This is a genomic window from Nonlabens sp. Hel1_33_55 (assembly GCF_900101765.1).
Lineage (GTDB): Bacteria > Bacteroidota > Bacteroidia > Flavobacteriales > Flavobacteriaceae > Nonlabens.
In genome coordinates, this window is the sequence record NZ_LT627735.1 from 2,077,501 (window position 1) to 2,135,171 (window position 57,671).

Annotated in this window: 50 protein-coding genes, 2 tRNA genes and 2 rRNA genes (2 of these 54 only partly in view); 33 read left to right on the forward strand and 21 right to left on the reverse strand. The window is 41.0% G+C overall.

The genetic code is table 11. The annotated features are described in order from the left end of the window. The 6 genes from BLO34_RS09240 to BLO34_RS09270 all read right to left on the reverse strand — a co-directional run. A 23S ribosomal RNA gene (locus BLO34_RS09240) occupies window positions 1-269 on the reverse strand (it extends 2,556 nt beyond the left edge of the window). Between the two features lie 208 nt (window positions 270-477). Further along, window positions 478-554 (reverse strand) — tRNA-Ala (locus BLO34_RS09245). A gap of 129 nt (window positions 555-683) precedes the next feature. Next, a tRNA-Ile gene (locus BLO34_RS09250) sits at window positions 684-757 on the reverse strand. A 155-nt stretch (window positions 758-912) separates the two neighbouring features. Further along, window positions 913-2,434, reverse strand: a 16S ribosomal RNA gene (locus BLO34_RS09255). The 16S and 23S rRNA genes sit together here with 2 tRNA genes alongside, the layout of an rRNA operon. Window positions 2,435-3,022: 588 nt before the next feature. Next, complete coding sequence (locus BLO34_RS09265) at window positions 3,023-3,736, reverse strand: pirin family protein (RefSeq protein ID WP_090754686.1); 714 nt, start codon at window positions 3,734-3,736, stop codon at window positions 3,023-3,025. A 93-nt stretch (window positions 3,737-3,829) separates the two neighbouring features. Beyond that, window positions 3,830-5,110 (reverse strand): multidrug effflux MFS transporter, encoded by a 1,281-nt coding sequence (locus BLO34_RS09270; protein ID WP_090754688.1) that lies wholly within the window; start codon window positions 5,108-5,110, stop codon window positions 3,830-3,832. Between the two features lie 112 nt (window positions 5,111-5,222). On the opposite strand from BLO34_RS09270, the gene BLO34_RS09275 reads away from it, so the two are divergent. The 10 genes from BLO34_RS09275 to BLO34_RS09315 all read left to right on the forward strand — a co-directional run bounded on the left by BLO34_RS09275 (window position 5,223) and on the right by BLO34_RS09315 (window position 14,547). After that, window positions 5,223-5,879, forward strand: coding sequence for a hypothetical protein (locus BLO34_RS09275; protein ID WP_090754689.1), 657 nt, complete (start codon window positions 5,223-5,225; stop codon window positions 5,877-5,879). A gap of 3 nt (window positions 5,880-5,882) precedes the next feature. Next, entirely contained in the window at window positions 5,883-7,145 is a 1,263-nt protein-coding gene (gene kynU / locus BLO34_RS09280) for a kynureninase (RefSeq protein WP_090754691.1), read from the forward strand. Between the two features lie 20 nt (window positions 7,146-7,165). Further along, window positions 7,166-8,560, forward strand: coding sequence for an FAD-dependent oxidoreductase (locus BLO34_RS09285; protein WP_090754694.1), 1,395 nt, complete (start codon window positions 7,166-7,168; stop codon window positions 8,558-8,560). After that, a complete protein-coding gene (locus BLO34_RS09290; RefSeq protein WP_090754696.1) occupies window positions 8,560-9,777 on the forward strand; it encodes an NAD(P)/FAD-dependent oxidoreductase in 1,218 nt (405 codons plus the stop codon). Before BLO34_RS09285 ends, BLO34_RS09290 begins: the two co-directional genes overlap by 1 nt. Window positions 9,778-9,783: 6 nt before the next feature. Then, window positions 9,784-10,074 (forward strand): hypothetical protein, encoded by a 291-nt coding sequence (locus BLO34_RS14575; RefSeq protein ID WP_157686756.1) that lies wholly within the window; start codon window positions 9,784-9,786, stop codon window positions 10,072-10,074. A gap of 92 nt (window positions 10,075-10,166) precedes the next feature. Continuing rightward, a complete protein-coding gene (gene gpmI, locus BLO34_RS09295; RefSeq protein ID WP_090754698.1) occupies window positions 10,167-11,681 on the forward strand; it encodes a 2,3-bisphosphoglycerate-independent phosphoglycerate mutase in 1,515 nt (504 codons plus the stop codon). Between the two features lie 67 nt (window positions 11,682-11,748). After that, window positions 11,749-12,339, forward strand: coding sequence for a thioredoxin domain-containing protein (locus BLO34_RS09300; protein ID WP_090754700.1), 591 nt, complete (start codon window positions 11,749-11,751; stop codon window positions 12,337-12,339). A 55-nt stretch (window positions 12,340-12,394) separates the two neighbouring features. Beyond that, a complete protein-coding gene (locus BLO34_RS09305) occupies window positions 12,395-12,754 on the forward strand; it encodes a cupin domain-containing protein (protein WP_090756578.1) in 360 nt (119 codons plus the stop codon). Between the two features lie 212 nt (window positions 12,755-12,966). Beyond that, a complete protein-coding gene (gene map / locus BLO34_RS09310) occupies window positions 12,967-13,776 on the forward strand; it encodes a type I methionyl aminopeptidase (protein WP_090754702.1) in 810 nt (269 codons plus the stop codon). Window positions 13,777-13,782: 6 nt separating this feature from the next. Then, window positions 13,783-14,547 (forward strand): class I SAM-dependent methyltransferase, encoded by a 765-nt coding sequence (locus BLO34_RS09315; RefSeq protein ID WP_090754704.1) that lies wholly within the window; start codon window positions 13,783-13,785, stop codon window positions 14,545-14,547. On the opposite strand, the gene BLO34_RS09320 is transcribed toward BLO34_RS09315, so the two are convergent. Continuing rightward, window positions 14,537-15,583, reverse strand: coding sequence for an FAD:protein FMN transferase (locus BLO34_RS09320; protein ID WP_090754706.1), 1,047 nt, complete (start codon window positions 15,581-15,583; stop codon window positions 14,537-14,539). The genes BLO34_RS09315 and BLO34_RS09320 overlap by 11 nt on opposite strands. A 130-nt stretch (window positions 15,584-15,713) precedes the next feature. Between BLO34_RS09320 and BLO34_RS09325 the strand changes: the two genes are divergently transcribed. Then, window positions 15,714-16,499 (forward strand): SDR family NAD(P)-dependent oxidoreductase, encoded by a 786-nt coding sequence (locus tag BLO34_RS09325; RefSeq protein WP_090754708.1) that lies wholly within the window; start codon window positions 15,714-15,716, stop codon window positions 16,497-16,499. Here the strand turns inward: BLO34_RS09325 and BLO34_RS09330 are convergent. Then, window positions 16,496-16,858 carry a Na(+)-translocating NADH-quinone reductase subunit F gene (locus BLO34_RS09330; protein ID WP_090754710.1) on the reverse strand — a complete coding sequence of 121 codons (363 nt, stop codon included), beginning with the start codon at window positions 16,856-16,858 and terminating at the stop codon, window positions 16,496-16,498. The genes BLO34_RS09325 and BLO34_RS09330 overlap by 4 nt on opposite strands. A 110-nt stretch (window positions 16,859-16,968) precedes the next feature. Here BLO34_RS09330 and BLO34_RS09335 point away from each other — a divergent pair, with 110 nt between their 5' ends. From BLO34_RS09335 to BLO34_RS09345, 3 genes are all read left to right on the forward strand, one after another. Then, window positions 16,969-19,905 carry a GH92 family glycosyl hydrolase gene (locus tag BLO34_RS09335; protein ID WP_090754712.1) on the forward strand — a complete coding sequence of 979 codons (2,937 nt, stop codon included), beginning with the start codon at window positions 16,969-16,971 and terminating at the stop codon, window positions 19,903-19,905. Window positions 19,906-19,909: 4 nt separating this feature from the next. After that, window positions 19,910-20,881 carry a N(4)-(beta-N-acetylglucosaminyl)-L-asparaginase gene (locus BLO34_RS09340; RefSeq protein WP_090754715.1) on the forward strand — a complete coding sequence of 324 codons (972 nt, stop codon included), beginning with the start codon at window positions 19,910-19,912 and terminating at the stop codon, window positions 20,879-20,881. Window positions 20,882-20,969: 88 nt separating this feature from the next. Next, window positions 20,970-22,286: a sugar MFS transporter gene (locus BLO34_RS09345; protein WP_090754717.1), complete on the forward strand. Its 1,317-nt coding sequence runs from the start codon at window positions 20,970-20,972 to the stop codon at window positions 22,284-22,286. Between the two features lie 496 nt (window positions 22,287-22,782). On the opposite strand, the gene nqrF is transcribed toward BLO34_RS09345, so the two are convergent. Genes nqrF through BLO34_RS09375 form a run of 6 tightly spaced genes read right to left on the reverse strand, consistent with a single transcriptional unit; the run spans window position 22,783 to window position 28,953 of the window. Further along, window positions 22,783-24,084, reverse strand: a complete 1,302-nt coding sequence (gene nqrF / locus BLO34_RS09350; protein WP_090754719.1) for an NADH:ubiquinone reductase (Na(+)-transporting) subunit F — start codon at window positions 24,082-24,084, stop codon at window positions 22,783-22,785. A 19-nt stretch (window positions 24,085-24,103) separates the two neighbouring features. After that, window positions 24,104-24,721 (reverse strand): NADH:ubiquinone reductase (Na(+)-transporting) subunit E, encoded by a 618-nt coding sequence (gene nqrE, locus BLO34_RS09355; protein WP_090754722.1) that lies wholly within the window; start codon window positions 24,719-24,721, stop codon window positions 24,104-24,106. 19 nt (window positions 24,722-24,740) lie between these two features. After that, on the reverse strand, window positions 24,741-25,439 hold the full coding sequence (locus tag BLO34_RS09360; RefSeq protein ID WP_090754723.1) for an NADH:ubiquinone reductase (Na(+)-transporting) subunit D: 699 nt from the start codon (window positions 25,437-25,439) through the stop codon (window positions 24,741-24,743). Window positions 25,440-25,491: 52 nt separating this feature from the next. After that, a complete protein-coding gene (locus tag BLO34_RS09365; protein ID WP_090754725.1) occupies window positions 25,492-26,217 on the reverse strand; it encodes a Na(+)-translocating NADH-quinone reductase subunit C in 726 nt (241 codons plus the stop codon). A 3-nt stretch (window positions 26,218-26,220) separates the two neighbouring features. Beyond that, on the reverse strand, window positions 26,221-27,606 hold the full coding sequence (gene nqrB, locus BLO34_RS09370; RefSeq protein WP_090754727.1) for an NADH:ubiquinone reductase (Na(+)-transporting) subunit B: 1,386 nt from the start codon (window positions 27,604-27,606) through the stop codon (window positions 26,221-26,223). A gap of 3 nt (window positions 27,607-27,609) precedes the next feature. After that, window positions 27,610-28,953, reverse strand: coding sequence for a Na(+)-translocating NADH-quinone reductase subunit A (locus BLO34_RS09375; protein ID WP_090754729.1), 1,344 nt, complete (start codon window positions 28,951-28,953; stop codon window positions 27,610-27,612). Between the two features lie 180 nt (window positions 28,954-29,133). On the opposite strand from BLO34_RS09375, the gene BLO34_RS09380 reads away from it, so the two are divergent. From BLO34_RS09380 to pruA, 4 genes are all read left to right on the forward strand, one after another. Beyond that, window positions 29,134-30,390: a DUF5103 domain-containing protein gene (locus BLO34_RS09380; protein ID WP_090754732.1), complete on the forward strand. Its 1,257-nt coding sequence runs from the start codon at window positions 29,134-29,136 to the stop codon at window positions 30,388-30,390. Window positions 30,391-30,417: 27 nt separating this feature from the next. Then, window positions 30,418-31,563, forward strand: a complete 1,146-nt coding sequence (locus BLO34_RS09385; protein ID WP_090754734.1) for a DUF3667 domain-containing protein — start codon at window positions 30,418-30,420, stop codon at window positions 31,561-31,563. Between the two features lie 2 nt (window positions 31,564-31,565). Continuing rightward, a complete protein-coding gene (gene apaG / locus BLO34_RS09390; protein ID WP_090754736.1) occupies window positions 31,566-31,952 on the forward strand; it encodes a Co2+/Mg2+ efflux protein ApaG in 387 nt (128 codons plus the stop codon). Between the two features lie 244 nt (window positions 31,953-32,196). Further along, entirely contained in the window at window positions 32,197-33,825 is a 1,629-nt protein-coding gene (gene pruA, locus BLO34_RS09395) for an L-glutamate gamma-semialdehyde dehydrogenase (protein ID WP_090754738.1), read from the forward strand. 229 nt (window positions 33,826-34,054) lie between these two features. Here pruA and rsmG read toward each other — a convergent pair whose 3' ends face one another. Next, on the reverse strand, window positions 34,055-34,696 hold the full coding sequence (rsmG, locus tag BLO34_RS09400; protein ID WP_090754740.1) for a 16S rRNA (guanine(527)-N(7))-methyltransferase RsmG: 642 nt from the start codon (window positions 34,694-34,696) through the stop codon (window positions 34,055-34,057). Between the two features lie 103 nt (window positions 34,697-34,799). On the opposite strand from rsmG, the gene BLO34_RS09405 reads away from it, so the two are divergent. Next, window positions 34,800-35,987, forward strand: a complete 1,188-nt coding sequence (locus BLO34_RS09405; RefSeq protein ID WP_090754742.1) for a pyridoxal phosphate-dependent aminotransferase — start codon at window positions 34,800-34,802, stop codon at window positions 35,985-35,987. A 337-nt stretch (window positions 35,988-36,324) separates the two neighbouring features. Here BLO34_RS09405 and BLO34_RS09410 read toward each other — a convergent pair whose 3' ends face one another. Both BLO34_RS09410 and trkA read right to left on the reverse strand, forming a co-directional pair. After that, window positions 36,325-37,821 carry a TrkH family potassium uptake protein gene (locus BLO34_RS09410; protein WP_090754744.1) on the reverse strand — a complete coding sequence of 499 codons (1,497 nt, stop codon included), beginning with the start codon at window positions 37,819-37,821 and terminating at the stop codon, window positions 36,325-36,327. Beyond that, a complete protein-coding gene (trkA, locus tag BLO34_RS09415) occupies window positions 37,821-39,170 on the reverse strand; it encodes a Trk system potassium transporter TrkA (protein ID WP_090754746.1) in 1,350 nt (449 codons plus the stop codon). The genes BLO34_RS09410 and trkA overlap by 1 nt, the downstream gene beginning before the upstream one ends. A gap of 157 nt (window positions 39,171-39,327) precedes the next feature. On the opposite strand from trkA, the gene ubiE reads away from it, so the two are divergent. Both ubiE and BLO34_RS09425 read left to right on the forward strand, forming a co-directional pair. Further along, window positions 39,328-40,059, forward strand: a complete 732-nt coding sequence (gene ubiE / locus BLO34_RS09420) for a bifunctional demethylmenaquinone methyltransferase/2-methoxy-6-polyprenyl-1,4-benzoquinol methylase UbiE (RefSeq protein ID WP_090754748.1) — start codon at window positions 39,328-39,330, stop codon at window positions 40,057-40,059. A 6-nt stretch (window positions 40,060-40,065) separates the two neighbouring features. Further along, window positions 40,066-40,764: a porin family protein gene (locus BLO34_RS09425; protein WP_090754750.1), complete on the forward strand. Its 699-nt coding sequence runs from the start codon at window positions 40,066-40,068 to the stop codon at window positions 40,762-40,764. Here BLO34_RS09425 and BLO34_RS09430 read toward each other — a convergent pair. Continuing rightward, window positions 40,751-41,482, reverse strand: a complete 732-nt coding sequence (locus BLO34_RS09430) for a TrmH family RNA methyltransferase (RefSeq protein WP_090754752.1) — start codon at window positions 41,480-41,482, stop codon at window positions 40,751-40,753. The two genes, BLO34_RS09425 and BLO34_RS09430, sit on opposite strands and share 14 nt — an antisense overlap. 27 nt (window positions 41,483-41,509) lie before the next feature. On the opposite strand from BLO34_RS09430, the gene BLO34_RS09435 reads away from it, so the two are divergent. The 6 genes from BLO34_RS09435 to BLO34_RS09460 all read left to right on the forward strand — a co-directional run bounded on the left by BLO34_RS09435 (window position 41,510) and on the right by BLO34_RS09460 (window position 50,787). Next, window positions 41,510-44,062 carry a BamA/TamA family outer membrane protein gene (locus tag BLO34_RS09435; RefSeq protein ID WP_090754753.1) on the forward strand — a complete coding sequence of 851 codons (2,553 nt, stop codon included), beginning with the start codon at window positions 41,510-41,512 and terminating at the stop codon, window positions 44,060-44,062. A 264-nt stretch (window positions 44,063-44,326) separates the two neighbouring features. Further along, a complete protein-coding gene (fbaA, locus tag BLO34_RS09440) occupies window positions 44,327-45,394 on the forward strand; it encodes a class II fructose-bisphosphate aldolase (protein WP_090754755.1) in 1,068 nt (355 codons plus the stop codon). Window positions 45,395-45,512: 118 nt separating this feature from the next. Beyond that, window positions 45,513-46,370, forward strand: a complete 858-nt coding sequence (gene accD / locus BLO34_RS09445) for an acetyl-CoA carboxylase, carboxyltransferase subunit beta (protein WP_090754758.1) — start codon at window positions 45,513-45,515, stop codon at window positions 46,368-46,370. 267 nt (window positions 46,371-46,637) lie between these two features. After that, complete coding sequence (gene rpsO, locus BLO34_RS09450) at window positions 46,638-46,907, forward strand: 30S ribosomal protein S15 (RefSeq protein ID WP_090754760.1); 270 nt, start codon at window positions 46,638-46,640, stop codon at window positions 46,905-46,907. 173 nt (window positions 46,908-47,080) lie between these two features. After that, complete coding sequence (locus BLO34_RS09455; protein WP_090754763.1) at window positions 47,081-49,336, forward strand: polyribonucleotide nucleotidyltransferase; 2,256 nt, start codon at window positions 47,081-47,083, stop codon at window positions 49,334-49,336. A gap of 197 nt (window positions 49,337-49,533) precedes the next feature. Continuing rightward, entirely contained in the window at window positions 49,534-50,787 is a 1,254-nt protein-coding gene (locus tag BLO34_RS09460; RefSeq protein WP_090756580.1) for a mechanosensitive ion channel family protein, read from the forward strand. 97 nt (window positions 50,788-50,884) lie between these two features. Here the strand turns inward: BLO34_RS09460 and BLO34_RS09465 are convergent, their stop codons facing one another. Continuing rightward, window positions 50,885-51,169, reverse strand: a complete 285-nt coding sequence (locus BLO34_RS09465; protein ID WP_157686758.1) for a hypothetical protein — start codon at window positions 51,167-51,169, stop codon at window positions 50,885-50,887. A gap of 81 nt (window positions 51,170-51,250) precedes the next feature. On the opposite strand from BLO34_RS09465, the gene rpe reads away from it, so the two are divergent. From rpe to BLO34_RS09495, 6 genes are all read left to right on the forward strand, one after another. After that, on the forward strand, window positions 51,251-51,913 hold the full coding sequence (gene rpe, locus BLO34_RS09470) for a ribulose-phosphate 3-epimerase (RefSeq protein ID WP_090754767.1): 663 nt from the start codon (window positions 51,251-51,253) through the stop codon (window positions 51,911-51,913). Between the two features lie 160 nt (window positions 51,914-52,073). Next, entirely contained in the window at window positions 52,074-53,423 is a 1,350-nt protein-coding gene (gene mgtE, locus BLO34_RS09475; protein WP_090754769.1) for a magnesium transporter, read from the forward strand. Between the two features lie 223 nt (window positions 53,424-53,646). Further along, on the forward strand, window positions 53,647-54,123 hold the full coding sequence (locus tag BLO34_RS09480) for a hypothetical protein (protein ID WP_090754771.1): 477 nt from the start codon (window positions 53,647-53,649) through the stop codon (window positions 54,121-54,123). A 14-nt stretch (window positions 54,124-54,137) separates the two neighbouring features. Beyond that, window positions 54,138-55,079, forward strand: a complete 942-nt coding sequence (locus BLO34_RS09485) for a 2-hydroxyacid dehydrogenase (protein ID WP_090754772.1) — start codon at window positions 54,138-54,140, stop codon at window positions 55,077-55,079. Next, window positions 55,076-55,471: a VOC family protein gene (locus BLO34_RS09490; protein WP_410503920.1), complete on the forward strand. Its 396-nt coding sequence runs from the start codon at window positions 55,076-55,078 to the stop codon at window positions 55,469-55,471. The genes BLO34_RS09485 and BLO34_RS09490 overlap by 4 nt, the downstream gene beginning before the upstream one ends. A 36-nt stretch (window positions 55,472-55,507) precedes the next feature. Beyond that, window positions 55,508-55,855: a TM2 domain-containing protein gene (locus BLO34_RS09495; protein ID WP_090754776.1), complete on the forward strand. Its 348-nt coding sequence runs from the start codon at window positions 55,508-55,510 to the stop codon at window positions 55,853-55,855. A gap of 45 nt (window positions 55,856-55,900) precedes the next feature. Here the strand turns inward: BLO34_RS09495 and BLO34_RS09500 are convergent, their stop codons facing one another. Together BLO34_RS09500 and BLO34_RS09505 are read right to left on the reverse strand one after the other, a co-directional pair. Continuing rightward, a complete protein-coding gene (locus tag BLO34_RS09500; protein ID WP_090754778.1) occupies window positions 55,901-56,983 on the reverse strand; it encodes a carboxypeptidase-like regulatory domain-containing protein in 1,083 nt (360 codons plus the stop codon). After that, window positions 56,961-57,671 carry the end of a GNAT family N-acyltransferase gene (locus tag BLO34_RS09505; protein ID WP_090754780.1) on the reverse strand. Its footprint extends 1,119 nt past the window's final position, so the window shows 711 of its 1,830 coding nt (coding positions 1,120-1,830); its start codon lies beyond the right edge, outside the window — the gene reads right to left on this strand; it ends in the stop codon at window positions 56,961-56,963. The genes BLO34_RS09500 and BLO34_RS09505 overlap by 23 nt, the downstream gene beginning before the upstream one ends.

Here is a 57,671-nt window from a genome sequence, read left to right on the forward strand (position 1 = left end):
AAACTGAATGGTTTGGGCTATTCCGCGTTCGCTCGCCACTACTAGCGGAATCACTATTGTTTTCTCTTCCTCCGGCTACTTAGATGTTTCAGTTCACCGGGTTTGCTTGCCTTACGGCATGACATGTCTTCAACATGACGGGTTGCCCCATTCGGAAATCTGCGGATCACATCGTATGTGCCAATCCCCGCAGCTTATCGCAGCTTATCGCGTCCTTCGTCGCCTCTGAGAGCCTAGGCATCCCCCATACGCCCTTAATTTGCTTATGGTATTCAATGCTGATCTTCTAACGATAGAAAATCAACGCCTTGCTCTTGTATTCTTATTTTACTAATAACAAACACATCTTTCAATGTGCCTATCTGTTTCTCGTTTAATCTTTTCAATATGTCAATGAACGTTTCATACCCAGCTTGACTAGGTATCTCTTCAGGCTTATTGCTAAACTCGAAGAGATTCCCACCTACGTGGGAACTTTGGTGGAGAATATCGGAGTCGAACCGATGACCTCCTGCGTGCAAGGCAGGCGCTCTAGCCAGCTGAGCTAATCCCCCATTGTTTGGAATTCAGAATTGTGAATTCAGAATGATGAATGTAGAACTCTCTAACTTCTAGAATTTCCTTCAATATATATAATGAACTGAGTGCGATTTTAGCTTTCGCGAAAGCGTAATGTTTAAAAGTAGTCTCAGGCAGACTCGAACTGCCGACCTCTACATTATCAGTGTAGCGCTCTAACCAGCTGAGCTATGAGACTGTAACATACCTCGAAAGGCACACCACTCGTCTTTCGACTTTTTTTATAAATAAGATTGACAGTTGTACTAGATAATAATATAAACAAACACGCCATTTGCATGTAGTAGGTCACGGAACTCTCATTTTTAGGTTCCATTATTTCAGGAACTCCAGAAAGGAGGTGTTCCAGCCGCACCTTCCGGTACGGCTACCTTGTTACGACTTAGCCCCAGTTACCGGTTTTACCCTAGGCAGCTCCTTGCGGTCACCGACTTCAGGTACCCCCAGCTTCCATGGCTTGACGGGCGGTGTGTACAAGGCCCGGGAACGTATTCACCGCATCATGGCTGATATGCGATTACTAGCGATTCCAGCTTCACGTAGTCGAGTTGCAGACTACGATCCGAACTGTGATAGGGTTTATAGATTCGCTCCCTCTCACGAGGTGGCTGCTCTCTGTCCCTACCATTGTAGCACGTGTGTGGCCCAGGACGTAAGGGCCGTGATGATTTGACGTCATCCCCACCTTCCTCACGGTTTGCACCGGCAGTCTCGCTAGAGTCCCCGACATGACTCGCTGGCAACTAGCAATAGGGGTTGCGCTCGTTATAGGACTTAACCTGACACCTCACGGCACGAGCTGACGACAACCATGCAGCACCTTGCAAACTGTCCGAAGAAAAGCCTGTTTCCAAGCCTGTCAGTCTGCATTTAAGCCCTGGTAAGGTTCCTCGCGTATCATCGAATTAAACCACATGCTCCACCGCTTGTGCGGGCCCCCGTCAATTCCTTTGAGTTTCATTCTTGCGAACGTACTCCCCAGGTGGGTTACTTATCACTTTCGCTTGGCCACCCAGCTCTCAATCGAGCCGGACAGCTAGTAACCATCGTTTACGGCGTGGACTACCAGGGTATCTAATCCTGTTCGCTACCCACGCTTTCGTCCCTCAGCGTCAATGTATTGTTAGTGACCTGCCTTCGCAATCGGTATTCTATGTAATATCTAAGCATTTCACCGCTACACTACATATTCTAGCCACTTCACAATAATTCAAGATGTTCAGTATCAATGGCAGTGCCGGAGTTGAGCCCCTGCATTTCACCACTGACTTAAACACCCGCCTACGGACCCTTTAAACCCAATGATTCCGGATAACGCTTGCACCCTCCGTATTACCGCGGCTGCTGGCACGGAGTTAGCCGGTGCTTATTCTTACGGTACCGTCAGCCCTCTACACGTAGAGGGGTTTCTTCCCGTACAAAAGCAGTTTACAACCCATAGGGCCGTCTTCCTGCACGCGGCATGGCTGGATCAGGCTCTCGCCCATTGTCCAATATTCCTCACTGCTGCCTCCCGTAGGAGTCTGGTCCGTGTCTCAGTACCAGTGTGGGGGATCTCCCTCTCAGGACCCCTACCTATCGTAGCCATGGGGAGCCGTTACCTCTCCATCTAGCTAATAGGACGCATACTCATCCATTACCGTAACCTTTAACCAGTAAGCCATGCGGCTAGCTGGTACCATGAGGCGTTAATCCAAATTTCTTCGGGCTATTCCTCAGTAATGGGCAGATTGTATACGCGTTACGCACCCGTGCGCCGGTCGTCAGCGGAGCAAGCTCCCTGTTACCCCTCGACTTGCATGTGTTAGGCCTGCCGCTAGCGTTCATCCTGAGCCAGGATCAAACTCTTCATCGTAGAATCTTGTTAAAAAGATCTCTTGCGAGAATCCCATAACCTATATACTACTAGCAATTGGCGTTCTTGTCTGTTTACACTATATTATAATTATTCTTACCGGTCCATCCCTTTCTAAAAAGGAACAAACCTGTTCTTTTTGTGCTGTCAATCAATATCTCAATGAACTTATCAGAAGCTATCTTTTTGGAACCTTCGCCAAGGCCTCTTCACGATGCCTAAATACTCCAGTCTTCCACTACTCCTGATGAACGTTGCTCTGAATTTCGACGTAACGTCTCTTGCAAAGCGGGTGCAAATATACAGATACATTTCTCTTCCAACCAAATCTTTTCAAAAGAAAAATGCAATAAATCCACTATTAAATTTCAACACCCTGATTTACAAAAAAATACAAACTCAAAAAAATTGAAATATTTTCCGATAGCATATGCTTTCCATCAACTTCTCTACGAAATCAACACCTCATCAACCAAACCCGTTACTCCAAACTCAATCAAAAACACTCCCAAAACCTAAAGCGAAACTTACAACAACAGAAAAGCAGCCCACAGAGGCTGCTCTTGAAAAATCAATTTGTTTATGAGATTAGAATTGCATAGGTACTTCAATCAGTAATAATTCAGATTGAGATGCTGCTTTGAAATTTATGGAATCAGACTCTGTAATACCGATGGCATCACGATTACTTAATCGATCTCCTTCTATTTCTACTTCACCCTCTATATTCATGACATAGACACCATTTGCAGAATTCTTAAGCTTATACTCTTTCTCAGTCTTTGGGTCCATAGAAATTACATGCATCCATGCATCTTGATGAATCCATACCCCATCGTCATCTGGAGACGGTGAAAGAATTTGTTGAAAGGTGTTTTTACGATCTTCTGCTTTCAGCTTTAATTCATCGTATCTGGGTTTGACATCTTTCTTATTTGGAAATAGCCATATCTGAAACAACTTTAATTCTTCTGTCTGACTACCATTATATTCTGAATGCGTCACACCTGTTCCTGCGCTCATGACTTGGACCTCTCCAGTTTTGATCTGCGCTACATTTCCCATACTATCTTTATGTTCTAAAACACCAGATAAAGGAATGGTGATTATTTCCATATTATCATGTGGATGGGTTGGAAATCCCGCTCCTGGAGCTATGACGTCATCATTCAAAACTCTTATGGCTCCAAAATTAATGCGCTCTGGATTATACCAGCTAGCAAAACTAAAACTATGGTTTGCGTTTAACCAGCCATGATTTGCATGGCCGCGACTTTCTGCTTTATGGACTACTTTTTTCATATTCTAAAAGTAATATTTAATTGTACCTACAACAAAATGTTTAAATAACTTTAATATTTAGATGATCATTCCATCCAAAATTGTCACTATTGATTATGCTGCCTCCCGACGTTGTTTGATGCGATGAGGATGATGGTAATAAGCTTTCGCGAAAGCGTACCCATGACCATACTCCACTTTATAATATACTACAGCTATACAACCAGCGATACTACATATGGTTACTATCAATAATAACGGCATGATCCCGTCCACCAGTAATTGGGCTACAAGTGTACTGGCTATACTCCCAAATATCATACTCACCGCTCCTACCAATGCACTTGCACTACCTGCCTGGAGATTGAAGGGTTGCAGACTAAGTGCTGTAACGTTTGGGTTTTGAAAACCTATAAAGAACAGCATTGTGAACAAGCCTGGATAAATAACCCAGAAGTGTGGTTGCACCAGCAGGCTGTAAATAGTTATACCACAAGTAAGAAATGCCATAATAATCGCAACGGTAAATGTGATTTGGAAAGTCGTAAATCTCTTTAAAAAGAGCCGGTTGAGTTGACTTCCTAAAATTAGTCCGGCAGCATTACCGCCAAATATGTATCCGAACATATCCTCACTTATCCCGAAAAATTCAATAAACACGAATGGTGCACTGGCTACATAGGCAAGGAGTGCACCTATAGCAAAACCACGTGTGGTTGAAAAAAGGAAGAAATCCTTATTCTTATATATAGACCAATATTCCTTGGCTACTCTAGTTGGCCTCAAACTAGTGGAGCTGATAGGCTCTGCACTTTCTGGTAAAATATAGACAACATTGAAAAGCATTATGGCAGCAAAGCCTGCGAGACAGAAGAAAACAACTTCCCAGTGAAAGGCGGTAATAATGAATCCGCCAACGGTTGGTGCTATTATCGGAGCAACTCCCATGATGAGCATGAGCGTGCTCAATACATCTGCCACTTGATCTTTTTCAAAATAGTCCCTTACCACAGCCTTGCTAGCAACCATACCAGCACAACCACCCAACGCCATAAAAAACCTAAAAAATGCAAGTGACCAAAGATCCCATGCTAGACCGCAAAGAATACTCATTAATATATAGAGCGTCAAACCTACAATCAATGGCTTCCTGCGTCCATACTTGTCCATTAAAGGTCCATAAGCAAGCTGCCCTAATCCTATACCTATAAAATAGGTAGTCAATGTGAGACCTATTGCGCTGGTATCTACATTAAAATCTCCTGCAATTTGTTTAAACGCTGGTAGATAAGTATCAATAGAGAATGGTCCAATAGCAATAAGCGTCCCCAAAAGTAATATGATGACGTTCTTTCTTCTTTTACTGATCTTAGTTTGTACTATCTTTTTTCTCACGATACAAAGGTACTTTCCATTCTAGCGACAGAGACCATATTCACAAACCTTTACAATTTTATAACGCCCTAGAAATCGTACTTTTGATCCTCAAAATCCAACAACCACAATTATGAAAAAATATCTTTTACCTATAGTATTTTCTGTCGCGCTTGTTTCCTGCAAGAATGAAAATAAGGATGAAATCGCCGTTGAAGAAACTCCTGAATTATCCATGCAAGTTGCCAACACCAGCGGGCTCGAAAGTTGGAATGATGTAAATATGGTAGAGTTTACCTTTAATGTAGAACGTAATGGCGAGACAATGGCCTCACGTGAATGGGATTGGAATCCTAAATCTGACCAGGTAACTCTTAATTCAAATGATGAGACCATCACCTACAACCGTAAACAAGTTAATGATAGTCTAGCTATGAGTGCAGATCGCGCTTTTGTAAACGATGTTTACTGGCTCTTGCCACAATTCAAGTTAGCTTGGGACAATGGTAAAGAAATTTCTTATCCAGAGTCTAGCGAAGGTAAAATGGTTAAAGTCCAATATACCGGTAACGATGGATACACTCCTGGCGATCGTTATGATATGGTGATTGATGAAAATATGATGATCGACAAATGGATGTATTACCCAAAGGGCGCTACAGAACCAGCCATGACAACATCCTTTGAAGATTACAAAGATTATGAGGGAATAAAAATAGCGACCAATCACCGCTCGAAAGACGGCACTCTAAACATCTACTTCTCAGACATTAACATTAGTAAAGAATAATAAATGACATTTGATTCCACTAAAGAGTATGCTCAATCGCTTGATGCTGCAGATAGTTTATCTCGCTTTCGCGAAAGCTTTACCATCCCCAAACATACTGACGGGAAAGAAAGTATTTACCTATGTGGAAACTCTCTAGGAGTTCAACCCAAAAAAGCAGTGGAATATGTTGCTGATGAGTTGAATGATTGGGCACAATTAGGCGTCAAGGGACATTTTGACAAGACTTTCCCATGGACTCGATACCACGAGTTCCTCAACAAACCCATGGCCAAAGTCGTAGGCGCTTTACCCCATGAGGTCGTGGTCATGAATACCTTGACGCCTAACCTGCATTTTATGATGGTAAGTTTTTACAAACCATCAGGTAAGCGCAGGAAGATTGTCATGGAAGCAGACGCTTTCCCTAGTGACACCTACGCGGTGGATTCACAAATCAAGTATCACGGTGGAAACCCTAAAGAAGACGTCATTTTATGGCAGCCTAGACCGGGAACCTCAACGCTGGACATGGAAGATCTTCAATCGATATTTCAGAACCACGGTGACGAGATCGCTTTGGTAATGATCGCTTCCATTAATTATTATACAGGTCAGTTCTTTGATCTAAAAAAAATAACAGAGCTAGGCCATTCTCACGGTGCGATGGTTGGCTTTGATTGTGCGCACGGTGCTGGAAATGTTGATTTGAAACTGCACGACAGCGGCGCTGATTTTGCCGTATGGTGTACCTATAAGTATATGAACTCTGGCCCTGGAAGCATTGGTGGATGCTTTGTCCATGAGCGCCATGCAGATAATGACCAACTAGATCGTATGGCAGGCTGGTGGGGACACAATAAAGAAGAACGCTTTTTAATGAATCCCAAATTTGATCCCATCTACGGCGCCGAAGGCTGGCAACAATCAAACGCTCCCATATTGAGCATGGCTCCCATTCGTGCGAGCATGGAGTTGTTTATGGAAGCTGGATGGCAAAATATTTTGGAAAAATCCAATCAACTTACCAATTACCTAGAATATCTAGTCAACAATATTGAAGGCGATCGCATCAAAATCATCACTCCCAAAACACCCAAAGATCGCGGCTGTCAATTATCATTAGCCGTCAAAAATGCAGACAAAAGTCTTTTTGAAGCCATAAGTGATAGAGGTGTTATTGCAGACTGGAGAGAGCCTGATGTAATTCGCGTTGCACCAGTACCTTTATATAACTCCTACTTGGATTGCTGGAACTTTGTCCAGATCCTGACGGCAGCTCTTTAAGCGCCTCCTAGAAACTTTTAATGAAGATATCAGATACTAATACCAACATTCTAATCACTGGAGCAGGTCTTTGTGGTGCGCTGTTGGGATTGAGACTTGCCCAACGTGGCTACAACGTGAACGTACTGGAAAAGCGACCAGACATGCGCACAAAAATTGTTGATGCAGGCAGATCCATTAACCTAGCTCTTTCAGATCGCGGGTTGAGCGCCCTTAAAATGGTTGGCTTAGGTGACAAGGTAAAAGAGTTGTGCATTCCCATGAAAGCACGAATGATTCACCCAAAAGATGGCAAAGTCCTAACCTCTAATTACAGCGGTAGAGATGATGACTACATTAACTCCATCTCCCGTGAAGACCTCAACAAATTATTGCTGGATAAAGCAGATGAATACAAAAAAGTCCAGATTGATTTCAAAAGAGAAATTACCAGCGTTGACTTAAGACAAGGCAGTGTTGACTATAAGAACCTGGAGGATAATCAAATCAAACACTGGAATCCGGATATTTTACTGGGTACAGATGGTGCTGGTTCAAGAGTACGTGCCGCCATGGCACGCCAGCGCGATTTTTTCTTTTCTTATACAACTAATTGGCTACCGCATGCCTATAAGGAATTGCGCATGCCACCGGCAGACGATGGCGGCTGGCGCATTGACAAGCATGCTTTGCACATCTGGCCACGTGGTGGTTTTATGTTGATTGCCTTACCTAATCTCGATGGCAGTTTCACCATGACGCTATTTATGCGCCGCAAAGACTCACCCCACAGTTTTGAGGAGATTACTACAGATGATCAGGTGACTGAATTTTTCAAAGAAGAATTTCCAGATGTTTACGATCAGATTCCAGACCTGTTGGAGCAATACCAGCGCAATCCGGTGCCACCATTGGGAACCGTGCGTTGCTCGCCTTGGGCCGCTCATGGCAAGGTGTTGATGATGGGCGATGCCTGTCACGCCATCGTACCATTTTATGGTCAGGGAATGAATGCCGGCTTTGAAGACGTATTGGTTTTTGATCAAATCTTGGAAGAATGTGAAGATTGGGACGATGCCATGAACCGATTTTCTATCGAGCGCAAACCAGATACCGATGCCATAGCAGATCTAGCGTTGGACAATTTTGTCGAGATGCGGGACAGCGTTTCACATCCCAATTTCCAGACCAAGCGTGCTATTGAGATGAAGTTGGAGTCCGCTTTCGCGAAAGAGCAATACTCATCAAAATATTCACTCGTTACTTTCCCTCCAGAAGGAATGGGATACCGTGAAGCAATGATCAAAGGCCGCGCACAGGACAAGGCCATCATCTGGCTCATTGACAATAACCTAATCAGCGTAGATGACAATGCTGAGAGCTTATTGGCTGCCATCAACAAGAAAACGGAAGAGGTTATTTGGCATAGGAATTAATGAGTCCACATCATACAAATACTGATGTCATTATAGTCGGTGGTGGAGCTGCTGGGTTTTTTACCGCCATTAACCTAGCCGAGCAACGTCCAGATCTTTCCATCACTATTTTAGAACGTGGTAAAGAAGTACTGCAGAAAGTCCGCATTTCTGGTGGTGGTCGTTGCAACGTCACGCATGCCGAATTTGATCCGCGACCGTTGACGGGTAATTATCCGCGTGGTGAGAAGGAATTATTGGGACCTTTTCATAAATTCATGACGGGCGATACCATTGAGTGGTTTTCCAACCATGGCGTGGAACTCAAAATTGAGGACGATGGCCGCATGTTTCCTATCACAGATTCTTCACAAACCATCATCGACTGCTTTCTAAGACTTACTAAAAAATACAATATTAATGTTCAAACTTCGCAAAACGTAGTCTCGCTAGAGCGCGACAGTGAATGGAAGGTAACTACCAAAACTGATGAGTTCATGTGCGATCATCTTGTAATAACAGCTGGTAGCAGCCCAAAGGTTTGGCAAATGATGAAATCCTTAGGACATACCATCGTGGATGCAGTTCCCTCATTATTTACATTTAATATAGTCGATAAGGCCATTACAGATCTTGCTGGGATTGCAATGGAAGCTCGTGTAGAAGTACCGCAATTAAAGTTAGAATCCCAGGGACCACTATTGATCACCCATTGGGGATTTTCAGGACCAGCGATTTTGAAAATGAGCGCTTGGGGTGCAGTGGAATTGAACAGCTCTGGATATAAATTTGATTTGGTTATCAATTGGTTAAACCACTTAACTCAAGATGATTGCTACGAGGTACTCTTAGCCCAACGCGAAAACAGCAAAAAACAAATAAGCAACGATCGACCGTTCGATCTACCCAAAAGACTGTGGATCTATCTTACGGAAAGCCTAGCGCTACAGGAAAAAGGATGGGCAGATTGCTCCAACAAAACCCTGAACAAACTCGCTAACACTTTGACAGCAAGCGTTTTCAAGATTGACGGTAAGAGCACATTCAAGGAAGAGTTCGTTACCGCTGGCGGCATAGATTTGAAAGAAGTGGACTTTAGAACTTTAGCGAGCCGCAAACAGGAAAACCTCTACTTTGCAGGAGAGATTTTGAATATTGACGCCATCACTGGCGGCTTCAATTTTCAGAATGCTTGGACTGGCGGCTGGATGGTGGCGCAAGCGATAGGTGGGAAATAAATATTTATGAAAAAATATATCTTCCCGAGTGCAACCCTTTTAATCGTTCTCTACACGAAATTATATTGGTTTGCTACCTTCTCTAATTATAAGGGTTTTCCAGAAGCTAAGGAAGGTTATTTTAACCATTTCGGGTTGACTTCTGCAGACAGCACTTGGTTTTCTCTATCACTTCTAGCCATATTGATTGCCAGCTTTATTTATGTGGCTTTAATGATTAAGTCCAAAGTTCCCAGAATTATCTTTATTGTGCTCCATAGCCTTTTGCTTTTGATAGCACTGTGGGAATTGATGTAAGCTGCACTACTCCACTGTTTTCGCAATCTTAAGTCCATTTTACAACCAGGGTTAAGCGGTTTCCGTAACTTTATGGGCTTAAAACCATTCCATTGAATAAGAAAACCATGTTGATGATCCTTGACGGTTGGGGAATTACCCAAGACCCTAAAGTCAGCGCGATCGCACAGGCAAACACGCCATATATAGACAGTCTTTACGAGAAATATCCATACGCGACCTTGCGCACAGACGGTGAAAACGTCGGTTTACCTGACGGCCAGATGGGCAATAGTGAGGTAGGACATATGAATCTGGGAGCAGGACGTATCGTATATCAAGACCTCGCCAAAATCAATAAAGCCGTACGAGAGGACAGCTTGAAAGATGAAAAAGTGCTGGTCGATGCATTCGCTTTCGCGAAAGCGAACTCCAAAAAAGTCCACTTTGCAGGATTGGTATCTGATGGTGGTGTCCACGCACATATCAACCACTTAAAGGCGTTAATCGACGCTGCATTAAATTATGGATTGGAAGATATTTTTGTACACGCCTTTACAGATGGACGCGATGTTGATCCCAAATCTGGCGCAGGATTCCTAGAAAGTCTGGAGCAACACATTTCCAAAACACCGGCCCAGATCGCCAGCGTCATAGGTCGATATTTTGCCATGGATAGAGACCAGCGATGGGAACGCGTCGCAAAAGCATACCATCTAATGACAGAAGGTATGGGCGCACCCAGCCATGATGTGGTAGCTTCTGTTCGTGAAAGTTATGCTGCAGGACTAACAGACGAATTTATCGAACCCATTATAGCGCTTAACGGCGGTGAACCTGTAGCAAAGATTGAAAGCGGCGATGTCGTAATCTTTTTCAACTACCGAACAGATCGTGGTCGTGAGTTGACAGATATGTTGTGCCAGCGAGATTTTCATGAGCAAAACTGTCATAAGCTAGATCTGTATTATGTGACCATGACTACTTATGACGAGAATTTCAAAAACATCAAAGTAATCTTTGAGAAACCTAATTTGAAAAATACGCTTGGCGAGATTCTTTCCAACGCTGGTAAAAAACAAATACGAATAGCAGAAACGGAAAAATATCCTCATGTGACCTTTTTCTTTAATGGTGGTGAGGAGACACCTTTCCCTGGAGAAGAACGCATCATGTGCAATTCGCCAAAGGTTGCGACCTACGATCTACAACCAGAAATGTCGATTGATTGCGTTAGCGGTAAGATCATTCCAGAAATCAAGAAAGCAGAAGCAGATTTTATTTGCCTCAACTTTGCTAATCCTGATATGGTAGGCCATACGGGAAGCATGGAAGCTGCTGTTGCGGCTTGTGAAGCTGTGGACCATGCTGCGCAACAAGTTATAGATGCTGCCGTTGATTCTGGCTATACGATTATTGTGATCGCAGATCATGGCAACTGCGAGGTTATGATGAATGCTGATGGTAGCGTGAATACGGCACATACTACAAATCCAGTTCCGCTAATTTTAGTGGATCAAGATATTAAAGAAATAAAGGATGGTGTTTTAGGTGATATTGCACCAACCATTTTGAAATTGATAGGCGTGGAACAACCTGCAGAAATGACGCAGAGTTCTTTGATCTAATTTGAATTGGAATCTGCCTAGTGACTATTGATAAAACAACAACAGAAATATTATTTAAAATAACGAAATGAAAAAAATACTTATCACAGCGAGTGCTGCATTGATTCTAGCCGCATGTGGATCGCAAAAAGAAGCTACAGCTTCTAGTACAAGTGATGCCAAAACAGTAGCTACAGTTGAAATGACTAAACCAGAAGCAAGAATGGCAACTATGGTTAACGGTAACCTTCAAGGTGTAGCATCTTTGAAAGATTTTCAAAGTGAGCCTTTCAATTCATGGTTCAATCCACGATATGAAGAATACACTCCAGATGATGCGGTTGTAGCGGACTTGAAATCTCAAATGAAGGATGTTGAAGTGCGTGCCTATATGGGAACCTGGTGCGGTGATTCTAAAAGGGAAACGCCTAAATTTTTCAAACTACTTGACGCCGTAGGATATGATCAGGATGATTTAACAATGATTACCGTGGATCGCTCTAAAAGTGAACCAGCTGACCTTGTCAATGGCTACGATGTTAATCGAGTTCCAACCTTTATATTCTATCGTGACGGTGAAGAGCTAGGAAGATTTGTAGAATACCCTCGTGAGACATTGGAAAAAGATATTCTTAAGATTGTCAGTGGTCAAGATTACAAACATTCTTATGAGAATTAAAAATTAAGAAAATAATCTAGGAGAGCTTATCGCTCTCCTTTTTTAATCAATGGCTATGGATAAAATCAATCTTTCAGATAAGCTAGATCTCTTTAACGAAACTTGGACGCCAAAGATCATCAGCGAGCTTAACGGACAGCAGGTGAAACTAGCTAAACTTCACGGTGAATTTGTCTGGCACAATCATGCCGATGAAGATGAACTGTTCTACATTATAAAAGGAACGCTGATTATTGAATTCCGCGATAAGGTGGTAGAACTGAGTGCAGGCGAAATGATCGTGGTTCCCGCAGGAGTTGATCACAAACCCATAGCGCATCAAGAAGTTCATGTAATGCTCGTTGAGCCTGCGGCCATCAAACATACGGGTAATGTGAAACATGAGTTGACCAAGGAGAAGTTGGACTGGATATAGGAAGATATTCGTGGTTCATCTGTTCTACTTAATATCCAAGATCTCGCGTTAGGGATTGAAGTGGAAATCCTTATATCACGAGATAAGCGTGATAAAAGATTGTAACATAAAGCCCGACCGTAGGTGACGCCTTAAGCGGCACCGAAGTGGAACGCCCAAATCCACCTTGATCATACTCATATTTCCTATTTTTGCAGCTTGTAAAGAAATCAATGATAGTTACGAAAACAAAAGAGGAACTGGAAATCATGCGTCAAGCGGCGCTGATGGTGAGTAAAACCCTAGGAATGATCGCTGCAGAGATCAAACCTGGCGTCACTTCGCAGCGTCTAGATGACCTAGCTGAACAATATATACGAGACAATGGTGCGATCCCGGGATTTAAGGGATTGTACGATTGTCCCAGCACATTGCTGATTAGTCCTAACGAAGAAGTGGTTCACGGCTTGCCCAAAGATGTTGCCATCAAGGACGGCGATGTGCTTTCCATTGATTGTGGCGCCATAGTGGATGGTTTTTACGGCGATCATGCGTATACATTTACCGTAGGCGAAGTTCCCGAAGAAACGAAGTTACTACTCGAGCGAACTAAAAACTCATTATATATAGGTATCGAACAATTTCGTTTAGGGAATCGTGTGGGCGATGTGGGTTATGCGATTCAGGAATATTGTGAGGGTTTTGGATATGGTGTAGTTCGCGAATTGGTAGGTCACGGATTAGGTCGTGTGATGCACGAAGACCCGCAGATGCCTAACTATGGTAAACGTGGTCGCGGCAAAAAGTTCGTTGAAGGAATGACGGTGGCCATTGAACCCATGATCAACATGGGAACAAAAAGCATCAAGCATTTCCCAGACGGCTGGACGATCAAGACTCGCGATGGCAAACCTAGCGCGCACTTTGAACATGATGTGGCAATGGTGGATGGCGAACCAAGATTATTGAGTACGTTCGATTATGTACATGAAGTTTTGGGGATTGTTTCCAATGAGGAAGATCCATATCGTTGGAAAGATTAGAACCACTTGAAAAAACTCTTCAAATTCTTTCTTAACCTTATACCACGACCATGGTTGATTAGCGCGAGTTATGCCGTGCGGCCCATTCTGGCCTGGTGGTATCGTGGTAATCGTTATGAGGATCCCATTGATGGAAAGAAATTCCGCAGTTTTTTGCCTTATGGTTATGGAAACGTTAGGGAGAATGTTCTGTCGCCTTCTACCCTATCGTTGGAACGCCATCGATTGCTTTGGTTGTATTTGAAAAAGGAAACCTCGCTTTTCTCTCAGCCTACAAAGCTGCTTCACTTTGCACCAGAACAATGTTTTTATAAACGCTTTCGCGAAAGCGAGAACATCATTTACACCACAACAGATCTAAATTCACCACTGGCAGATGTTAAGGCGGACATCTGCAATCTACCGTTTGCAAACAATGAATTTGATATGATTCTTTGCAATCATGTGCTCGAGCATATTCCAGATGAACAAACAGCAATGCAGGAATTATATCGAGTTTTGAGACCTGGAGGTACGGCTATATTTCAAGTACCGCTTGAAAATGATAGGAAAAAAACCTTTGAAGATGATACCATCACAGACCGCGCGGAGCGTGCACGTATCTTCGGTCAATACGACCACGTTCGGGTTTATGGGATGGATTATTTTGAGCGCCTAGCGGCTGTTGGATTTAAAGTTCAAGCTGTGGATTACACAGCGACTTTACCTCCAGAAAAAGTTGATTATCACCGACTGGCTGCTGGAGAACTGATTCCGGTAGTTACAAAATAGGCTGTTTCACGTACTGGTTAAATCCGGGCGTAGTCTCAAATTTGAGTTCACCGTCAGTTCCCATATACATAATGAGCACCTCAATTTCGGGAAGATTTGCTAACAGTCTTCGGGATTTTTCCAGTGGCATTGCCATAAAAGCTGTAGCGTAACCATCTGCAAGTGTGCAGTTGTCTGCAATGACGTTCACGCCCAGCACCTCGCTGGGAACAGCTTTACCAGTCAGCGGATTGACAGTATGCACATATTCCTGACCACTTGCCTCATCAATTTTAAACTTACGGTAGTTACCGCTTCCTGCCATCGCTTTGTCTTTCAATTTTACCGCAGTGATAAGTTCTCGGTTGCCAGCTGTTTGGGTAGGGTCATCTATGCCTACGCTCCAATCCTGACCTTTTTCCAGATTGATTCCAGAAGCGGTAACCTCGCCACCTACTTCAACCAGATAATCTGTGATACCTTGATTTTCTAGCATTCTGGCGATGTAATCAACTAATGTTCCTTTGGCGATGGCGTTGAAGTCGAGGTAAATACCGCTGTGACTGGATGCTACGTAAAATTCATCTGGAGTTGCTGCGGGAACCATATCGAGTTTATAAAACCCCACATACTGCAACAAACTGTCAATCTGATACGGTTCAGGAATTTTCTCTTGTTTACCATCTGCTCCAAAACCATAAGCATTTACCAAATTCCCAACGGTTGGATCAAAATAACCATCGGTCTTGCGGTAGATTTCCTGAGCATAATCAAAAACTTCCTTGAACTCTGGACCTACGGCCACGCTGTCTTTTCCCGCATTGATCTGGTTAATTCTGGAATCAGGAACCCAAGTGGACATGCTTTGATTGAACAGATCGATCAAACTATCAACTTTTGGCTCAAGGTCGACGGTGCTATCTGAGAAATACTTGACACTATAAGTAGTTCCTATAGCATTCCCATAAATATCTTGAGTCGTGGTGGATAGATCCTGCGTTGCCTCTTTACATGAAAGAATAACAAAAAGCGAAACTAAAACAAGATAGAATTTCATAGCAATGATTTGAGTTTCAAAGTTACCTATACATCTGCATATCTATAGAAACATTTAAGAATACCTGCATATTTATAACTTTTCATTAATCGCTCCTGCCGTGATTGCTTAATATCTTTAAAGAAAAACAATGGACTTACAACTCAAAGGAAAAACAGCATTAGTAACCGGATCCACTAAAGGAATAGGAAAGGCGATTGCCAAAAAGTTACTGGAAGAAGGAGCCACCGTTATTGTTCATGGTAGCAGCGAGAAGTCTATAAATAAATCCAAAAACTATTTCGAAGGCTTTGATAAAGTCCGTTTTATGTCCGCAGACTTTGCAGTTGTTACATCCATCAATAAGATGATCAAGGATCTACCTGATATTGATATTCTCATTAATAATTTGGGAATATTTGGCGGCAAAGACTTTGAAGATATTACAGATGATGAATGGATGAATTTCTTTGAGGTGAACGTCATGAGCGGTATACGCATGAGCCGAGCGCTTTTTCCGCAAATGTTGAAAAAGAACGATAACGGCCGCATCATTTTTATCAGCAGTGAAAGTGGCTTCAACATTCCTGAGGAAATGATTCACTATGGAATGACCAAAACTGCACAACTAGCGGTTGCCAGAGGACTTGCAAAACTGACTAAAGGAACCACAGTAACGGTAAACAGTGTGTTGCCTGGACCGACTTATTCTGATGGTGTGCAGGATATGCTTGACAATATGAGCGATGGTGATTCTCACGACAAAGAACAGATGGAAGAACAGTTTTTCAACGAGCAACGGCCATCCAGTTTGATACAGCGATTTACAGATCCAGAAGAAATTGCCAACATGGCTGCCTATGTTTCCAGCCCATTATCCAGTGCAACTAATGGAGCATCACTGCGTGCCGAAGGTGGCATCGTTGATTTTATCTAATCCTTGATTTCAATAAGTCCTGCATAATTCACGACATAATCATCCTCGTGATGTACAGGCATATCATAATCCCTGGAATTGGCCAGGCCTACACCAGCAAAGTAGGTTCTGGCTTTATATTTTACGGCGTGTTCATAAACGGTTTGCATCAGCTTCTCGTCATATTCCACGGGATTTGCGGGATAAGTAACAGCACGCACTACTACAAAGTTTAGTTTTTTGTTTTTGAGCACTACAAACTGTGGATCTTTTTTGGGCTTTGAGTTCACGGCCAGAAAATCATAACCATCTTCCTCAAGCTCCTTTCCCACGATATTCATCGCTAGCTGGTGCAATTCCTGTTCTGTTAATGGAGTCATTTGACAAAGATACGTTCTGTAGTTGTTGTTGAGATGGTAGTAATCCCGCTTTCGCGAAAGCGGACTCATCATCAACCCTTTTCCTATCTTTAAACCTTAAAACTTCGAAAGTGAAATATTGCAAATGGGTCTTGTTGGGATTGTTACTGGCTGTACTGATTTCTTGTGATGAGCAGGAATTTAGAGAAGCAAAAGCAGCCAAACCACTAACGGAATATGTCAATCCCTTTGTGGGAACTGGCGGCCACGGTCACACTTATCCAGGAGCGAGCATGCCTTTTGGGATGATGCAATTAAGTCCAGATACCAGACTGGATGGTTGGGATGGCTGCAGCGGTTACCATTATAGCGATGACAAAATCTATGGATTTTCACACACGCATTTGAGCGGTACTGGCGTGAGCGATTATGGCGATGTGTTGTTGATGCCTACCAACAAACCTGTTCTTAATAACGGTGCAGACGGTAATGATGGCTATCGCTCCAGCTTCTCTCCTAACAATGAAACGGCCAGTCCAGGATACTACAGCGTGAAACTCGATGATACAGATATCAAGGTGGAACTCACGGTTTCAAAACGCAGCGGTATCCATCGATATCAATATCCGGACAGTCTCAACCAGTTTCTCATATTGGATCTGGAACATCGCGACAAATTGTTGGAACACGAACTGAACCTTGAATCTGCTACTGAAATATCTGGCAAACGGTTTTCCAGCGCTTGGGCTAGCAATCAAATGTTGTATTGCTACATGAAGACTTCCCATCCTATTAAGGATTGGGATAAAGATGTTGATAATTCAAGAACCAAAAAAGCTTTGAAATTTGAAAATCCTGATAATGATCCAGTAATCATAAAAATCGGAATTTCTGCAGTTGATGTTAACGGAGCAAAACGCAATCTTCAAAGCGAGATAGGCGATAAAACATTTGATGAAATACATCAAGAAGCAAAAGCGACGTGGGAAAAGGAGTTGTCCAAAATCATAGTTGAAGACGATGATGAAGACAAAGTCGCCACATTTTATACTGCTTTATATCATACGATGCTAGCGCCCAATCTATATCAGGATGTAGATGGTAGGTATCGAGGCATGGATCTGGAAGTGCATCAAACTAACGATTTTGATTATTATACCGTTTTCTCGCTCTGGGACACGTATCGCGCAGCGCACCCTTTATATACAATCATTGATCAGAAAAGAACAAATGATTTCATAAATACGTTCACGGCAAAATATGACGAAGGTGGTATTATGCCCATCTGGGATCTAAGCGGGAATTATACGGGTTGTATGATAGGATACCATGCGGTCCCTGTAATTGCAGATGCTTATATGAAAGGTATTGATGGCTTTGATGTGGTAAAAGCTTTTGAAGCTATGAAGCACAGCGCGATGCAGGATAAGCTAGGATTGAAATCGTATAAAAAACTGGGCTTTATTCCTGTAGAAGAGGAAAGTGAATCTGTTTCAAAGACATTGGAGTATGCCTATGATGATTGGACCATTGCACAAATGGCAGAAAAGATAGGTGCGCTCGAGGACTATGAAACCTTCATCAAACGAGCTCAGAACTATAAAAACCTTTATAATCCCGAAACTGGATTTTTTCAGGGTCGATTTAGAAATACTTGGTTCTCGCCTTTTGATCCGTTTGAAGTGAATTTCAATTACACGGAAGCAAATGCATGGCAATACTCCTTATACGCACCGCAAGATATATTAGGACACATACGTATGATGGGTGGTGAGGATGATTATGAAAAGCACCTTGATAATTTATTTACCGCAACAGCAAAAACTTCTGGTAGAGATCAGGCAGATATTACAGGACTTATAGGTCAATATGCTCATGGCAATGAACCTAGTCATCACATGGCTTATTTATATAATTATGTAGGCAAGTCGTCAAAAACTCAAGAAAAAGTCCATGAAATACTAACCACGCTATATTCAAATCATCCTGATGGTATTTCTGGAAACGAAGATTGTGGTCAGATGAGCGCATGGTATGTTTTGAGTTCATTAGGTTTTTATCCAGTTACTCCTGCCAGCAATCAATATGCTATTGGGTCACCACTGTTTGATAAAGCAACCATTCATTTTGAAAATGGAAAATCTCTTACCATAACTAAAAATGGTGATGGCAAATACATTGATGCCTTATACATGGATGAGAATCCAACCGATTGGGTTAATGCGAGATCTCATAATACGGCATTCATCACACATGAGCAATTAATGGCTGGTGGCTCCTGGAATTTTAAAATGTCCAACACTCCAGACACTTGGGGTAGTTCCCTTTATCAAACGCCTACCACGAGTATCAATGATTTTCCAATTGTGACTGCACCGTTCATCAAAAGCGGAGATATTTCATTCCCTAAAAGCACTACTATTGAATTAGGCACCACCATGTCGCGATCAGATATTTACTACTCACTTGACTATGGGCAATTCCAAAAATATGATTCTACTTTGAGTCTTGATAAATCAGTAGGCTTGAGAACTTTTGCGGTGTATCAAGGAATTAGCAGTGACACCGTACAAACCGACTTCCATAAATACGATGCCGACAGATCTGTAGAGCTAAATTATGACTATGCCAATGAATATAGTGCTGGTGGCAAGGATGCTCTTATTGATGGTTTGAAAGGTAGCGTAGACTATCGCTCAGGCGCTTGGCATGGAATTAAAGATCAAAATCTGGACATTATTATAGATTTAGGATCGGTTAAAAGCGTTAATGAGGTTGAAGTAAATTTCTTGAAAGAGCAGCGCAGCTGGATTTTTTATCCGCGAGATCTGGAAGTCATCTTAATGGATTCCAATAAAGAAGTTATTGCTCAGAAGAAATTGGAATTACCATCCACAGGGAAGGAAGAGGTGAGCGAGATCCACACATCAACCATCCAGTTTGATGGTAAACAGGCGAGGTATGTCAAAGTTGTTGCTAATAATTATGGTAAGTTACCAGAATGGCATCTAGGTTTTCCTATGGACGGTACCGCATGGATTTTTGTTGATGAAATAAGTATAGAATAAGATTGTGGATAGAAGACGTTTCATATCAACAACCGCAAAAGGCAGCATCGCAGTGAGTTTAGGTATTCATTTAGTTGCGTGCAAATCAAAATCAAGGATTATGAAAAATACACCTATCGCTATTTGCACATGGGCTTTTAGTAAAGCAAATGAAGCTGCTGGTAAGGCATTAGAATCTGGAATGAATGCTCTAGATGCTGCTATTGCAGGAGTTGCAGTAGAAGAGGAAAATCTTAAAAATACTACCGTTGGAAAAGGTGGAGCTCCAGATCGTGAGGGAAATGTGACTTTAGATGCTTGCGTGATGGATCACAACGGCAACTGTGGAGCAGTTGTCTGTGTAGAAGGATATACCAATGTCGCAGCCATTGCCAAACAGGTGATGTTACAAACACCACATGTTATGCTTGCAGGAGAAGGCGCCCAAGAATTTGCCGAAAAACAAGGTTTTAAAAAAGAACAACTATTGACAGAATCCTCAGAAAACGCCTACCGTGAATGGCTCAAAACTGAGAACTACAAACCTATCATAAATATTGAAAACCATGACACCATTGGAATGCTATGTATGGATGATAATGGTGATATCGCCGGAGCCTGTTCCACATCTGGATTATCCTATAAGATGAAAGGTCGCGTGGGCGACTCGCCAATTATAGGCGCAGGATTGTTTGTTGATAATGAAGTAGGTGGCGCTGCCGCCACTGGAATGGGAGAAGAAATCATGAAAAGTCTAGGTAGTTTTTTAATTGTGGAATTGATGCGCAATGGCATGAGCCCGCAAGCTGCTTGTGAAGAAGCTGTATTGCGAACGGTGAGGAAAAACCCAGATCACAAAGATTTTCAAGTTGCATACATCGCTATGAACAAGCAAGGAGAAACAGGCAGTTATTGCATACATCAAGGTTTTGCCATGATGGAATATCGTGAGGGCAATAATCGTCAGATTTCTTCCACATCCTATCTTAACGATTGATTACTTGATAAAAATGAGTATGTTTAATTCCGCTTTCGCGAAAGCGGAACTCTTATTAATGTCAATACTATAAAATCAATTTTCCTGCATGACTACTTCAAAAACCAACTACACCGTACCCTTTATAATTATTACCGTGTTATTTTTCCTTTGGGGATTCATCACCGTATTGGTGGACAGTTTGGTACCCAGGTTGAGAGAGGTTTTTGAACTAAGTTATTTTCAAGCTGGATTAGTGCAATTTGCCTTCTTCCTAGCCTACTTTGTTTTCTCAATTCCAGCTGGTGTTCTACTATCCAAGGTTGGTTATAAAAAGGGAATTATCATAGGCTTGGCAACAATGGCCATAGGATGTTTATTGTTTTACCCAGCATCTTCAGAGAGATTGTTTGGAGTCTTTCTATTCGGTTACTTCACGTTAGCTGCAGGTATTACTATTCTACAAGTCGCTGCAAACCCATACGTAGCTGTTTTAGGTAGTGAAGAAGGTGCCGGTAGCCGCTTGAACCTCGCACAGGCTTTCAATTCATTAGGTGCTTCCATCGCGCCTATTGCCGGAGCCGCTTTTCTGCTAAGTGATAAAATTCTGACCTCTCAAGAAATAACCATGCTAACTGATGTGCAACGGGAAAGCTACTACATCACTGAAGCTGGTGCCGTACAAACTCCGTTTTTATTTTTTGCAGGACTCATTGCACTTCTTGCCGTTGCTTTCATATTTATCAAGCTTCCGCAACTGCAAAAAACAGCCAAAGGTGGTTATGCTGCACTACTCAAAAAGAAATCTGTATGGATGGGAGCTGCAGGAATATTTGTCTATGTAGGTGCAGAGGTTGCGATAGGTAGCTATCTGGTGAATTACTTTATTGATCTCAATCTTGAGGAAACAATACGTAACAACGAGACTATGGGTGGCATCGCTTCATTCTTCTTGAATGCAGATATAAATGATATTGATGCAAAAGCCGTCGTTGGTGCTTTCTTATTTTTCTATTGGACTGGAGCCATGGTAGGCCGCTTTATAGGCTCTGCATTGATGCGTTTTATCGCACCTTTTAAAGTTTTAATGACCTTTACCGCTCTCGCCATTTTGATGATTATCATCAGCGTTTCCTCGGTTGGATTGACGGCGATGTGGGCGATTTTGGCCGTAGGATTGTTCAACTCTATTATGTTCCCAACAATATTCACATTAACACTTAATGGATTGGGCGATTTGAAGCCACAAGCCTCCGGATTGCTTTGTATGGCAATTGTAGGTGGTGCGATTGTGCCTATCAGCTTCGGTGCATTAGCTGACTCCTTAGGCTTTGCGCTGGCATTTATCTTGCCTATGGCTTGTTATGCCTATATCATGTTCTTTGCGTTTTATAAAGGGCGTAAGATTCAGGCTGTTACTGTTTAAGACACATATAACGAGCTGCTTTTCAAATAGCGAATAGCGAATAGCGAATAGCGAATAGCGAATAGCGAATAGCGACATTAATAAAGGTTATCCAGTCTTAGCGTGACTCGTTGAATTTTGTTTCCACATACCTCTTTAGATTACTCAACTGATATTGTTACTTAATACCTCAGTGATCTTAGCATAAGCGTAAGTCATCAGTGTACAACTATAAAAGCTAGTCTTATTTGAACATTGCGATTTGAGAATGTAATTCTATTACTGGCAGATTCGTTTCGACCTAAACTTACTATCTGTCCAACTATAATATAGATTCCTTATTTTGTGAATGGACACGATTTTGAGGCCAGCATTGAATTTAATTCAAGGAGATGCTGACGTAGGTCAGCATGACATTTAAATCCTAAAAGCCACTACTCTGAAATAAAAAACCCGATCATTTCTGATCGGGTTTTTTAATATATTACGCTTTTGCGAAAGCAATATAATCTAAGGCTTATCCTCCAAAGTCATCAAAACGGATGTTCTCTGGTGGCACACCGAAGTCTTCCGCCATTTTACCAACAGCGTTGTTCATCAGCGGCGGTCCACAAAAGTATACTTCTATATCTTCAGGGGCTTCGTGTTTACTCAGATATTGGTCGATTACCACTTGGTGAATGAATCCAACAAATCCATCTCCAGCTTCATCTTCTATATCCTCTTTCTTCTTCCAATTATCCTCTTCCGCTGGCTCTGAAAGTGCCATATAAAATTTGAAGTTAGGAAATTCACGTTCCAATTCTCTAAAGTGTTCGATATAGAATAACTCACGCTTAGAACGTCCACCGTACCAGTACGTCACTTTACGATCTGTCTTCAAGGTTTTGAATAGCTCATATAAGTGTGATCTCATTGGCGCCATTCCTGCTCCACCACCTACATATAACATTTCTGCATCTGAGTGGTTGATGAAGAACTCACCGTAAGGTCCTGAAACAACTACTTTATCACCTTCTTTTTGGTTGAAAATGTAAGAACTCGCAATACCTGGATTTACATCCATCCAGCCATTCTTTGCTCTATCCCATGGTGGAGTAGCGATACGTACGTTCAACATGATCTCACGTCCTTCTGCTGGGAAAGAAGCCATTGAGTAAGCTCTTTCTACAGTTTCAGGGTTCTTCATTACTAAAGGCCACAAGTTGAACTTGTCCCATTCTGCTTTGAATTTATCCGGTGTCTCATGCTCTTCTGGGTGTGCTGTGATATCGATATCTTCATATCGCACTTCACATTTAGGTATTTCAATCTGGATATAACCTCCAGCTTCATAATCCATATCCTCAGGTAGCATGACCACAAATTCTTTGATAAACGAGGCCACGTTGTAGTTACGCACTACAGTAGCTTCCCATTTTTTGATTCCGAAAACTTCTTCAGGAATCTCGATCTTCATGTCCTGTTTTACCTTAACCTGACAACCCAATCTCCATCCAGCAGCAATTTCCTTACGGGTAAAGTGAGGCACCTCAGTTGGGAGAATAGATCCACCACCTTCAGAAACGACACATTTACACTGCACGCAAGTTCCACCACCACCACAAGCAGATGGCAAGAACAATTTGTTATCACCTAAAGTTCCTAGCAATGTGCCGCCAGAACCAGTTGTGATGTCTTTTTCTCCGTTAACATTGATCGTTACAGGACCAGATGGGAGCAATTTTGATTTTGCCGTTAGCAACAAGACAACTAATAAAAGTATCAGCGTCAAGAATATAGCTACACTGGCAAGTATGGTAAGCAAGTTAGAATCCATAAATAGTTCTTTCTAAATATTAAATTTCGATTCCCATAAAACTCATGAACCCTAGAGCCATAAGTCCTGTGATGATAAATGTAATTCCTAATCCACGTAGTGGTGCTGGAACATTGGAGTAAGATATTTTTTCACGTATAGCAGCAATAGCTAGAATGGCTAGGAAAAATCCAAAACCGGATCCTATTCCATAGACAGCAGATTCTCCAATATTGGAAAAGTCTTTTTGTTGCATAAAGAGTGATCCACCTAATATCGCACAGTTTACAGCGATCAAAGGAAGGAAGATACCCAGGGCACCGTATAGTGCTGGAGCAAAACGCTCAACCACCATTTCTACCAGTTGTACCATACTCGCGATTACCGCGATAAACATGATGAAACTCAAGAAACTCAGGTCAATATTTGCAGCGTTTTCCATTCCTGTCCAGGTCAGTGCGCCTGGCTTCAATAGATACGTATCCAACAACCAGTTGATAGGTACAGTGATACCTAATACGAAAACTACAGCAGCACCTAGCCCTACAGCAGTCTTAACCGATTTTGAAACGGCCAAATAAGAACACATACCCAAGAAGTAGGCAAATACCATGTTCTCAATGAAAATACTTCTAACAGCGAGATTGATTAAATCCATTTTCTAATTCTTAGTATTATTAATTCTGTTCTATCAAAGTTCTATTACGGCTGCGTTGTACCCAGATGATGATACCTACGGTAATCAACGCCATTGGTGACAATAACATCAAACCGTTGTTCTCATAACCAAATTCATAAAATGATTCAGGAATCACCTCAAAACCTAGCAATTTTCCTGCACCTAGTAATTCTCTAAAAAATGCTACAAGGATAAGTATGAAAGCATATCCAGCGGCATTACCAATTCCGTCAAGGAAGGATTTGTATACACCATGTCCTAATGCAAAAGCCTCCAATCGACCCATTACAATACAGTTGGTAATGATCAACCCTACAAAGACCGATAGTTCCTTAGAAACATCATAAGCATAAGCTCTCAAGACTTGGTCAACAAGAATTACCAGAGCAGCAACTACAACCAATTGCACGATAATCCTGATTCGAGAAGGAATCAAATTACGCAATGCAGAAATGATCATGTTACTAAACGCCATTACAGCCATTACCGCAATACTCATTACGATCGCCGGCTTTAATTGTACGGTAATTGCCAGTGCAGAACATATTCCCAATACCTGAACGGTGATCGGGTTGTTATCTGTTAAAGGATCAGATAATAGCTTACGGTTTTTCTTACCCAGCAATCCTTCGCGCTCATCGGTGTCCGACAAGAAAAGGATCAATTCCTGTTTTTTAGCTTCTTTATTGTGTGCCATGAATTTTGTTATTTATCTCGCTTTCGCGAAAGCGTAATTATCAAAAGCAGATTTACTGCATTGCAACTTTAACGCTCGTCTTTTCTTTAAAATATGGAAGGTATCGTTGCAATCTTTCAGAAATCATGTCAGTAACACCATCTCCAGTAATCGTTGCTCCTGCAATCGCATCAACAGCATTGTCGTCTTTATTGTCGCCGCCTTGGTATCCTTTAGCGACAGATACACCTATGAAGTTTCCTGATTCATCCATGATCTTCTCATCGTCAAAACGTTGCTTGAACCAGTTTTGAGTGATCTCTGCACCTAGTCCAGGAGTTTCTCCTTTGTGGTCAAAAACAGCTCCTTTAATAGTATTCACGTCATCCTTAAGGGCAACGTAACCCCATATCGCATCCCAAAGACCTTTACCTCTCAACGGCACGATATAATATTTAGCACCTTCCACGTCTGCTACGTATAATGGGTATGCTTGCTCTTCTACCGGGCGTTTCAATTCCTTTTTAAGGTCAACCGTAAATGCGTCAACATCTGTGCGCTCTTGACCTTCAGCGTCTAGGGCAACTTGATCAACAATATACTTGCTGAATAGTGCCTCTGCAGAATCTCTTGTCGTCTCGATACCAACGGTAGCAAGAATGTTCTGCATTTTTTCTTGTTTCACATTCTCTGCCTGTGCTGGCTGCAGATTTGTAGCTGCAAACGCTAATGCGCTAGCAACAACTGCCACCATAATGATTGCAAATATGAACGTGTATGCGTTTGAATTTCTATCCATTTCTTAAGCTGCTTGAAGTTGAACTTTAGCTTTTTTCAATCGTTTCTTTCTCTTATTGACATTCCCTTGGATCACGTAGTGGTCGATAGTCGGCGCAAATACGTTTAGTAAAAGAATAGCAAGCATGATACCTTCTGGATATGCTGGATTGAAAATACGAATCAACAATCCAAAGAATCCAATAAGTATACCGTAGATCCATTTTCCCTTAGTTGTTTGTGCTGCACTCACTGGGTCAGTTGCCATAAAGACAATTCCAAAGAGAATACTACCAACTACTAAGTGCTGATAGAACGGGAAATTAAATAACTGATTGGTTCCCATTTCTAATAATGTTGCGTCCCAACCGCCTAACTCTAGGGCTGCGACTGCTCCAGCGTCATTCAAAACCTGATCCATAGTGATTCTACCACCATCAATTAATTCTCTAACAAAGTCTTCTCCTAAACCTCCAAAGAAGTTAAACAGAAGTCCCATGACTACACCACCTAAAAGACCGCCAAGAATAATTCTCCAGCTACCTACTTTAGTTGCGATTAAGATGATTGCTCCTATTATGATCATAAGTGCAGATGTTTCTGCTACAGATCCTGGGATGAATCCCATGAACATATCATAGAAATCGATCCCTGCCAATACTGAAGTTTCATTTACGGCTGCTGGATTGGAAAAAGCAACTGCGTTACTCGCAGCACCGCTAATTTGCCCATCGTAAGACCCGCTCGCTAGTGCTCCCAGAATCGTTTCACCAGATACAGCATCAGTAGAACCTTCATGAACCCATATTGCATTACCTGACATGTAAAGAGGATATGCAAAGAATGCAAATGCTCTAGCCGTTAATGCTGGATTCAAAATATTCATTCCTGTTCCACCAAATGCCTCCTTACCAATCAATACGGCAAATGCCACTGATAATGCAAGCATCCATAGCGGAATATCTACTGGGAAAATCATTGGGATCAAAAGTCCTGTTACCAGATAACCTTCATTCACCTCGTGACCTCTATAGATCGCAAAAATGAACTCTATCGTTAATCCTACTACATAGGATACAATTACTAAAGGTAGCACCAGAATAGCTCCTTCAACAAAAGCATCCATGAATGGGACATCTAAAACGCTGGCAAGACCGCGCTCTTGATACAAGTATTGCGCTCCGCTATTCCACATTCCAAAAATCAACGCTGGAATTAAAGCTAAAACCACCGTGATCATCGTACGCTTCAAATCTGAGACGTCACGAATGTGAGCTCCCTTTTGAGTAGTATGGTTGGGAGTAAATAAGAAAGTATCAAAAGCATTGATTGCCGGAGCAAACTTTTCATACTTCTCACCAGGTTCGAAAGGTTTTCTTGCCTGATCCAGTCTATTTCTAAGCCATTTCATACGTTATCCTACTTCAGTTATCATTAAATCAAGTCCCAAACGAATAATCTCTTGAGCCTCTAATTTTGATGTGTTTATATAATCTACTAAGGCAAAATCCTCTGGAGCTACTTCATAGATCCCTAGGTTTTCCATTTTTTCAATATCGCCAGCCATACAAGCCTTGATCAATTGCATAGGATAAATATCCATAGGCAACACCTCTTCCATCTCGCCAGTTACAACCAGCGCTCGCTCTTCACCATTCAAGTTTGTGTCGACTTTGCTGCGACCACCTTTCATCCATGATAGAGAAGTTCCAGAGATACTTGGAATATTGTTTCTTGTAAATGGCAACCATCCCAAAAGCGCATATTCATTTCCTTCAGGAATTAGAGTAAGCGTATTGTGATAGAAGTTCAAAAATTGATCGTTATCCAACTTATCACCAGTCAACACATCTCCAGATATGATTCTGGTCTCATTAGTATTAACATTTGAAACAAGCTTTGAAACATTAGAACCTATAATCGTTCTGTAATATTTGCGATCTGCATCTGCAACCTCAGATCCTACAAGAGCAACAGTGCGTTCTCCATGGAATTGACCAGTGAGGAAGAGATTACCTATTGTCGCAACATCTTCCGCTCCAACAACCCAGACCTTTTCGCCAAAGTTGATAGGATCAACCTTATGAATCTGCACACCAGCATTACCAGCTGGATGCGGTCCTTTTACTTTATGAACAACAGCATTTGAAATAGAACCCAGTTGTGAATCCTTTCCAACACCTACGTGAACTTGACCTTCAGTCAGTTTACTCAACGCATCAATTCCTGCTTGAAAAGCTTCCTTTTTACCAGAAACTATAAAGTCAACATCACCTGCCAGAGGTGCTGTCGTGTAAGCAGAAACAAAAATGGATTTAGGAGCATCCTCAGAACTTGCAACAATGTCATAAGGCCTTTGGATGATAAATGGCCAGCAACCACTCTCTAGGAGTCTGGTTTTGACCGCTGCAGCATCTGCTGTGTTAGGATCCATTTTACCAAAATCAACGTGCTCACTCACAGCGTCTGCTGTGATGCGAACTTCAAGAATACGCCTTTTGGCACCTCTCAAAACCTCAGAAATGGTACCGCTAACTGGCGCCACAAACTTTACAGGCTCGTCGTACTTTGAATAGAAAATCGTTTCACCAGCCTTCACTTTTGCGCCTTCTTTGAGCACAAGCTTGGGAACAACTGCATGAAAATCTAATGGTTTGATCGCGTAAACGCTAGATCGTGGCGCATCGACAATTGTTTTGTCTGCCACGCCTTTGAGCTTGAGATCGAGCCCTTTTCTAACTCTAATGTCCTTTGACATAGGATGAATGGATTTAGTCCTTTTTTGAGTCTGCAAATTTAAGTAATAAAGAGGTCAATTAAATCAGAGTAATTTATTTAGATCACTTCTAAATAGTTGGCTCAAGTTGCTTTGGCACTGCTTTGGCTAACTGTTTAAACTCTGAATTTTAATTTATCTTTATCCAGCAAATTTTACGCTATGAAGTCGTTTTTTTTCTTGTTCATTACATTAGTTTTCTGTTCCGCTTTCGCGAAAGCGCAAGAACTAAAAGACCTCGTCAATGACCCAGACTACATAAAGACGGTAACCTTCAACAAACCACCTGAAAATATGGTGCCAGTCTATTTATTGGGTGAGACAATCAACATCAGCTTTGATGATATTATAGGCGATGAAGCCAATTACTTCTACCAGATCGAGCATTATGATTATGACTGGACGCCCAGTGCGCTTTTCAAAAATGAATTTCTTGAAGGAGTAGACGACCGCCGTATCCTCAATTACCGCAATTCCTTTACCACGCTACAAACCTATTCGCACTACGAGTTTACCATTCCTAACCAATTTACTACCGCGCTTACAGTTAGCGGCAATTACATGGTTCACTTCTATAATGACGACCGCGAGCTTGTTTTCTCTAGGAAATTTATGTTGCTGGATGACAAGTCCTTAGTAGGTGTTGCTACCAGAAGGGCCCGCGATTTAAAATTTGTGAACGTCAAACAGCGCGTGGAATTTTTTGTGGACTCTGAAGAAATTAATTTTATCAACCCCAAGGAAAATCTCAAAGTCACCATTATCCAGAACAGCGATTTGAATACCGCGATCTATAATATCAAACCTCAATTCAACTTAGGGAACAAACAGCTTTATGACTATGATGGGCCGACCTCCTTCTGGGCTGGAAATGAATATTTGAATTTTGAGAATCGGGATTTTAGATCACCAAACAACAATATCGATTTTGTGCGTCGCAATGAATTGTATGAGTCTTTTCTATTTATCGATGTTACCAGATTATTTGCAGAATACACCTACTTCCCAGATATCAATGGAAACTTTTTAGTAACCACCACTACCAACGAGGATAATGACATACAAGCAGAATATCTAAAGGTCCATTTCAAGGTAGATGCTTTACAGGTTCTTCCAGAAAATTCCAGCGTGTTTGTCGCGGGAAACTATAATGGACACCAGTTTCAGGATGAGAATTTGATGACTTTTAATCCGCAGAGTAATTTGTATGAAGCAACCTTACTGCTTAAACAAGGATTTTACAATTATCGCTATACGGTACTCGATGAGAATGGTCTGGAACTTCCAGGACTCATCAGCGGGAACAAGTGGCAAACCGAAAATGAATATACGGTTCTCGCTTACTACCGCACACCAGGCGGTCGTTATGATCAGCTAATTGGTTATGGTTCTGGAAATAGTGCTAATATTTCCAATTAATTATCTTTGATCGACCAACCATCGATCATGAGCCTACCCGCAAGACAGCTGCCAGAATATCGCAGTGAGAAATGCCTTAATTGTGACACTCCACTAGAAAAAGAAGATAAATTCTGCCATCAGTGCGGTCAAATCAACTCAAAGAAACGGTTGTCTCTCAACGACTTCTTCAGCGAGTTCCTTTCAAATTTTATCTCGTATGATAGCAGGATATGGCGAACGATAAGTGGTATTCTCTTTCAGCCTGGAAAAGTTACCAAGGAATATTGTGCGGGTCGTAGGAAGCAGTATGCAAATCCTTTTCGGTTTTTTCTTACTGTGAGCATCGTTTTCTTTTTGATGGGTCAGACCATTCTTAATTGGGATGATGATTTTGGTACGTTTGTAAGCTCATTCAACAAAGGTTTTGCAGAAGGTAGAGGAAACCTATCTGATAAAGCAGCATTACAGGATCTCATCAAACAACGCGACTCTCTAGAAGCCGCAGGAAACGCCGCTGGAAGCAAAGCTATATCGAGAGTTATTGAAACACTGCAAGGCACGGTTACAGATTCCCTCAAAACAACTACCTACTTAACGGAAGCTGAACTTGACGAAAAAAATTACTTCTCCAAATATCTAGAACAAACTTCTGACTATAAAAAACATGCTGAAAACAATCCAGAGATGAGCATAACCCAAGCTCTAGAAGATTTGGGACATGAACGAAACGGGCTAAACATCTCTAGATATCGCAAAGCGTTGCGATTCAATGATCTGGAAGAACGACCCTATCAGATAGTAGAGATGATCGTCCCTAAAATACCATTGTTTCTATTCTTTTTTGCACCTGTCATCAGTCTCTTTTTATGGCTCATTTATATGCGACGGCCGTTTAATTTCATGGAGCATCTGGTATTCACATTCCACGTTTTTACGTTTTTCTTTTTGAGTCTTTTTGTTTTATTAGGAATTGTTGGTTTGAGTTTTGGTTTTATAGGCTGGAAATGGCCTGCTATTATTATTTTGGGAATATGTGGCCCCATTTATTTCTACAAAGCCATGCGCAAATTCTATAGTCAGAGCAGAATTAAGACAATATTAAAATTCTTGTTTTTAAATTTTGTATTTTTCCTACTCTTTATGTTCAGCGCAGGTTTATTTATTGTAGGCAGCGTATTTATAGGAGCCTAAACATGTTACAGCAAATTACCAGAGGCATCAAGATCACGGTGCGCACGTCTTTTCAGGGTACATTTTATAAGAATTATAAGATGCACTTTGCCTTTGGCTACAACATTACCATTGAGAATCAAAGTAAGGATAGCGTTCAGCTTACCTCACGTCACTGGAAGATCAAGGACAGTTTGAGCCGTACAGAACATGTGGATGGTGAAGGCGTTATAGGCAAGAAACCAGTTCTCAAGCCAGGTGAATCGCACACCTATAGCAGCGGTTGTTTACTGGCATCGCCTTTTGGCAGTATGAGTGGTACCTACACGATGGTCAACTTCAGTAGCGCTAGACATTTTGCGGTCAATATCCCTAAGTTTAAATTGAGTGCTCCCTTTGCACTGAACTAAATTTAAGTTCAAAATTTAACTTAAAAGAGATGTATGGGAGTAGTTCGCTTTCGCGAAAGCGGAATTCTCAATATCCACTGCAATCCATCAAAATCATATTGCAATGCAATGCGTTCTCAATCAAATGGCAGCAAAATCATAGTTTAAGATTTCAGTTTTGATTTAAGTTTAAGTTTCATGCAGATCTATTGCATGGAACGTTTTGTATTTTCACGGCAGAAATTATAACCAAGAAAATATAATCATGGGAAAAGGATTTTTCAATGTACCAGTGGCCGTTAACGAGCCCATTTTATCATACGCACCAGGCACTCCAGAACGTGAGGAAGTTCTAAGAGCCTACCAAGAATTTTATAATACACAAACTGTAGTGCCTGTTTACATAGGTGGTGAGGAAATCAAGACCAAAGATACCGGCGATATTAGACCGCCACACGATCATAAAAAAGTGGTGGGAACTTATCATAGAGCAGGCAAGAAAGAAGTGCAAAAGGCGATTGCTACAGCATTGGAAGCTCGCAAGGAGTGGTCACAACTGCCATGGGAACAACGCGCAGGTATTTTCCTAAAAGCTGCAGAACTTATCGCAGGACCATATCGTGCTCGCATCAATGCAGCGACGATGGTGAACCAATCCAAAACTGTTTTTCAAGCAGAAATAGACAGTGCTTGTGAACTAGTGGATTTCTTAAGGTTCAATGTAGAATACATGACCGAAATCTATGCAGAGCAACCAGCATCAACATCTGGCGCATGGAATAGATTGGAATACCGTCCACTGGAAGGTTTTATTTACTGTATCAGTCCATTCAACTTTACGGCTATTGCTGGTAACTTGCCTGCAAGTGCAGCCCTAATGGGTAACGTTTGTGTATGGAAGCCTAGTGATCACCAGATGTTGAGTGCTAACGTGATTATGGAAATCTTCAAAGAAGCTGGAGTTCCTGATGGTGTGATCAATATGGTCAACGCAGAACCACAAATGATGACGGAAGAAATTTTGTCTCACGCAGATTTTTCAGGTGTTCACTTTACTGGATCTACAAGTGTTTTTAAAGGAATATGGTCACAAATAGGTCAGAATATTAATACCTACAAAACGTATCCGCGTATTGTTGGAGAAACTGGCGGTAAGGACTTTATCGTTGGGCATAAATCTGCTATTCCTGCGCAGGTAGCTACGGCCATCGTTCGTGGTGCTTTTGAATTTCAAGGTCAAAAATGTAGCGCAGCTTCCAGAGCCTATATCTCAGAAAGTATATGGCCGGAAGTGAAGGAATTGATAGGGAAAGATATTGAAAGTATCAAAATGGGGTCGCCAGCAGACATGACCAATTTCATGACCGCAGTAATTCATGAAGGTTCTTTTGACAAGTTAGCTTCCTATATTGATAAGGCAAAGAAAAGCAAAAAGGCAGAAGTTGTTTTTGGCGGTGGTTATGATAAGAGTGAAGGATGGTTTGTAGAACCTACCGTAATTGTGACTACAGATCCCAACTATGAAACCATGGAAACCGAATTGTTCGGTCCAGTGATTACCATTTATGTCTATGAGGATAGCAAGTGGGAAGAAACATTGAAGTTGGTTGATGAAACAAGTATTTATGCTTTGACTGGAGCTATTCTAGCTCAAGACCGTTACGCACTAAATCAAGCTACTAGAGCGCTAGAGAATTGCGCCGGTAACTTCTACCTCAACGATAAATGTACGGGTGCCGTGGTTGGACAACAGCCATTTGGCGGAGCAAGAGCATCTGGAACTAACGACAAAGCTGGTTCAAAACTGAACCTGTTACGCTGGGTTTCTCCACGTATGATCAAGGAAACTTTTGTAACACCAACGGATTATCGTTATCCATTTATGGGTGAGTAATTAGATTGATTTTATAGAATTGGAAAGCGCCTTCTCATTAGTTTGAGAAGGCGCTTTTTGATTTTTTGAATAATTAAGCCGCTTCGAGCGGGAGCCTGACTGCAGCAGGCAGGTCGAGAAAAAGCGATTCGATTAGTTATGAAGATTGTGCTAAAACCATATCTCGATATTTCGATTGCACTCAGTGCGACGCTGTCGCTCGATACTGGTTTTAATACTTTATAAAATTTTAAAGAGGCAAATGCACCACTTTCTTCGTCTCAAAAAAGGGATCTTCAAAGATTTGATCCAGTTCGTATATGTCGGCGTGTTTGAAGGGTTTGAGTTCTTCTCGCAAGTCGCCGCCTTTTAGGTATAGGATTCCGTTTTCTATCTCGTGGTAGCTGTCCTTGCGTACTTTGTTGCGGGTCCAGCTGACGAAATCGGTCATGTTTGTGACTGCTCTTGATACTATAAAGTCAAATCTGCCTTTTACTTTTTCGGCACGGCCGTGTTCTGTGGTGACATTTTCTAAGCCTAGCGCTTCTACTACGGCATCGACCACTTTAAGCTTTTTGGCAATGGAGTCTACGAGGTGGAACTTGGTTTTAGGAAACATAATCGCGAGCGGTATTCCAGGAAAGCCGCCACCTGTTCCTACATCCAGAACTCTTGTTCCTCCAGGTGTATTGGGCAAGCTTTCGCGAAAGCGAACTACACTTACTATTCCCAATGAATGCAACACATGTCTCGTGTACAATTCATCAATGTCCTTGCGTGATATCACATTAATCTGCGCGTTCCATTCTTTATAGAGGCCTTCCAATTGAGCAAATTGCTGTTGTTGACGATCTGTTATATGTGGAAAGTGTTCTTTGATGATTTGTGACACGAATGCGATGTTTTTATAGATTTACAAAAATAAACGAATAATAAATGGACGAAGCTATTGATAGTTGTCCATGAATGATATTTTTGTAGTAAACCAAAGCATTATGAACCAGCAACTTTCTGACCGTATCAACAACCTGCCTACCAGCGCCACGCTTGCCATGGCGGCCAAAGCACGCGAACTGCGCGAGCAAGGAAAGGATATTATAGGTCTGAGTCTAGGTGAACCAGATTTCAACACGCCAGATTTTGTCAAAGACGCAGCCATTCAGGCGATTAATGATAACTATAATGGTTACACACCAGTAGATGGCTATGTAGAATTGAAAGATGCGATCATCACTAAATTCAAACGTGATAACAATTTAACGTATGACCGCAGCCAGATTGTGGTTTCCACTGGAGCAAAGCAATCCATCGCTAATGTTGCGATGGTGGTTCTCAACAAAGGTGATGAATGCATCCTGCCAGCTCCTTACTGGGTTAGTTATAGCGCAATCGTTGAACTAGCCGAAGGTGTTCCCGTAGAGGTTCATGCCGGTGTAGAGCAGAATTTCAAAATCACGGCAGAACAACTGCGTGCAGCAATCACGCCTAAAACAAAAATGATTCTCTTCTCATCACCCAACAATCCCAGCGGATCTGTTTTTTCTAAGAAAGAATTAGACGCTTTTGCTGAGATTTTGAAAGATCATCCTCAAATTGTTGTAGTAAGCGATGAGATCTACGAGCACATCAATTACGGTTCTGGTCACGCCAGTATTGCCAATTGTGATGGAATGTATGATCGCACCGTGACGATTAATGGTGTTAGTAAGGCTTTTGCTATGACTGGATGGAGAATAGGCTACATAGGTGCACCAACTTATATTGCACGTGCCTGTAACAAATTTCAAGGCCAGATCACCAGTGGAGCCAACTGTGTTGCCCAACGTGCAGTCATCACGGCACTGGAAGCTCCAGTTTCCAAAATCCAATACATGGTAGATGCCTTTGCAGAACGTCGCAAGTTGATCCTCGAATTGCTTGGTCAAATCGACGGATTTGTGACTGATGAGCCAGAAGGAGCATTTTATGTGTTCCCAGATATTTCGGCGTTTTTTGGTCGGGAAATCAAAGGACACAAAATCTATACGGCAGAGGATTTCTCGTTGTTCCTATTAGAAAAAGCTCTTGTAGCGACGGTTTCTGGAGAGTCTTTTGGCGCACCTAACTGTATCCGTATTTCATATGCTGCAAGTACAGAGCAAATCAAGGAAGCGATTGAAAGGATTCATTTGGCGCTTTCATAAAAGATTAGTTCGCTTTCGCGAAAGCGGATTTCAAAATAAATTAAAACCATCAGTTTTGCAGTCTTGCAAGGCTGATGGTTTTCAAGTTTTGTAATTATCGCATTATCCAAAAGACGTTTCAACTAACATCTTATAATAAAGGAAAGCGATAAGTATTACGATTTTGAATTCTGAAAATTCTTTCCTGGCATTAAAGTCTTTATATGAAGCCTAATAGTTGGTAAGGTTGAAATCAAACTAAGATTTAGTATTCTGATCTGCTACTATAATCTTATTAAAGAGAGCTCAAATTGTTCTCCAAAACATTTTTGATTTTGTTCTTGATTTTGATTTTTCTCTACCTATTCCTCCAAAAGAATGGAGTCAGCAAGATTAGAACAGTGAACAATTCCAGTCGGCCAATGAGCATCAAAAATGAACACCACCATTTACCCAGATCGGGCAAGCCGGCAAAGTTGTTTATTGGAGATAAATCACCAAAAGCAGGTCCAACGTTACCTAAACTACTAAGCGCTCCACCTATAGCGGTATCAAAATCCAACCCTAAAGCCGCGAGTCCTACTGACCCTACTATAAAGGACAACATGTATAGAATAAAGAAGCCTAGTATATTAAATACAATATTGCTGGAAAGAGCCTTGCCGTTGTAACGTACCGGTAAAATGGCATTGGGATGAAGCGTGCGTTTGAACTCCATGATACCATTACGTATCAAGATAATATGTCTCATAACTTTAATACCGCCAGATGTGGATCCAGCACTACCACCTAAAAAGAATAAACCAAAAAACATGATGGTCAAAAAGGGTGTCCACATCGTATAATCTGCAGATACAAATCCAGTAGTGGTAATTACCGCTAAAACTTGAAAAAAGGAATGTCTAACCGCACTTTCCAATTCACCCCAAACCATGGGATGTGCAATGGAAGATACCGATACATCTGCTTGCGTATAAATAAGAACAGCTCCAATAATAGAGAAGCCTAGCACAAAGCTTGCATACCATTTAAACTCGGTATCTTGATATATCTTTTTGAATTGACCTTTGAAACCAAAGTAACTTAAGACAAAGTTCATCCCAGCAATAAACATGAAAAAGGTAATAATCCATTGAATCCAAGGATTGTCGTTCCAGTAGGCAATACTCGCATTCTTGGTAGAAAACCCACCAGTAGATAAAGTGCTCATGGCATGGTTGACGGCATCAAACCAGCCCATTCCTGCTATTTTGAGCAGTACAGCCTCAATACCTGTAAAGCTTACATAGATAAGCCATAGTCTTTTGGCTGTATCTGTAATTCTGGGATGGAGTTTATCCGCACTTGGGCCTGGAGCTTCGGCAGCAAAAAGCTGCATACCGCCTATTCCCAATAATGGTAATATGGCTACCGCGAGAACAATAATTCCCATACCACCTATCCAGTGCGTTGTACTGCGCCAGAAGAGAACACCTTTAGGCATGATCTCAATATCATTCATGATGCTGGCTCCTGTAGTTGTAAAACCACTCATGGTTTCAAAAAAAGCATCTGTATAATTACCTATCGCACCAGTAAATAAGTAAGGCATGGTTCCAGCCAATGCCATGAATAACCAACCTAATGTCACAATGAGGTAACCTTCTTTTTTACCTAATTCTTTGATGTGCTGTCTAGTCACTAACATCAAAACAGAACCTAGGGAAATAGCTACAACTGCAGCTAGAAGAATCTCTAAAGCCTCGTCCTCTCCATAAAAAGCGCTAACTAATGAACCCAATGACATAAAACCACCGTTAAAAACCAACAGTAGTCCCATGATATAAATAATAATCTTATAATTGAGTCTTAGCATTATTGGAAAAGTTTTTCCACTTTGGAAATAGAGCGCGGCAAACAACACACCACTACTCTGTCACCAGCTTTTATGGTGAAATCGCCCAAAACTATATTACCTTTTCCGTCACGAATTACGCCACCTATGATCGCACTACGTGGCACATTGACTTCTATGATTTGTTTGTTACACAAGGCGCTTTTTTCCTTAACGATAAACTCGAGTAGCTCTGCATTCATATTGTTGAGCTTTGTCATAGCCACCACTTCGCCCTTACGTATGTATCTAAAGATATTATTTGCTGCAAGAAGTTTCTTGTTTATCAACGTGTCAATTCCTATACTGTGAGACAGCTGGAAATAATCCATATTCTCTACCAGAGAGATCGTTTTGCGCACACTCTTACTTTTTGCCATTAGGCAAGAAATAATATTGGTTTCGCTATTTCCAGTCACAGCAATAAAAGCATCCATTTCATGAATACTTTCTTCCTGTAGAAGCTCAACGTTTCGGCCATCTCCGCTGATGACAAGAACTTCTGGTAATTTATCTGCTAGATCAAAGGCTTTATCTGGATCAATTTCTACCAGCTTCACATTCATCCCTGCTTCAGAAAGATTGCGTGCACTTTGTTCCCCTATGTTACTACCACCTAGAATCATGACATTTTTCATGGTCCTGCGTGTTTTTCCTGTCAGTTTATACAATTCATCCACACCACCTGTCGTAGTAATAAAGTATACCTGATCACCTTCTTTAAACTGTGTATCACCGCGCGGTATCAATGTGTATTGCGTACCAAAACGCTGGATCGCAATAGGCATAAAATGAACTTCTGGAAAAATCTCGCCAGCTTCCTGTACTGATTTTCCAACAAACTGCGCCGTACGTGTTAAGTTAACGCCTACCATAGTCAATGCACCATCCTCAAATTCGTAGCTATCATTAAAGGCACTTTGATTGAGAAGTAATTCAATTTCCTTACTGGCTAGGGACTCTGGAGAAATTAATTCATCGATCCCAAATCCTTTAAAACCAACAGCTTGCTCTGCATCAAGAAATTCTGTATTTGAAATTCTCGCAATCGTTCGCTTTGCACCCAATTGTTTTGCCAGAACGCCTATCGTGATGTTGATCGCCTCGCTACTGCTTACCGCAATAACCAGATCTGCCTGGCCTACGTTAGAATCCTTGAGCGTTTTAATAGATGTGGCGTCACCTCTCAATGTCCTGATATCCAGATGGGTATCTGCATAATGTAGATTTTCTTTTACGGGATCTATAAGCGTGATATCTTGAGACTCATAAGAGAGCAGCTTAGCTAGGTGAAATCCTACCTCGCCAGCGCCAGCTATAATGATTTTCATAAAATCGTTTCTGTGGAATTCAAATATACCAATAAGGTCATAATAAGGTAAGAAAGTACCTCTAATAATACGGTGATGGTTGATAAGTACGCTTTCGCGAAAGCGAAATAACAATTTCCTCACTGCTCCATTGTATCTTTGGCACAAACCACAAAACGTGTCTGAACAAGTAAAACCAAATCAAGACAACGAGGCTAGCAAGAAAGAGCAGGTCACGCAAATGTTTGATACCATAAGCGGTGAATATGACGGCCTTAACCGTATGATTTCATTGGGACTGGATCAAAAATGGCGTGATAATGTGGTAGAAATGGTAGCTGCCCATAAACCAGATACGATCATGGATATCGCGACTGGTACTGGCGATCTAGTGATTAAAATGGCTGAAAAAACCAAAGCTTCCAGACTGGTAGGACTTGATATTTCTAGCGGTATGCTTGAGGTAGGTAAAATTAAAGTCAAGAAAGAGCAGCTGGATGACCGCATTGAAATGGTGCTGGGCGATTCTGAAAACCTACAGTTTGATGATCAGACTTTTGACGCTATAACCGTCTCTTATGGTGTACGTAATTTTGAAGATCTAGAAAAAGGACTTGCTGAAATCTTACGGGTATTGAAACCCGGTGGTATTCTGGTCATTCTTGAAACCAGCGTCCCGCAAAAATTCCCATTCAAACAAGGCTATTACGTGTATAGTAATCTAGTCGTTCCTACTTTAGGAAAGATTTTTTCAAAGGATCGCAAGGCTTATGGATACCTTTCAAAAAGTGCCTCTAAATTTCCTTATGGAGAGCGATTCAACAATATTTTAAAGAAAGTTGGGTTTAAAGACGTGGAGAGTTCCTTACAATTTCATGGTGCCTCTACTATTTATAAAGCCATTAAATAATTACTGTTGAGAACAACCTTTTTTATTCTTGCCTGCTTAATAGGTTCTATTGCTACAGCACAACTTTTCACGAAGGAACGTATCAAGAATCGGGAGAATTTTGATAAGCAGATACTGACTTTTGGCTTTTATATGGGTCTCAATACTTATGACTATAAATTTGATTACAATGAGATTGTCGACGAGATTCAAACCGAAAAGACTGCCGGATTTAATGTAGGCGTGTTGAGTGATTTGAGAATCAACGAATATTTAAATCTTAGGTTTGAACCTGGTGTTGCATTTGTACAACGCAATTTGTTTTTTACTGACCCATCGTTCAATTCTCCTGAACAATTCATACGAGAAGTAAGCTCTACTTATATCCAGCTTCCCATACTGCTTAAAGTTTCCACTAAAAGATTGAACAATTTTAAGCCGTTTGTAATAGGTGGCGCTTCTTATTCACACAATCTTTCCAGTAATGAGGAAAATCCTGATGATAATAGCGCTGGACAATTCCGTCAGAAAACGGGTGTTTTCAATTATGAAATGGGTTTAGGCGTGGATCTTTATCTTCCCTATTTTAAATTTACACCATCCATTAGAGGTGTTTTTGCAATAACGGATGAACTGGTAAGAGATGAAAATCCAGACAGTCCATATACTGGTAGTGTAGACAGCATGCTGTCCAGAGGAATTTTTCTAAACTTTACATTCCAGTAAACCTGCGCCATTCTGCCAGGACAATTCCTGTTGCAGTAGCTACATTGAGACTTTCGGTTTTAATGCCATCTGAGCTGTATTGAGGGATTGATATTTTTGTGCCTAGTTGCATGATCTCAGTTGAGATACCGTGTGATTCACTGCCCATCACTAAGATTCCATCTGTAGGCATTTTCTTTTCATAAATGCTCTGTTCGCTCATGGCGGTAACAAAAATGGGTAGCTGGGTATCCTTGAGGAATGTCTCCAATTCTACGTAGTGTAGTTGCACGCGAGCGATCGAACCCATGGTCGCCTGAATACATTTGGGGTTGTACAGATCAACAGTGTTTGAATTACACACGATATGCTCGACATTGAACCAGTCAGCGAGCCGCACGATAGTTCCTAGATTTCCCGGATCTTGAATATTATCAAGTGCTAGAATAAGACCCCTTTCAGGAATTTCCTGAGTTTTCAACATCTTGACAATGGCTAGGTATCCTGGTGGCGTTTTCAGGTTTGAGATGGATTTCATCTCAGCAATTGATATAATTTCTGGATTGAGATCATGCAGCTTATTGGCTTCTTTAGTGACGTAGATTTCTTCCACACTAAGACCTGCATTTTTGAGTTCTCTAATAGATTTATAACCTTCTACAACAAATGACTGCATCTCTTCCCGATTCTTTTTACGAGTCAGGCTTTTGATCTGTTTAATTTTGTTTTTGGTAATCATTATCATCGTATTTTTGGGCCGCTACCTATGGAATTAAAAAGACTTCACACAAAAATAGGCTTAATTGTAACGCTTATTCTTTTTTCAGTATCCTGTAGTACGATCAAGCGAGTTCCAGACGGTAGAAAACTTCTCATTGAGAACAATATTATTGTAGACAGTCTACCTCCTGAAAATGATAGAGTAGCTAATCTACCAGAGCAACGTCCCAATCAAGGAATAGGTCTTTTTCCACTTAGACTTCACATTTACAACCTCGCCAGACCGCATCGCGATTCCATTTATCTAAAATGGATGCAGAACAATCCCAAGCAACTTGAGAGAAGGAATGACCTGCTTTCTGAAAAGCAAACCATGCAGCTGGGTGAAGGATTAGTAGCTTTTAACCAATGGCTCAAACGTACCGGCCAGGCTCCAGTGTTAGTAGATGAAAACCTAAGCAAAAAATCTTCTGAGAGATTAAGACAATGGTACTGGAATCAAGGATGGTTCAACACTGAAGTTGACGAGGAAATTGTAGATGCCAAGCGTGAAAAGCGAGCTCGAGTCAATTATTATGTACAGCGGCATCAACCTTACATCGTTGATAGTATCAATCGCAATATTCCAACGCTAGCCATTGACTCGTTATATGAAGCTAACAAAGGCTCTAGCCTTTTGGAATCTGGTAGACAATATTTTACCGGAGATATCAATGCAGAGCGCGATCGGCTTTATAAATTATTCCGCAATAATGGAGCGATCCATATGGAAAAAGAGTTCATCAAATTTGAAGGTGACACGGTAAACACAGATCATAAAGCCAACCTTACATTACTAGTGCGCAACAGAGAAGTTGAAGATGCCGATTCCACCATTAGAATACCTTTTCAATTACATAAAATAAGTCAGGTTCACATTATTCCAGATTATGAAAGAGAACTCGATAGTATAGTTCCTGATACCGTTAGTTATAAGGGATATAAAATAATAAGATACAACAAGCTCAAATACAGCAATCGGGTATTAACTGATGCTGTTTTTTTTGAACCCAACTTTTTATACAGAGACATTGATAGAGATAGAACCTATAAGAGAATTACAGAACTAAATAGCTTCTTATATCCCAGTATTTCTTATGTCGAGGATCCCGCAGACACTACAGGCAATAATCTGATAGCAAACATCTCCTTGACTTCTAAGAAAAAGTACAATGTCGTTTTTGGTACTGAAGCTTCTCACAGTAACATTCAGACCTTTGGAGTAGGTTTGAACACATCCTTTTTAGTTAGAAATTTATTTAAGGGCAGTGAACTTTTTAGCCTAACCTTTAGAGGTAATGTAGGTGCGAGTTCCAATAATGCGACTGGAGATTCCAGATTTTTTGACCTTCAAGAATTGGGTGCAGACGCAAGTCTGATATTTCCCAGACTGTTCTTCCCAGCAAATACAGACGGTATCATTCCAAAATATATGTCGCCAGCTACAAATTTGTCACTGGGTTTTGTATCACAAACTAATATAGGCCTGGATCGGCAAAGCGTGACCGGAGCACTAAGCTATCGATGGCAGCAAACACCCATCAAGAATACTAGATTTGATCTAATCAATGCACAATATGTGCGCAATCTAGACCCGCAGGACTTTTTCAATGTATATCAAAGTAGTTACACAAGTCTCAATGATATTGCCATGGATCTGAATATAACAGATCCTCAATACGTTGATATGGAAAACGATCTTACCGTTCCTGAAGGTACCAACCGCTTTATAAATGACGCACTTCAAGGTAACTTCAACACCAATGCTGGTCAATTAGAAGACATCAGGAACATCAATGAACGTCGGGATCGATTGGTACAGAACAATCTAATTATTGCTAGTTCCTACAACTGGATAAGAAACAATAGGCAGGGAATTTATGATGAGGATTATTCAAGATTCAGTGTACGCATTGAAAGTGCTGGAAATCTAATTGCTGGAGTTTCAAGTTTGCTAAATGTAGAGCGCAACGATAATGGGAATCGCAGGGTTTTTGGTGTAGAATATTCCCAATATCTCAAGCCTGAAATAGAATACATCAAGCACTGGGAATATGATGGCGGTAATGTCCTAGCCATAAAAGCCCTAGGTGGGATCGCAGTTCCCTATGGTAACTCTGACAACATTCCATTTATCAGATCATTTTTTGCTGGAGGCCCTAATGATAACCGCGCTTGGCAAGCCTATGAACTAGGACCTGGTAGCACTGGTGGCCTGAATGATTTCAACGTGGCAAACATGAAGCTCGCCTTTAATGCAGAGTATCGTTTCCCAGTTTTGGGAGCTTTTAAAGGAGCTATTTTTACTGATATCGGGAATATTTGGAATGTTGCAGACAGTGAAGAGGACCCCAGAGCAATTTTCAATGAATTTCAAGACCTACAGAATCTTGCCATAGGAACCGGTTTTGGAGTACGGTATGACTTTGGATTTTTTGTCATTCGTTTTGACATAGGTTTCAAAACTTACAATCCAGCTCTTGAAACAGATCGCCGCTGGTTCACAGAATATAATTTTTCAAAATCGGTATTTAATGTAGGTATCAATTACCCATTTTAGACCGATTAAATTTTAATTAAATTTCGCTTTCACTCTGGAAAAGGATGAAAGAAACTAAAATGTAGAAGCGTTAGGGATCGCAGTGAAAATCCTTTTTACAGCAATCCTCATAAAGGAATTGCTGTAAAAAGATTGCAACAAAGAGCCCGACCATCACGCAGGATGCGGGATGGAAACGCCCAAAAACCTTTGTAAGGGTTATAACATTCAACATCCTAGAACAGTAAATTTTTTGCTTACTTTTGTTAGTTCAACACAAAAAATATGAGTCACAATATCAAGCCAGGAGTTGCCACAGGTAACGAAGTTCAAGAAATATTTAATCATGCAAAAGCCAACGGTTATGCGTTGCCAGCGGTAAATGTCATAGGATCCAGCTCTGTAAATGCAGTCATGGAAACAGCGGCAGAACTCAATTCTCCCGTTATTATTCAATATTCCAACGGTGGATCTGTATTCAATGCAGGAAAAGGCTTGAGCAACGAGAACCAGCGTGCAGCTATTTTAGGAGGTATCGCAGGTGCCAAACATGTTCATGAACTAGCTAAGGCTTATGGTGCGACTGTAATTTTACACACAGACCACTGTGCAAAAAATCTATTGCCGTGGGTTGATGGTTTATTGGATGCAAGTGAAGCCCGCTTTCGCGAAACTGGGAAAAGCTTATACTCCTCGCACATGTTAGACCTTAGTGAAGAACCACTAGAAGAGAACATCGAGATCTGTAAAAGATATCTAGAGCGCATGTCAAAAATGGACATGACTCTTGAAATTGAACTTGGGATTACTGGTGGTGAGGAAGATGGTGTCGATAACAGCGATGTGGATGAATCTAAATTATACACACAGCCAGAAGAGGTTGCCTATGCTTATGAAGAGCTAAGCAAGGTGAGCGATAAATTCACTGTCGCAGCAGCATTTGGTAACGTTCACGGAGTATACAAGCCAGGAAACGTAAAACTGACTCCTAAGATCTTGAAGAATTCTCAGGAATATGTGACTAAAAAATATGGAGTTGAGCACAACCACATCGATTTTGTATTCCATGGTGGATCAGGTTCTACACTTGAAGAGATTCGTGAAGCGATAGGCTATGGTGTCATTAAAATGAATATCGATACAGACCTACAATGGGCGTTTGCTGACGGTATTAAAAAATACATGGATAGTAATGATGACTTCCTAAAGACGCAAATAGGTAATTCTACTGGTGCAGATTCACCTAACAAAAAATATTATGACCCACGTAAATGGTTGCGTGTTGGTGAAGAATCTTTCAAGGCTCGTTTGAAACAAGCATTTGAAGATCTTAATAATGTGAACACACTATAATAATTCCGTATTGAGAATTAATAAAATTCTTGATTAGAATAATCACAACAAATTATCTGGAGTAAGATCATTGAACATAAAACTCTGGTCTCATAACTCTGAACTCATAATTACACATATGGCTTGGTTCAAAAGAGAGAAAAAGGGAATTACAACGCCTACAGAGGCTAAGAAAGACACGCCTAAAGGTTTGTGGTACAAGTCACCAACTGGTAAAATCATAGACTCTGAACAACTCAAAAACAACTTTTATGTAAGTCCTGAAGACGGGTACCACGTAAGAATAGGTAGTAAAGAATACTTTGAAATTCTTTTTGACAATAACGAGTTCAAGGAGTTGAATCCAAACATCACCTCTAAGGATCCATTGAAGTTTACGGACACTAAGAAATACTCTGACCGATTAGAAGCAGCTCAAGCCAAAACTGGTTTGAAGGATGCTGTGCGCACAGCAGTAGGAAAGTCAAATGGCCATGAACTTGTGGTTGCCTGCATGGACTTTTCATTCATCGGCGGATCTATGGGTAGCGTTGTAGGAGAAAAAATCGCACGCGCTGCAGACTACTCATTGAAAAATGAGATACCTTTTATGATCATCTCAAAATCTGGAGGTGCTCGTATGATGGAGGCTGCATTGTCATTAATGCAACTAGCCAAAACCAGCTCAAAACTAGCTCAGCTATCAGATGCTGGGATTCCATTTATATCTTTATGTACTGACCCAACGACTGGTGGTACGACAGCATCATTTGCCATGCTAGGTGACATCAATATAGGTGAGCCTGGTGCATTGATTGCATTTGCAGGACCACGAGTAGTACGCGACACCACAGGAAAAGAACTTCCTGAAGGTTTCCAGACTGCAGAATTTTTATTGGAAAAAGGCTTTCTTGACTTTATCGTACCACGTCCACAGTTGAAAAAGAAAGTCAATCAATATCTTGATTTGATCTTGAATCGTAAGATGGTTTCTTAGTTCAGAGTTCAGAGTTCAGAGTTCAGAGTTCAGAGTTCAGAGTTCTAAAGAATGTTTTTTAGTGAATATTAAAATTCATAATAAAGATTTCTGAGATAAATTAACATTAAGCAATTTCTGTTGAACCTTGAGTCATTGTATTTAAGTTTCGATTTTAAATTTAAACTTATACTTAATTTGTATCTTTGCAGCCGCTAAGAGAATGAATCTCAAGGCATCGTCAGATCGACTGACATACATAATATTCATTATTTAAATAATTTTGGCATGTATTTAGCACCAGAAAAAAAGGCTGAAATCCTTTCCAAATACGGAAAGAACCCAGCAGACACAGGTAACACAGACGCACAAGTTGCATTGTTTACCTACCGTATCAACCACCTTACAGAGCACCTTAAGAGAAATCGTCACGACTACAACACAGAACGTAGTCTAGTGAAACTTGTAGGAAAGCGTCGTTCTCTTCTTGATTACAAAATGAAGAAAGACATTGTTGCTTATCGTGAGTTGATTAAGGAACTAGGAATTAGAAAATAATAAATTGGGGACTTCGTGTCCCCTTTTTTGTTTTATACCGCAGCGGTTTATGCTGTTTACGCTTTCGCGAAAGCGTAATAAAAATATCATCGCGACATAACAAAAGCTGGTTTCTCAGTAAGTAAGCGCCTTCTCACCACACACAACTTGAGATTAACGTTTAATACAAACAAATGAAACCACAAGTTTTTAAACAAGTGATCAAGATGGCCAATGGGCCTGACATCACTATTGAAACTGGAGCGCTTGCAAAACAAGCACATGGATCTGTCGTGATCACATGTGGTAAAGCAATGCTTCTAGGAACTGTAGTGTCCAGCTACAAATCTACTGGACTAGATTTTCTTCCACTTACTGTAGACTACCGTGAGAAATTTGCCGCTGCCGGTAAATATCCAGGAGGATTCTTTAAACGTGAGGCACGTCCTAACGATGGTGAGGTTCTTACCATGCGTCTTGTAGATCGTGTACTACGTCCACTTTTCCCAAAAGATTACCATGCAGAGGTTCAAGTAATGATCCAATTAATGTCTCATGACCCAGAGGTTATGCCAGACGCAATGGCTGGTCTTGCGGCGAGTGCTGCAATCCAATTATCTGACCTTCCTTTTGAATGCCCTATTTCTGAAGTACGTGTTGCACGTGTGGATGGAGAGTTTGTCATCAACCCTAGCTATGCTCAATTAGAAGCAGCAGACCTTGAAATGATGATAGGCGCGAGTGCTGATAGCGTGATGATGGTAGAAGGTGAAATGGAAGAGATCAGTGAAGAAGATATGATCGCTGCCATTAAAGCTGCCCATGAAGCTATTAAAGATCAGTGTGCTGCACAAGTAGCTCTAGCTGAAGCTGTTGGCAAAAAAGAGGTACGTGAGTACGAAGGTGAGCGTGAAGACGATGCTATCATGGCAAAAGTTGTCGAGCTTGCTTACCAAAAAGTCTATGACGTAGCCAAACAAGGAAGTGCAAAGCATGAGCGCAGCGCAGCCTTTAGTGAAATCAAAGAAGAAGTAAAAGCGCAATTCTCAGAAGAGGATCAGGCTGAAAACGGAGATCTTATCTCTAAATATTTTAACAAAGCTCACAAGAAAGCGGTACGTGATGTATTGCTCAATGAAGGAATCCGTCTGGATGGTCGTAAGACTACAGACATACGTGATATCTGGTGTGAGGTAGATTATTTACCATCTACTCACGGTAGTGCGATTTTCTCTCGTGGAGAGACTCAAGCACTAGCAACAGTAACACTTGGAACTTCAAGAGATGCCAACATTATCGATATGGCATCACAAGAAGGTGAAGAGCGTTTCTACCTGCATTACAACTTCCCACCATTTTCAACTGGAGAAGCTCGTCCACTACGTGGAACTTCCCGTCGTGAGATAGGTCATGGAAATTTGGCACAACGAGCATTGAAAAGAATGCTTCCAGCAGATCTTCCTTATACGGTAAGAATAGTTTCTGAAGTATTGGAATCTAACGGTTCCTCTTCTATGGCAACGGTTTGTGCTGGTACAATGGCATTGATGGACGCTGGTTTACCTATGAAGAAACCAGTTTCTGGTATCGCTATGGGATTGATAACTGAAGGTGATAAATATGCTGTATTGTCTGATATCCTTGGTGATGAAGATCACTTAGGTGACATGGACTTTAAAGTAACTGGTACCGCAGATGGTATCACTGCTTGTCAAATGGACATTAAGGTAAAAGGACTTTCTTACGAAATCCTAACCAATGCACTAATGCAAGCCAAAGAAGGCCGTATGCACATTCTAGGAAAATTGACTGACACGATTGCCGCTCCTGCTGCAGACGTTAAGCCACATGCTCCTAAGATGGAATCTATGGAGATTGAAGGCAAGTACATTGGTGCCGTAATAGGACCTGGTGGAAAAGTAATTCAAGAATTGCAAAAGGAAACCGATACTACCATCAACATCAAGGAAGAAAACGAGATGGGTATTATTGAGATCGCAGGAACAGACCGTTCTAAGATCGAGGCCGCTCTGGAGCGTATACAGAACATCATTTTTGAACCAACAGTTGGCGAGATCTACCATGTAAAAGTGGTAAAGATGCTTGACTTTGGTGCTGTAGTTGAATTCAAGCCTGGTAAGGAAACTTTGCTTCATGTAAGTGAGTTTGATTACAAGCGTATTGAAGATCCTTCTACCATATTAAGTGTAGGTGATACTCTTGATGTGAAGTACATGGGTGTTGATCCACGTACTAAGAAGCAAAAAGTTTCTCGTAAAGAAACGTTGCCTAAGCCAGAAGGCTGGACAGAACGTCCACCACGCAAACGTGAAGATCGTAACGATCGTAGCCGTGGTCGTGATGACCGCCGTAGTAGTGGAAGACGCGATGACCGTAGATCTGACGATCGCCCACGCCGCAGCAATGATGACAATAAATCTGAAGAATAGATCATTTGTCATCCTGAATTGTCACACTGAGCTTGTCGAAGTGTCGTTTCAGGATCTTATTTGATATAGTTCCTCAATCAAAAATGCCTCTTGAAATTCAAGAGGCATTTTTTATTTCACTTTTAATAAATATAAATGAAAACCATCATAGGCGGGATTGTGAACTAATCACTCTAATTTTGCCGTAAATCTTGATGATGATAGAATACAGAAGATCGATTTATGAGTGGCTTAGAGAAGATCTTGGCTGGGATAGAAATCTAGCAGAATTAGGTAATATCCTAGTAATAGGTTTGCTATTTGCCATTGCTTTATTTGTGATTTATTGGGGCACGAGACGTGTTATTCTCACATTATTTAAAGCATTTTCAAAACGTACACAAACTCAATTTGACGACCTATTGTTGAAGCATGGGGCGCCACGTCTTCTATCTTTGGTAATCCCTGTTGTTTTACTAAATAAAAGCACCTCACTAATCTTTCTTGATTACCCTAGGCTTGAATCTGTCTTTCAAACCTTATTATGGGTGATTTTAGTTTTCTTGATAATTTTCATTTTTAGAAGTGTATTACGTACGATAAATGAATTCTTGAAGCTGACTGTCAGATTTAAAGACAAGCCTATTGATAGTTATATACAGGTGATCATGCTAGTATTATGGGTACTTGCTCTAGCATCAATCCTTGCCATAGTTGCAAACATTGAATTCATCAAATTCTTCACGACGCTGGGAGCTGCATCTGCTATTTTGTTATTAATTTTTAAGGATACCATTTTAGGATTTGTGGCTAGTATTCAAGTTTCTATCAATGACACAGTCCGTATAGGCGACTGGATCACTATGGACAAATATGGTGCTGATGGTGAGGTTTTACAAATCAATCTATCTACGGTAATGGTGCAAAACTTTGATAACACAATTACAAACCTACCCACATTTGCGCTAATCTCTGACGCCTACAAGAACTGGCGCGGTATGACAGACTCTGGTGGCCGACGCATCAAACGTGCGATCATTATTAAGTCAAAAAGCATACGTTATCTGCAAGATCGCGATATAGCCGAATTACAAAAAATAGGCTTGATTAAAGATTACCTCAAATCCAGACAGACAGAGATTAGTAATTACAACGAACAACATTCCATCGATAAAACGGTGCTGATCAATGGTCGCAACCTTACCAATATTGGTGTTTTCAGAAAATATCTTCAAGAGTATGTGCAAGGACACTCTGCCATTAATAAGGAAATGACCATTATGATCAGGCAATTACCGCCTACTTCTCAAGGTATGCCATTAGAGATCTATGCCTTTAGTAGCGATAAACGCTGGGCAAATTATGAATATATTATGGCAGATATATTTGATCATGCCCTTGCAGCGGTACCTTATTTTGATTTGGAGATTTTTGAATTTGACACCAGGTTAACCTCTGTGAGTGCTATTTAAGATCGAAATTAATAAGCTTGATCTATAAAAATCATTGCATTTTATAAAGAATGCAGGAAATACTGTAATAAGTTCGCTTTCGCGAAAGCGTAAACCACTACAAGAAATGTAAATATATCCAGTAACCTACAAAACCAATGACTAAGGTCAACGTTATAACACGCACGACTAAAAGTTTGCGCTGGCCTAACCGATAAACCTCTCTTATTCTCAGAATATCAACGCCTATGAGAGCTATTCCTAAAACTAAATAAATCCATTTTTGGGTTTGGAAAGGAAACGTATCCTTCATGAAGAAGAATACTAATATCACGAGCAATACCGCCATAGAGGCGATGTTCAATTTATTAATGTAAGAGCGTGATTCAGGTCGTGAAGCCATAGGTTTCATTTATTTGGATATTATAAAGATAAGATTCGGTAAAGGGTTTACAGAACTTTTATCTTTGCAAAAACACTCTTCATTATGTCAAAACTTATTGCTCCATCTGTTCTTGCCGCTGACTTTGCTAACCTGCAACGCGACTGTGAAATGTTGAATCGTAGTGATGCAGACTGGTTCCACATCGACATTATGGACGGTGTTTTTGTACCTAATATATCTTTTGGGATGCCTGTATTGCGTGACATAGTAAAGCATGCCACTAAAACCATCGATTGTCATTTGATGATCGTTGATCCAGATCGATATGTAAAGACCTTTGCAGATCTAGGTTGTGATATTCTTACCGTTCATTTTGAAGCCTGTACGCACCTGCACCGCACGCTCCAAAACATTAAGGCTAACGGTATGAAAGCTGGTGTGGCGCTTAATCCGCATACTAGTGTTGATCATTTGAAGGACACGATCAAAGATATTGATCTGGTTTGTGTGATGAGTGTAAATCCTGGTTTTGGCGGGCAAAGCTTTATCGAGAATACCTATGACAAAGTCAAAGAATTGAAAGAATTGATCAAAAGTAAAAGTGCGTCTACACAAATTGAGATTGATGGTGGCGTGACTGATAAAAATGCCAAGCAACTCATTGATGCCGGCGCAGATGTTCTTGTGGCTGGTAGCTACGTATTCAAGTCTGCTGATCAAGAAAAAACAATCAAAGAATTAAGGCAACTGGCCAACTCATAGTGCTGGATTCATTCCAATAATTCTAGCTCCAGTACTTTTTATTCTAGTTGATTCCATTACGTTGTAATTAGCTATAGTGAAAATTTCAACTTAAAATCCAATTCTTAGTTCCTATCGGGAATCCAATTATATTTGTGGATAAGTAACCCTTTCTATTTCTATGCAATTCCAACTTACAGAAGATTTTATTGACGACCTGCAGCAACTGATTGATCAGAATGAGGCTGGTCAGGTAAAATCGATTTTGGAAGACTTGCACTTTGCAGACATTGCAGAGATCATCGACGACCTCAATCTGGAAGCGGCCATATTTGTGGTCAAATTGCTGGACAGCGAGACCACTTCAGAAGCTCTGATGGAGCTGGATGAAGATCAGCGTGATCGCATTTTAGGTGCATTGTCACCTCAAGAAATCGCAGACGAGCTGGAAGAAATGGATACTGATGATGCCGCAGATATCCTTAACGAACTTTCTGACGAGCGAGCGCAGGAGATCATAAGCGCCATGGCAGATGAGGAACACGTGGAAAACATCGTGGACCTATTGCGCTATGATGATAATAGCGCTGGTGGATTGATGGCCAAAGAACTCGTAAAAGTCAACGAGAACTGGACCGTTACCGGTTGTGTGAGCGAGATGCGCGCACAAGCCGAAAATGTGACTCGGGTTCATTCTATTTATGTAGTCGATAACAACCAGAAACTCAAAGGACGCCTTTCTTTGAAAGACCTTCTAACAAGTGCAGAGAATACTCCAATCAAAGAAGTTTATATTCCTAAAGTTGACTACGTAACGGTCAACACAACCGGAGAAGAAGTGGCGCGCATCATGCGTAAGTATGACCTAGAAGCCATTCCCGTAGTGGACGAATTGGACAGACTCGTGGGTCGTGTCACCATCGACGATATTGTAGATTTCATCACAGAAGAAGCCGAAAAGGATTACCAACTCGCCTCTGGTATCTCACAGGACGTTGAGGCAAATGATAGCATCTGGGAACTTACCAGAGCACGATTACCATGGTTGGTTTTGGGACTTTTTGGTGGTATAGGCGCCGCATTTATCATGGGCCTTTTTGAGCCACTAATGGAACAGCATGCCATTCTATTCCTCTTCACGCCTTTAATTGCGGCCATGGCAGGAAATGTAGGTGTACAATCCAGCGCGATTATTGTGCAGGGAATTGCTAATGATGATTTGAAGGGAAGTATTGGGAATCGCTTGATTAAAGAAGTGTTACTTGCAATGCTCAACGGTTTGATTCTGGGTATTTTACTTTATGGATATACTTATTTTACTAAAGGTGACTTATTGGTTTCCGCTGCTATTTCTACGGCCTTGTTTGTTGTGATTATTGTGGCTGGTTTGATAGGCACATCAGTTCCTATTATCCTTCATAAACGCGGTATCGACCCGGCACTCGCCACTGGTCCATTTATCACAACCAGCAATGATATTTGCGGGATCTTGATTTATTTTATGCTCGCAAAAGTGATTATAGGTATTTAGTGTGATGGTCTCGCTTTCGCGAAAGCGAACTCATTTTAACGCTCTTTTTTAAGAATTAGATTTTGGAAACTTATTAAATTCCTAACAGGCTGTTTCTAAATTTCCAACCGAAGATTTCAGGTAACTTTAATCAAAGGAGTTCGACATAAAGGTCTAATTGTAAATAAACGTCAACGCTGCTCCTATTCTGGTTTGAAAACCTAATTCCCATTATCTTCACTACATGAAAGCTGCCACGGCAAAACAAATACGCGATGAACTGAAGGACCGCACAGAAACCGAACTGCGCGAGATTGTCCTGAGGCTTTCCCGTTTCAAAAAGGAAAATAAGGAACTGTTATCCTACTTGCTTTTTGAGGCGCATCATGAAGAGGATTATATCCAGACCATCAAATCTCACATTGACGAGAAACTGCTGGAGATCAATACCAGCAATGGCTATTATGCTAAAAAAGCGATACGTCGCATCCTTAAAGAGACTAAGAAATTCATTAGGTATTCAGGTAATAAAGAAACCGAAGTAGCGATATTGATTCATTTCTGCAAAAGTCTACAGGAAACACATCCTAAATTGATGAGCAACAAAATTGTACGGGATATTGTCAAGAGACAGATCGTCCTCATAAAGGTGCGTATCTCCACGCTTCATGAAGATCTACAATACGATTACCAGCGCGAACTCAATGATGTAGATTATTGATTAAAATGAACTTTATGAAAATTCTCCATTTAGACAGCAATCATGATATTCTTGAAGAAAAGCTATCGGCTTCAGGTTTTGATAATCACCATGATTACACATCTAGGAAAAGCGACATAGAAAAAGTAATTTCTAATTATGACGGGCTTGTGGTACGTAGTAGATTCCCAATCGATCAAGAATTTTTATCCAAGGCTACTCATCTCAAATGTATAGGTCGTGTAGGCGCTGGACTAGAGAACATAGATTTAGAAGCTGCGCAGGAATTGGGTATTGCCTGTTTCAACGCTCCTGAAGGTAATCGCAACGCGGTAGGTGAACATGCACTTGGGATGTTATTATCTCTTTTCAACAAGTTAAATAAAGCAGATAGTGAGGTGCGACAAGGAATCTGGGATCGTGAAGGCAATCGTGGTCTTGAACTTGACGGTAAAACGGTTGGTATCATAGGATATGGTAACATGGGAAAAGCCTTTGCAAAAAAATTGAGAGGCTTCGATTGTACCGTTTTATGCCATGATATAAAAAAGAATGTAGGCGATGAAAATGCGACCCAAGTCTCATTAGAAGAGTTACAAACAAAAGCTGATGTCTTGAGCTTGCACACACCACAAACTCCTGACACCATAGCTATGGTAAATGAAAGTTTTATAGCTGCGTTCAAAAAACCTTTTTACCTGATAAATACAGCTAGAGGATCTGCCGTGGTGACTGCAGATCTTGTCGCAGCCATGCAAAGTGGTAAAGTGTTGGGTGCTGGACTTGATGTTTTGGAATATGAGAAAAGTTCGTTTGAATCACTCTTTCGCGAAAGCGATATGCCAGAAGCTCTCAAAAAACTGATGCAGATGGATAACGTCATATTAAGCCCTCATGTGGGTGGTTGGACGGTTGAGTCCAAGTATAAACTTGCTGAAGTCATTGCAGATAAAATGATCAAACATTTGAAATCATGAAAAAAGTTACGGGAATAGGCGGCATATTTTTTAAGTGCAATGATGTAGAGGCAACTAAAGAATGGTATCAAAAGCATCTGGGAATTAAGCATGATGAATACGGTCATACGTTCTGGAACCGCGACGTCGATCTACCCGATAATAAAATGAGCCAGCAATGGAGTCCTTTCAAAAAAGAAACCGATTATTTCGATCCTTCAAAACAGGAGTTCATGATCAACTATAGGGTTGAAAACCTAGATCAATTAATCGCCGAACTTAAATCAAGTGGAGTCCAATTAATTGGAGAGGCGCAAGAATTTGACTACGGCAAATTTGCATGGATTCTTGATGCAGATGGTAGGAAAGTCGAATTATGGGAACCAGCTAACGAATCGTTATTTGAAAAATAGTGTACTTTTATTTCAACCAATTAAAAATCAAATAACATGAGTACAGAAGGTTACGATAGCACAAAACGTAATGACGGTTTTGACGAAGCAAAACAATCTGCAAAAGAAGCAGCTAGTGATTTCCAGCGTGGCGTCAATGACATGGTCAACAGCCAGGAAAACAAAAAAGTACTAGCCGGATTACTGGCTATTTTCCTGGGATATTTTGGTATACACAAGTTCATATTGGGTTACACTCAAGCTGGGATTATTCAATTGGTTTTCAGTGTAGTGACTTGTGGTGTAGGAAGTATTATTGGTATCATAGAAGGCATTATTTACCTCACAAAATCTGATGAAGAATTTTATCAAACTTATCAAGTAGGAAGAAAACCTTGGTTTTAAAAAAGTAGAAAACAAATTTTAAAAGTCGCTTACTGGGCGACTTTTTTATTTGTCAAGATTATAATTCAAAGGCAGCATACCGCCTACTCCCAATTGCGGCAGGTAACCTGATGTCATCATCTCTCTAGGAGATAAGTTATTTCCAAATGAATCCATGAAAATATAGTTACTAGATAAGAATAGATCTGTTTGATGATTATCACGATCCACTATAGAATATTTAAGATTTCTAAAGGTCAATCTGTAAACACCATTCTCTACGGTGCTTCTATAATGATCTGCAGGATTGACCTTAAAGCCTTTATGAAATAGATCAAATTTATTTTCAGTCAGTGTTTTATTGATGAAGGATCTGTAGAGTAAGAGTTGGGATATTTTGAACGCTTTTTCTCTGCGCCTGATCCTTCTGCGTTCGTTTGGTTTATCGCTTTCCAGTTCTTGGTAAAAAGATGTTCCAGACACAAATGAGTTTTCTGCTAGATAGTTTTCTCTCGCATGCTCTACTTCAAAAACGCGTTCGATGCCAACAGTTGGTTTGAAAAACTTAAAGTTGATCTCAAATTCAACCAAGTCATATTTGATTTTATATCCTAGGTATTTATTTACAATGATGATGGGGTTGCGACTGGTCGCAGTCATTTGTTTGGAATCTGTATTGAAGCGCAATCGTATATCGTCTAAATTCAGAATCTCACAATTCTCAAGACTTCTTATCCCAATAAAGTAATCAAGAAATAGTCGCTCTTTTGTCTCTCGATCCCATGGATCAGGATTTATAACAACAGCATCCAATTCATTTTCCTGTTGCTGGAGCTGTACCAGTTTCAAATCAACCTGTAACGGATTTTCAAACGTTCGCTTTTCGTATCCTAAATAAGCAAAGACTAAAGGCGCCTTCATTTCCACATCGTACTTTATGGAATATTCACCATCTGGACCAGAAACAACACCTGTAGAAGTTCCCGATAAATAAACGCCAACGCCCATGAGCGGCTCTTTAGTAGCGGCATCAATGATGGTTCCTTCAATAAGCTGTTGTTGAGAATAAGCGCTTGAAACACCGAACAACAGGAAGCCAGCAACCCATAGGAAATTTGAGATTATCTTACTCCTTAGCAGCGGCATCATCTGTTGACTTGAAGTATTTCTCTTCCATTTCTGCCTGGAATTCTTCCATCACTGGTTTTACCGTGCTTTCAGGAATGTCTGCAATGCGTATGTACATCAACCCGTCAATCGCATTATTAAATAACGGATCTACATTAAAGGCAACCACCTTAGCATTTTGCTTTACGTATTTTTTAATCAATACCGGTAGCCGCAATTCATTGGGTTCCAACTCGTCAATGAGTCTGTCAAACTTGTTTAAATCAGCCTCTGAGGCGTCAAAAATGAAGTCTTTATCGGCATCTTCCAATTGTACTTTGAAACCTTTTTTAGGCTTGATGAATTGAGCTAGATATGGATCGTAATAATTTGATTTCATGAACTCAATCATGAGGGATTTTGAAAAATTGGAGAACTTATTGCTGATACTCACACCACCAACTAAAAATTTATGGCTGGGAAACCTCAACGTGCAGTGCACGATTCCTTTCCAGAGCAAAAATAGAGGCATCGGTTTTTGCTGGTATTCTGGAATAATAAAAGCACGACCCATTTCAATACTTTGAGACATCATTTTGTGAGCATCCGTATCAATGGTAAAGAGCTCATTCAAGTAAAAACCTTCAATGCCATATTTCTTGTAAATCTCTTCACCCATTCCCATGCGATAGGCACCTGCTATGCAATTAGCCTCATTGTCCCACAAAAA

Excerpts from the sequence above, each read along its gene's own strand:
- BLO34_RS09285 (WP_090754694.1), top strand. The coding sequence starts at position 7,166 with ATGAAGATATCAGATACTAATACCAACATTCTAATCACTGGAGCAGGT.
- BLO34_RS09330 (WP_090754710.1), bottom strand. The coding sequence starts at position 16,858 with ATGACTCCATTAACAGAACAGGAATTGCACCAGCTAGCGATGAATATC.
- BLO34_RS09490 (WP_410503920.1), top strand. The coding sequence starts at position 55,076 with ATGAAAAAAGTTACGGGAATAGGCGGCATATTTTTTAAGTGCAATGAT.
- fbaA (WP_090754755.1), top strand. The coding sequence starts at position 44,327 with ATGAGTCACAATATCAAGCCAGGAGTTGCCACAGGTAACGAAGTTCAA.
- apaG (WP_090754736.1), top strand. The coding sequence starts at position 31,566 with ATGTTACAGCAAATTACCAGAGGCATCAAGATCACGGTGCGCACGTCT.
- BLO34_RS09345 (WP_090754717.1), top strand. The coding sequence starts at position 20,970 with ATGACTACTTCAAAAACCAACTACACCGTACCCTTTATAATTATTACC.
- BLO34_RS09325 (WP_090754708.1), top strand. The coding sequence starts at position 15,714 with ATGGACTTACAACTCAAAGGAAAAACAGCATTAGTAACCGGATCCACT.
- rpsO (WP_090754760.1), top strand. The coding sequence starts at position 46,638 with ATGTATTTAGCACCAGAAAAAAAGGCTGAAATCCTTTCCAAATACGGA.
- BLO34_RS09465 (WP_157686758.1), bottom strand. The coding sequence starts at position 51,169 with ATGGCTTCACGACCTGAATCACGCTCTTACATTAATAAATTGAACATC.
- BLO34_RS09430 (WP_090754752.1), bottom strand. The coding sequence starts at position 41,482 with ATGATTACCAAAAACAAAATTAAACAGATCAAAAGCCTGACTCGTAAA.
- BLO34_RS09305 (WP_090756578.1), top strand. The coding sequence starts at position 12,395 with ATGGATAAAATCAATCTTTCAGATAAGCTAGATCTCTTTAACGAAACT.
- BLO34_RS09275 (WP_090754689.1), top strand. The coding sequence starts at position 5,223 with ATGAAAAAATATCTTTTACCTATAGTATTTTCTGTCGCGCTTGTTTCC.
- BLO34_RS09320 (WP_090754706.1), bottom strand. The coding sequence starts at position 15,583 with ATGAAATTCTATCTTGTTTTAGTTTCGCTTTTTGTTATTCTTTCATGT.
- BLO34_RS09290 (WP_090754696.1), top strand. The coding sequence starts at position 8,560 with ATGAGTCCACATCATACAAATACTGATGTCATTATAGTCGGTGGTGGA.
- BLO34_RS09385 (WP_090754734.1), top strand. The coding sequence starts at position 30,418 with ATGAGCCTACCCGCAAGACAGCTGCCAGAATATCGCAGTGAGAAATGC.
- nqrE (WP_090754722.1), bottom strand. The coding sequence starts at position 24,721 with ATGGATTTAATCAATCTCGCTGTTAGAAGTATTTTCATTGAGAACATG.
- BLO34_RS09265 (WP_090754686.1), bottom strand. The coding sequence starts at position 3,736 with ATGAAAAAAGTAGTCCATAAAGCAGAAAGTCGCGGCCATGCAAATCAT.
- BLO34_RS09455 (WP_090754763.1), top strand. The coding sequence starts at position 47,081 with ATGAAACCACAAGTTTTTAAACAAGTGATCAAGATGGCCAATGGGCCT.
- BLO34_RS09375 (WP_090754729.1), bottom strand. The coding sequence starts at position 28,953 with ATGTCAAAGGACATTAGAGTTAGAAAAGGGCTCGATCTCAAGCTCAAA.
- accD (WP_090754758.1), top strand. The coding sequence starts at position 45,513 with ATGGCTTGGTTCAAAAGAGAGAAAAAGGGAATTACAACGCCTACAGAG.
- BLO34_RS09500 (WP_090754778.1), bottom strand. The coding sequence starts at position 56,983 with ATGATGCCGCTGCTAAGGAGTAAGATAATCTCAAATTTCCTATGGGTT.
- map (WP_090754702.1), top strand. The coding sequence starts at position 12,967 with ATGATAGTTACGAAAACAAAAGAGGAACTGGAAATCATGCGTCAAGCG.
- BLO34_RS09485 (WP_090754772.1), top strand. The coding sequence starts at position 54,138 with ATGAAAATTCTCCATTTAGACAGCAATCATGATATTCTTGAAGAAAAG.
- mgtE (WP_090754769.1), top strand. The coding sequence starts at position 52,074 with ATGCAATTCCAACTTACAGAAGATTTTATTGACGACCTGCAGCAACTG.
- pruA (WP_090754738.1), top strand. The coding sequence starts at position 32,197 with ATGGGAAAAGGATTTTTCAATGTACCAGTGGCCGTTAACGAGCCCATT.
- BLO34_RS09435 (WP_090754753.1), top strand. The coding sequence starts at position 41,510 with ATGGAATTAAAAAGACTTCACACAAAAATAGGCTTAATTGTAACGCTT.
- BLO34_RS14575 (WP_157686756.1), top strand. The coding sequence starts at position 9,784 with ATGAAAAAATATATCTTCCCGAGTGCAACCCTTTTAATCGTTCTCTAC.
- BLO34_RS09405 (WP_090754742.1), top strand. The coding sequence starts at position 34,800 with ATGAACCAGCAACTTTCTGACCGTATCAACAACCTGCCTACCAGCGCC.
- trkA (WP_090754746.1), bottom strand. The coding sequence starts at position 39,170 with ATGAAAATCATTATAGCTGGCGCTGGCGAGGTAGGATTTCACCTAGCT.
- BLO34_RS09360 (WP_090754723.1), bottom strand. The coding sequence starts at position 25,439 with ATGGCACACAATAAAGAAGCTAAAAAACAGGAATTGATCCTTTTCTTG.
- BLO34_RS09460 (WP_090756580.1), top strand. The coding sequence starts at position 49,534 with ATGATAGAATACAGAAGATCGATTTATGAGTGGCTTAGAGAAGATCTT.
- BLO34_RS09300 (WP_090754700.1), top strand. The coding sequence starts at position 11,749 with ATGAAAAAAATACTTATCACAGCGAGTGCTGCATTGATTCTAGCCGCA.
- BLO34_RS09365 (WP_090754725.1), bottom strand. The coding sequence starts at position 26,217 with ATGGATAGAAATTCAAACGCATACACGTTCATATTTGCAATCATTATG.
- nqrB (WP_090754727.1), bottom strand. The coding sequence starts at position 27,606 with ATGAAATGGCTTAGAAATAGACTGGATCAGGCAAGAAAACCTTTCGAA.
- BLO34_RS09410 (WP_090754744.1), bottom strand. The coding sequence starts at position 37,821 with ATGCTAAGACTCAATTATAAGATTATTATTTATATCATGGGACTACTG.
- BLO34_RS09495 (WP_090754776.1), top strand. The coding sequence starts at position 55,508 with ATGAGTACAGAAGGTTACGATAGCACAAAACGTAATGACGGTTTTGAC.
- kynU (WP_090754691.1), top strand. The coding sequence starts at position 5,883 with ATGACATTTGATTCCACTAAAGAGTATGCTCAATCGCTTGATGCTGCA.
- BLO34_RS09380 (WP_090754732.1), top strand. The coding sequence starts at position 29,134 with ATGAAGTCGTTTTTTTTCTTGTTCATTACATTAGTTTTCTGTTCCGCT.
- BLO34_RS09480 (WP_090754771.1), top strand. The coding sequence starts at position 53,647 with ATGAAAGCTGCCACGGCAAAACAAATACGCGATGAACTGAAGGACCGC.
- nqrF (WP_090754719.1), bottom strand. The coding sequence starts at position 24,084 with ATGGATTCTAACTTGCTTACCATACTTGCCAGTGTAGCTATATTCTTG.